The organism is Glutamicibacter sp. BS14, from assembly GCF_056934375.1.
In genome coordinates this window covers 569,909-625,436 of record NZ_CM167801.1, presented here as the reverse complement: position 1 = coordinate 625,436, position 55,528 = coordinate 569,909, and the positions used below count along the sequence as shown (strand labels likewise).

58 protein-coding genes and 1 riboswitch (2 of these 59 cut by a window edge) are annotated in these 55,528 nt (G+C 61.8%); of the genes, 16 read left to right on the top strand and 42 right to left on the bottom strand.

Annotated features, from left to right (window positions below; translation table 11 throughout):
* The 7 genes in view from AC1Z36_RS03025 to iolC are tightly spaced (at most 44 nt apart) and all read right to left on the bottom strand, a layout consistent with a single transcriptional unit that may run on beyond the window.
* A protein-coding gene (locus AC1Z36_RS03025; RefSeq protein ID WP_105656543.1) for a sugar phosphate isomerase/epimerase family protein crosses the window boundary here: on the bottom strand, positions 1–563 show its 5' portion. 322 nt of this gene lie to the left of the window's left edge; only the first 563 of its 885 coding nucleotides appear in the window; it begins with the start codon at positions 561–563; its stop codon lies off the left edge, out of view.
* Between the two features lie 7 nt (positions 564–570).
* On the bottom strand, positions 571–1,584 hold the full coding sequence (locus AC1Z36_RS03020; protein ID WP_105656544.1) for a Gfo/Idh/MocA family protein: 1,014 nt from the start codon (positions 1,582–1,584) through the stop codon (positions 571–573).
* Positions 1,585–1,624: 40 nt separating this feature from the next.
* On the bottom strand, positions 1,625–2,545 hold the full coding sequence (locus tag AC1Z36_RS03015; protein ID WP_105656545.1) for a sugar phosphate isomerase/epimerase family protein: 921 nt from the start codon (positions 2,543–2,545) through the stop codon (positions 1,625–1,627).
* A gap of 30 nt (positions 2,546–2,575) precedes the next feature.
* Positions 2,576–4,090 (bottom strand): CoA-acylating methylmalonate-semialdehyde dehydrogenase, encoded by a 1,515-nt coding sequence (locus AC1Z36_RS03010; protein WP_483561651.1) that lies wholly within the window; start codon positions 4,088–4,090, stop codon positions 2,576–2,578.
* Positions 4,091–4,134: 44 nt separating this feature from the next.
* Positions 4,135–6,066, bottom strand: a complete 1,932-nt coding sequence (iolD, locus tag AC1Z36_RS03005) for a 3D-(3,5/4)-trihydroxycyclohexane-1,2-dione acylhydrolase (decyclizing) (RefSeq protein ID WP_483561955.1) — start codon at positions 6,064–6,066, stop codon at positions 4,135–4,137.
* 30 nt (positions 6,067–6,096) lie between these two features.
* A complete protein-coding gene (locus tag AC1Z36_RS03000; RefSeq protein WP_105656548.1) occupies positions 6,097–7,026 on the bottom strand; it encodes a Cgl0159 family (beta/alpha)8-fold protein in 930 nt (309 codons plus the stop codon).
* Positions 7,027–7,028: 2 nt separating this feature from the next.
* A complete protein-coding gene (gene iolC / locus AC1Z36_RS02995) occupies positions 7,029–8,021 on the bottom strand; it encodes a 5-dehydro-2-deoxygluconokinase (RefSeq protein WP_105656549.1) in 993 nt (330 codons plus the stop codon).
* A 339-nt stretch (positions 8,022–8,360) separates the two neighbouring features.
* Between iolC and AC1Z36_RS02990 the strand changes: the two genes are divergently transcribed.
* The 3 genes from AC1Z36_RS02990 (at position 8,361) to AC1Z36_RS02980 (ending at position 11,672) form a co-directional block, all read left to right on the top strand.
* Entirely contained in the window at positions 8,361–9,368 is a 1,008-nt protein-coding gene (locus AC1Z36_RS02990) for a LacI family DNA-binding transcriptional regulator (protein WP_483561650.1), read from the top strand.
* Positions 9,369–9,486: 118 nt separating this feature from the next.
* Positions 9,487–10,659, top strand: coding sequence for a Gfo/Idh/MocA family protein (locus AC1Z36_RS02985; protein WP_332728164.1), 1,173 nt, complete (start codon positions 9,487–9,489; stop codon positions 10,657–10,659).
* Positions 10,656–11,672, top strand: coding sequence for a sugar phosphate isomerase/epimerase family protein (locus AC1Z36_RS02980; protein ID WP_402697064.1), 1,017 nt, complete (start codon positions 10,656–10,658; stop codon positions 11,670–11,672). Before AC1Z36_RS02985 ends, AC1Z36_RS02980 begins: the two co-directional genes overlap by 4 nt.
* An 88-nt stretch (positions 11,673–11,760) precedes the next feature.
* Here the strand turns inward: AC1Z36_RS02980 and AC1Z36_RS02975 are convergent, their stop codons facing one another.
* The 7 genes from AC1Z36_RS02975 to uraD all read right to left on the bottom strand — a co-directional run bounded on the left by AC1Z36_RS02975 (position 11,761) and on the right by uraD (position 18,547).
* Positions 11,761–12,366, bottom strand: a complete 606-nt coding sequence (locus AC1Z36_RS02975) for a malonic semialdehyde reductase (protein ID WP_105662234.1) — start codon at positions 12,364–12,366, stop codon at positions 11,761–11,763.
* Positions 12,367–12,552: 186 nt separating this feature from the next.
* Positions 12,553–13,764, bottom strand: a complete 1,212-nt coding sequence (locus AC1Z36_RS02970; RefSeq protein WP_483561649.1) for an MFS transporter — start codon at positions 13,762–13,764, stop codon at positions 12,553–12,555.
* 67 nt (positions 13,765–13,831) lie between these two features.
* Complete coding sequence (locus AC1Z36_RS02965; RefSeq protein ID WP_286134082.1) at positions 13,832–14,794, bottom strand: ROK family protein; 963 nt, start codon at positions 14,792–14,794, stop codon at positions 13,832–13,834.
* Between the two features lie 295 nt (positions 14,795–15,089).
* Positions 15,090–16,625 (bottom strand): nucleobase:cation symporter-2 family protein, encoded by a 1,536-nt coding sequence (locus AC1Z36_RS02960; RefSeq protein WP_105656556.1) that lies wholly within the window; start codon positions 16,623–16,625, stop codon positions 15,090–15,092.
* Positions 16,626–16,700: 75 nt separating this feature from the next.
* Positions 16,701–17,624 carry a factor-independent urate hydroxylase gene (pucL, locus tag AC1Z36_RS02955; protein ID WP_105656557.1) on the bottom strand — a complete coding sequence of 308 codons (924 nt, stop codon included), beginning with the start codon at positions 17,622–17,624 and terminating at the stop codon, positions 16,701–16,703.
* A gap of 4 nt (positions 17,625–17,628) precedes the next feature.
* The gene (gene uraH, locus AC1Z36_RS02950; protein ID WP_105656558.1) at positions 17,629–17,985 is read right to left on the bottom strand and encodes a hydroxyisourate hydrolase; all 357 of its coding nucleotides are present in this window, start codon (positions 17,983–17,985) and stop codon (positions 17,629–17,631) included.
* A gap of 67 nt (positions 17,986–18,052) precedes the next feature.
* Positions 18,053–18,547, bottom strand: a complete 495-nt coding sequence (gene uraD, locus AC1Z36_RS02945; RefSeq protein ID WP_105656559.1) for a 2-oxo-4-hydroxy-4-carboxy-5-ureidoimidazoline decarboxylase — start codon at positions 18,545–18,547, stop codon at positions 18,053–18,055.
* A 322-nt stretch (positions 18,548–18,869) separates the two neighbouring features.
* On the opposite strand from uraD, the gene AC1Z36_RS02940 reads away from it, so the two are divergent.
* Positions 18,870–19,064 carry a hypothetical protein gene (locus AC1Z36_RS02940; protein WP_105656560.1) on the top strand — a complete coding sequence of 65 codons (195 nt, stop codon included), beginning with the start codon at positions 18,870–18,872 and terminating at the stop codon, positions 19,062–19,064.
* A gap of 98 nt (positions 19,065–19,162) precedes the next feature.
* On the opposite strand, the gene AC1Z36_RS02935 is transcribed toward AC1Z36_RS02940, so the two are convergent.
* Positions 19,163–19,819 carry a TetR/AcrR family transcriptional regulator gene (locus AC1Z36_RS02935; RefSeq protein WP_400341818.1) on the bottom strand — a complete coding sequence of 219 codons (657 nt, stop codon included), beginning with the start codon at positions 19,817–19,819 and terminating at the stop codon, positions 19,163–19,165.
* A gap of 170 nt (positions 19,820–19,989) precedes the next feature.
* Between AC1Z36_RS02935 and AC1Z36_RS02930 the strand changes: the two genes are divergently transcribed.
* Complete coding sequence (locus AC1Z36_RS02930) at positions 19,990–22,263, top strand: ABC transporter permease (RefSeq protein WP_402735418.1); 2,274 nt, start codon at positions 19,990–19,992, stop codon at positions 22,261–22,263.
* Positions 22,264–22,330: 67 nt separating this feature from the next.
* Here AC1Z36_RS02930 and AC1Z36_RS02925 read toward each other — a convergent pair whose 3' ends face one another.
* Together AC1Z36_RS02925 and AC1Z36_RS02920 are read right to left on the bottom strand one after the other, a co-directional pair.
* Positions 22,331–22,666 carry a cupin domain-containing protein gene (locus AC1Z36_RS02925; protein ID WP_133833835.1) on the bottom strand — a complete coding sequence of 112 codons (336 nt, stop codon included), beginning with the start codon at positions 22,664–22,666 and terminating at the stop codon, positions 22,331–22,333.
* 106 nt (positions 22,667–22,772) lie between these two features.
* The gene (locus AC1Z36_RS02920; RefSeq protein ID WP_483561648.1) at positions 22,773–23,789 is read right to left on the bottom strand and encodes an AEC family transporter; all 1,017 of its coding nucleotides are present in this window, start codon (positions 23,787–23,789) and stop codon (positions 22,773–22,775) included.
* Between the two features lie 199 nt (positions 23,790–23,988).
* Between AC1Z36_RS02920 and AC1Z36_RS02915 the strand changes: the two genes are divergently transcribed.
* Positions 23,989–24,753, top strand: coding sequence for an SDR family oxidoreductase (locus tag AC1Z36_RS02915; RefSeq protein WP_105662226.1), 765 nt, complete (start codon positions 23,989–23,991; stop codon positions 24,751–24,753).
* Between the two features lie 251 nt (positions 24,754–25,004).
* On the opposite strand, the gene AC1Z36_RS02910 is transcribed toward AC1Z36_RS02915, so the two are convergent.
* From AC1Z36_RS02910 to AC1Z36_RS02900, 3 genes are all read right to left on the bottom strand, one after another.
* A complete protein-coding gene (locus tag AC1Z36_RS02910; protein ID WP_181148787.1) occupies positions 25,005–25,445 on the bottom strand; it encodes an SRPBCC family protein in 441 nt (146 codons plus the stop codon).
* A gap of 57 nt (positions 25,446–25,502) precedes the next feature.
* On the bottom strand, positions 25,503–25,760 hold the full coding sequence (locus AC1Z36_RS02905; protein ID WP_286134083.1) for a hypothetical protein: 258 nt from the start codon (positions 25,758–25,760) through the stop codon (positions 25,503–25,505).
* Positions 25,761–25,846: 86 nt separating this feature from the next.
* On the bottom strand, positions 25,847–26,308 hold the full coding sequence (locus tag AC1Z36_RS02900; protein ID WP_400341822.1) for a MarR family winged helix-turn-helix transcriptional regulator: 462 nt from the start codon (positions 26,306–26,308) through the stop codon (positions 25,847–25,849).
* A 182-nt stretch (positions 26,309–26,490) separates the two neighbouring features.
* Between AC1Z36_RS02900 and AC1Z36_RS02895 the strand changes: the two genes are divergently transcribed.
* Entirely contained in the window at positions 26,491–27,492 is a 1,002-nt protein-coding gene (locus AC1Z36_RS02895) for a pirin family protein (protein WP_483561647.1), read from the top strand.
* A gap of 17 nt (positions 27,493–27,509) precedes the next feature.
* Positions 27,510–27,842: a GNAT family N-acetyltransferase gene (locus AC1Z36_RS02890; RefSeq protein WP_483561646.1), complete on the top strand. Its 333-nt coding sequence runs from the start codon at positions 27,510–27,512 to the stop codon at positions 27,840–27,842.
* 10 nt (positions 27,843–27,852) lie between these two features.
* On the opposite strand, the gene AC1Z36_RS02885 is transcribed toward AC1Z36_RS02890, so the two are convergent.
* From AC1Z36_RS02885 to AC1Z36_RS02865, 5 genes are all read right to left on the bottom strand, one after another.
* Positions 27,853–28,041 (bottom strand): helix-hairpin-helix domain-containing protein, encoded by a 189-nt coding sequence (locus AC1Z36_RS02885; RefSeq protein ID WP_448939317.1) that lies wholly within the window; start codon positions 28,039–28,041, stop codon positions 27,853–27,855.
* A gap of 13 nt (positions 28,042–28,054) precedes the next feature.
* On the bottom strand, positions 28,055–29,437 hold the full coding sequence (locus AC1Z36_RS02880) for an MFS transporter (RefSeq protein WP_454091182.1): 1,383 nt from the start codon (positions 29,435–29,437) through the stop codon (positions 28,055–28,057).
* A gap of 23 nt (positions 29,438–29,460) precedes the next feature.
* Positions 29,461–30,198, bottom strand: a complete 738-nt coding sequence (locus AC1Z36_RS02875; protein WP_105662220.1) for a ZIP family metal transporter — start codon at positions 30,196–30,198, stop codon at positions 29,461–29,463.
* A gap of 61 nt (positions 30,199–30,259) precedes the next feature.
* The gene (gene dnaB, locus AC1Z36_RS02870) at positions 30,260–31,615 is read right to left on the bottom strand and encodes a replicative DNA helicase (RefSeq protein ID WP_105656572.1); all 1,356 of its coding nucleotides are present in this window, start codon (positions 31,613–31,615) and stop codon (positions 30,260–30,262) included.
* Positions 31,616–32,683: 1,068 nt separating this feature from the next.
* Positions 32,684–33,184: a flavin reductase family protein gene (locus tag AC1Z36_RS02865; RefSeq protein WP_105656581.1), complete on the bottom strand. Its 501-nt coding sequence runs from the start codon at positions 33,182–33,184 to the stop codon at positions 32,684–32,686.
* 94 nt (positions 33,185–33,278) lie between these two features.
* Positions 33,279–33,395, bottom strand: a riboswitch (SAM riboswitch).
* Positions 33,396–33,772: 377 nt separating this feature from the next.
* On the opposite strand from AC1Z36_RS02865, the gene AC1Z36_RS02860 reads away from it, so the two are divergent.
* From AC1Z36_RS02860 to AC1Z36_RS02840, 5 genes are all read left to right on the top strand, one after another.
* Entirely contained in the window at positions 33,773–35,380 is a 1,608-nt protein-coding gene (locus AC1Z36_RS02860; protein ID WP_483561645.1) for an AMP-binding protein, read from the top strand.
* Between the two features lie 15 nt (positions 35,381–35,395).
* A complete protein-coding gene (locus AC1Z36_RS02855; RefSeq protein WP_483561644.1) occupies positions 35,396–35,812 on the top strand; it encodes a PaaI family thioesterase in 417 nt (138 codons plus the stop codon).
* Positions 35,813–36,138: 326 nt separating this feature from the next.
* Positions 36,139–36,417 (top strand): hypothetical protein, encoded by a 279-nt coding sequence (locus AC1Z36_RS02850; protein WP_483561642.1) that lies wholly within the window; start codon positions 36,139–36,141, stop codon positions 36,415–36,417.
* 280 nt (positions 36,418–36,697) lie between these two features.
* The gene (locus tag AC1Z36_RS02845) at positions 36,698–37,288 is read left to right on the top strand and encodes a dihydrofolate reductase family protein (protein ID WP_483561640.1); all 591 of its coding nucleotides are present in this window, start codon (positions 36,698–36,700) and stop codon (positions 37,286–37,288) included.
* Between the two features lie 7 nt (positions 37,289–37,295).
* On the top strand, positions 37,296–38,360 hold the full coding sequence (locus AC1Z36_RS02840) for a PQQ-dependent sugar dehydrogenase (RefSeq protein WP_483561639.1): 1,065 nt from the start codon (positions 37,296–37,298) through the stop codon (positions 38,358–38,360).
* Here the strand turns inward: AC1Z36_RS02840 and scpC are convergent.
* Positions 38,357–39,874, bottom strand: a complete 1,518-nt coding sequence (gene scpC, locus AC1Z36_RS02835) for a succinyl-CoA:acetate CoA-transferase ScpC (RefSeq protein WP_483561638.1) — start codon at positions 39,872–39,874, stop codon at positions 38,357–38,359. The genes AC1Z36_RS02840 and scpC overlap by 4 nt on opposite strands.
* A gap of 203 nt (positions 39,875–40,077) precedes the next feature.
* Positions 40,078–40,383, bottom strand: a complete 306-nt coding sequence (locus AC1Z36_RS02830; protein ID WP_105662216.1) for a helix-turn-helix domain-containing protein — start codon at positions 40,381–40,383, stop codon at positions 40,078–40,080.
* A 241-nt stretch (positions 40,384–40,624) separates the two neighbouring features.
* On the opposite strand from AC1Z36_RS02830, the gene AC1Z36_RS02825 reads away from it, so the two are divergent.
* On the top strand, positions 40,625–40,927 hold the full coding sequence (locus AC1Z36_RS02825; RefSeq protein WP_483561637.1) for a PadR family transcriptional regulator: 303 nt from the start codon (positions 40,625–40,627) through the stop codon (positions 40,925–40,927).
* A 9-nt stretch (positions 40,928–40,936) separates the two neighbouring features.
* Positions 40,937–41,323: a hypothetical protein gene (locus AC1Z36_RS02820; protein ID WP_483561636.1), complete on the top strand. Its 387-nt coding sequence runs from the start codon at positions 40,937–40,939 to the stop codon at positions 41,321–41,323.
* Between the two features lie 174 nt (positions 41,324–41,497).
* Here the strand turns inward: AC1Z36_RS02820 and rplI are convergent, their stop codons facing one another.
* From rplI to AC1Z36_RS02780, 8 genes are all read right to left on the bottom strand, one after another.
* Positions 41,498–41,956: a 50S ribosomal protein L9 gene (rplI, locus tag AC1Z36_RS02815; protein ID WP_105656588.1), complete on the bottom strand. Its 459-nt coding sequence runs from the start codon at positions 41,954–41,956 to the stop codon at positions 41,498–41,500.
* 17 nt (positions 41,957–41,973) lie between these two features.
* Complete coding sequence (gene rpsR / locus AC1Z36_RS02810) at positions 41,974–42,213, bottom strand: 30S ribosomal protein S18 (RefSeq protein ID WP_013350683.1); 240 nt, start codon at positions 42,211–42,213, stop codon at positions 41,974–41,976.
* Positions 42,214–42,274: 61 nt separating this feature from the next.
* Entirely contained in the window at positions 42,275–42,844 is a 570-nt protein-coding gene (locus AC1Z36_RS02805) for a single-stranded DNA-binding protein (protein ID WP_013350684.1), read from the bottom strand.
* Between the two features lie 55 nt (positions 42,845–42,899).
* The gene (rpsF, locus tag AC1Z36_RS02800) at positions 42,900–43,196 is read right to left on the bottom strand and encodes a 30S ribosomal protein S6 (protein ID WP_060703203.1); all 297 of its coding nucleotides are present in this window, start codon (positions 43,194–43,196) and stop codon (positions 42,900–42,902) included.
* 170 nt (positions 43,197–43,366) lie between these two features.
* Positions 43,367–45,457 carry an acyltransferase family protein gene (locus AC1Z36_RS02795; protein WP_483561635.1) on the bottom strand — a complete coding sequence of 697 codons (2,091 nt, stop codon included), beginning with the start codon at positions 45,455–45,457 and terminating at the stop codon, positions 43,367–43,369.
* Positions 45,458–45,573: 116 nt separating this feature from the next.
* The gene (locus tag AC1Z36_RS02790) at positions 45,574–46,065 is read right to left on the bottom strand and encodes a helix-turn-helix domain-containing protein (RefSeq protein ID WP_105662213.1); all 492 of its coding nucleotides are present in this window, start codon (positions 46,063–46,065) and stop codon (positions 45,574–45,576) included.
* A 140-nt stretch (positions 46,066–46,205) separates the two neighbouring features.
* Positions 46,206–46,757 (bottom strand): LURP-one-related/scramblase family protein, encoded by a 552-nt coding sequence (locus AC1Z36_RS02785; RefSeq protein ID WP_181149064.1) that lies wholly within the window; start codon positions 46,755–46,757, stop codon positions 46,206–46,208.
* Between the two features lie 94 nt (positions 46,758–46,851).
* Positions 46,852–48,132, bottom strand: a complete 1,281-nt coding sequence (locus AC1Z36_RS02780; protein WP_105656592.1) for a M18 family aminopeptidase — start codon at positions 48,130–48,132, stop codon at positions 46,852–46,854.
* A 174-nt stretch (positions 48,133–48,306) separates the two neighbouring features.
* Between AC1Z36_RS02780 and AC1Z36_RS02775 the strand changes: the two genes are divergently transcribed.
* The gene (locus tag AC1Z36_RS02775) at positions 48,307–48,759 is read left to right on the top strand and encodes a LapA family protein (RefSeq protein ID WP_483561634.1); all 453 of its coding nucleotides are present in this window, start codon (positions 48,307–48,309) and stop codon (positions 48,757–48,759) included.
* A gap of 71 nt (positions 48,760–48,830) precedes the next feature.
* On the opposite strand, the gene AC1Z36_RS02770 is transcribed toward AC1Z36_RS02775, so the two are convergent.
* The 7 genes from AC1Z36_RS02770 to AC1Z36_RS02740 form a co-directional block, all read right to left on the bottom strand.
* On the bottom strand, positions 48,831–49,574 hold the full coding sequence (locus tag AC1Z36_RS02770; RefSeq protein WP_105656594.1) for a response regulator: 744 nt from the start codon (positions 49,572–49,574) through the stop codon (positions 48,831–48,833).
* A complete protein-coding gene (locus AC1Z36_RS02765; protein ID WP_105656595.1) occupies positions 49,532–50,827 on the bottom strand; it encodes a sensor histidine kinase in 1,296 nt (431 codons plus the stop codon). The genes AC1Z36_RS02770 and AC1Z36_RS02765 overlap by 43 nt, the downstream gene beginning before the upstream one ends.
* A 34-nt stretch (positions 50,828–50,861) precedes the next feature.
* Complete coding sequence (locus AC1Z36_RS02760; protein ID WP_483561633.1) at positions 50,862–51,704, bottom strand: ABC transporter permease; 843 nt, start codon at positions 51,702–51,704, stop codon at positions 50,862–50,864.
* A 4-nt stretch (positions 51,705–51,708) separates the two neighbouring features.
* Positions 51,709–52,635, bottom strand: a complete 927-nt coding sequence (locus AC1Z36_RS02755) for an ABC transporter ATP-binding protein (protein WP_105656597.1) — start codon at positions 52,633–52,635, stop codon at positions 51,709–51,711.
* 138 nt (positions 52,636–52,773) lie between these two features.
* Positions 52,774–53,799 carry a YdcF family protein gene (locus tag AC1Z36_RS02750; RefSeq protein WP_105656598.1) on the bottom strand — a complete coding sequence of 342 codons (1,026 nt, stop codon included), beginning with the start codon at positions 53,797–53,799 and terminating at the stop codon, positions 52,774–52,776.
* Positions 53,800–53,805: 6 nt separating this feature from the next.
* Positions 53,806–55,239, bottom strand: a complete 1,434-nt coding sequence (locus AC1Z36_RS02745) for a phytoene desaturase family protein (protein ID WP_483561632.1) — start codon at positions 55,237–55,239, stop codon at positions 53,806–53,808.
* Positions 55,236–55,528, bottom strand: partial view of a glycosyltransferase family 87 protein gene (locus tag AC1Z36_RS02740; RefSeq protein ID WP_133833771.1) — the 3' portion only. It continues 1,171 nt past the right edge of the window; only the last 293 of its 1,464 coding nucleotides appear in the window; its start codon lies off the right edge, out of view; the stop codon is at positions 55,236–55,238. The genes AC1Z36_RS02745 and AC1Z36_RS02740 overlap by 4 nt, the downstream gene beginning before the upstream one ends.

Below are 55,528 nucleotides of genomic sequence, written 5' to 3'. Positions count from 1 at the left end.
TCCAGCGGCTTGTCCTTCATGTGGAAGGAATGCGAAGCAACGTAGACGAAGGACAGATTCGGCGAGTTCACCCCGCGGATCACCCGCCAAGCGGCCAGGCCTTCTTCGACAAAATCATCCGGATGCGGGTCAATGGCCACATTGATGCCCTCGCGCTCAATGATTGGCACGAGCTCTTCCATGGAGCGGTAGAACGCCGCCTCGGACTCCTCGGCGCGTTCCGGCCGCCCGGAGAATTCAGTGTTCATCTGGTTCACGCCGAGATCCACGGCAATCTGGATGGCGCGCTTCCAGTAGCGCACCGCGGCCTGGCGCAAATTCTCATCGGGCGAGGCCCAGCGCAGTACCGGCAGCACCGAAGCGATCTCCACCCCGGAAGCCCGGCAACGGGCCGCGAGCTGCGCGACCAGGTCATCGTCGGCCTTGGGGTGGGTGAAGAACGGAATCATGTCCGCATGCGGTGTCAGCTGGATGCTGTCATAGCCCAGCTCCGCTGCCAGTTCCGGGAACTGGAGCAGCGAATGGGTGGAATGGAACGGGGTCGGGTCCAGTGCGTATTTCATGATGCCCTTAGCTGTAGAGATCCGGCTTGCTGTTCAGCTTGACTGCCACCTTTTCGCCGGTGCGCTGGGCTTCGACTCCCGCCTCGCAGCAGGCCGCGGTGGCGTAGCCGTCCCAGGCGCTGGGCCCGCCCAATTCGCCTCGCAGCGCGGCGTCCACCCATGACTGGATTTCGGTATCGTAGGCGGCGCCGAAACGCTCCTCGAAGCCCGGGGTGACCTTGCCGCCCCACTGCCCGGCGGTACGCACATACGGTCCAGCGTCATTGCCGATGGACACGATGCCCTCCTCGAAGGAAGCCTGGGTCGCCACCTCGTAGCCGAACTTCGCGTTGACGTAGATCTCCACGTCGGCGAGCACTCCGGTCGAGGTTTCCAGCAGCACGTGCTGGGGGTCGTGCTGGCCGTTGGGAGCATTGCGGGTGGCCTTGCCCAAGCGCACCTGCACCGAGGTGATCTCGTCACCGGTGAAGTAGCGGATGGCGTCGAATTCGTGGACCACCGAGTCGTTGATCAGCATCTCATTGGTGAAGCCCTCCGGGGTGGAGGGGTTGCGGTGCTGGTGGTGCAGCACCAGCAATTCACCCAGGCTCTCGTCCTCGATCAGCTGGCGCAGCTGCCGGTACTCGGCGTCGAAGCGCCGCATGAAGCCCACTTGGATGCGCTTGCGGCCCAGCTTGGCCTCGGCCTCGACGATCTCCCAGGAGGAAGCGGCATCGGGGGTCAGCGGCTTTTCGCACAGCACCGGAATATCTGCCTCGAGCACCGCCAGCAATGCATCGTGGTGCAGGAAGCCGGGGGTCGCCAGCAGTACCGCGTTGACCTCGCCGCCGGCGAGCGCCGCGGACAGGTCGGCGTAGCCCTTGGCACCCGGGATCCCGTCGATGGCCGCAGCGACCCGGTCGGTGTCGATATCGACAACGGCCGCGACTTCGGCTCCGGAAATACGGTGGTGGATCCGCTGTATGTGGTCGGCGCCCATGCGCCCGGCTCCAACGACGGCGACGCGCAGGTTATCTGGCACGATATGTCCTTTCAAGAATTCTTGGCTAGGTGGGGATTTCTTAGACGCGGCTGCGCGAGCCGCAGCTGAGCAGGTAGTCGCGGGTGCGGGTGGCGATGGGCAGCGGCACCGAGAAGTCGGCCACCGGGTACATGTCCTGTTCGACAATTCCGAAAATCGGACGGCCCAGCTTCTCCACTTCCTTCAAGACCTCGTTGAGGTCAGGCAACCCGGAAGGCGGTTCGCACATCACCCCGGCCAAGTTGGCCGCGGCCCAGGTCATGTCCTGTTCGCGGACCGTGGCCAGGATGTCCGGGTTGATCTGCTTCAGGTGCAGGTACCCGATGCGTTCCGGGAAGCGGCGGATCAAATCCACGCTGGAAGCTCCACCGTATTCGGCATGTCCGGTATCCAGGCACAGGGTGGTGAATTGCGGGTCGGTGAGCTCAAGGAACTTCTCGATGTCGCCCTGGCCGCAGACATGGGAGTCGGCATGGGAATGGAACTGCTGCTTGAGGCCGAATTCCTCCTGCAGGATCCTTCCCAGCCGGTCATGGCCCTTGGCCAGCGAATCCCAGGCCGAACCGTCCAGGGTGCCCGATTCGATGGCCTGGCCGGTGACGTCGTCGCGCCACATGGCAGGGATCACCACAATATGCTCGCCTCCCATGGCGGCGGTCAGCTCGGCCACCTTGCGGGCTGGCTCCCAGGCTTCTTCCCAGGCGCTGGCGCTGCCGTCGATGCCGCGGTGGAAGGCGGTGAAGACGGTGCCGGCGCAGACGTTCAGGTCGCGGGCGGCCAGCTCGTCGGCCAGCTGCGCGGGGTCGGTGGGCAGGTACCCGTAGGGACCCAGTTCGATGGTCTTGTAGCCGGCTTCAGCCACTTCGTCGAGGAAGCGCTGCCAGGGTGTCTGCTGGGGATCATCGGCAAACCAGACTCCCCAGGAGTCGGGGGCAGTCCCGATGGTGATGTTCTGTGCCATGGTGCGTACCTTATCTTCTGTTCAAGGTGCCTAGTTGGAGGGGAAGTTGAAGGTGGCGGCCGTGCCCTGGGCCGGCTCCGGCCAGCGCTGCGTGATGGCCTTGCCCCGGGTGTAGAAGCGCACGCCGTCCGGGCCGTAGATGTGGTGCTCGCCGAACAGCGAGTCCTTCCAGCCTCCGAAGGAGTGCCAGGCAACCGGCACCGGCAGCGGCACGTTGACCCCGACCATGCCTACCTGGATGCGGCGGGTGTAGGTGCGGGCGTGGGCGCCAGAGGAGGTGAAGATGGCCGTGCCGTTGCCGTAGGGGTTCGCGTTGACCACTTCGATGGCTTCTTCCAGGCTGTCTACGCGCAGCACCACCAGTACCGGGCCGAAGATCTCCTCGGTGTAGGCGCTCATCTCGCGGCTGACCTTGTCGATGATGGTCGGGCCGACAAAGAACCCGTTCTCGTGGTCCTTGACCACCAGGTCGCGTCCGTCGATGACCAGCGCGGCGCCAGCTTCCTGCGCCTCGCCAACGATCTTCTGCAGGCGGGACTTCGAGGCCGGGGTGATCACCGGTCCCATATCCGCCGTCTCATCGAAGCCGTTCGAGACGTTGACGTTGCGGGCATGCTCGGCGAGCTTGTCCACCAGGCCGTCGGCGGCATCGCCCACGGCGACGGCCACGGAGATGGCCATGCAGCGCTGGCCCGCGGAGCCGAAAGCGGCGGCGTTGATGTGGTCGGCGGCCAAGTCCATATCGGCATCGGGCATGATCACCGCGTGGTTCTTCGCTCCGCCCAGGGCCTGCACGCGCTTGCCGTGCTTGGTGGCGGTTTCGTGCACGTACTTGGCGATCGGAGTGGAACCGACAAAGGAGATGCCATCCACATCCGGGTGGGTGAGCAGCCCGTCCACGGTTTCCTTGCCGCCGTGCAGCACCTGGAAAACGCCGTCGGGCAGGCCGGCTTCCTTGAACAGCTCGGCGATCAGCAAGGCGGCCGAAGGGTCGCGCTCGGAAGGCTTGAGGATGAAGGCGTTGCCGGTGGCAATGGCCACCGGTGCCATCCACAGCGGCACCATCACCGGGAAGTTGAACGGGGTGATGCCGGCGACCACGTCCAGCGGCTGGCGGAAGGAGAACACGTCGATGCCGGTGGAGACCTGGTCGGAGTATTCGCCCTTCAGCGACTGGGAGATGCCGCAGGCATACTCCACCACTTCGATGCCGCGGCTGATCTCGCCGGCGGCGTCGGAGAGGACCTTGCCGTGCTCGGAGGTGACGATGCGGGCCAGCTCGCCGGTGTGCTCGGTGAGCAGCTGCTGGAAGCGGAAGAGGATCTTGCTGCGCTTGGCGATCGATACTTCGCCCCAGGTTTCGGAGGCGGCCTTGGCCACGGCCACAGCCTGCTGCAGGTCCTCGCCGCTGGCCAGGTGCAGCTGGCCGGTGATTTCTCCGGTTGCCGGGTTGTAGACCGGCTGGGTGGCGGTGCCGGTGCCGGCGCTGGGCTTGCCGTTGATGTAGTGCAGGATTTCGGTGACTTCGGTAGCGGTAGCAGTCATGGGTTCACGTCTTTCGGTATTCGAGTTGGTCTGGTGCGGTGCGCCTAGCCCAGCAGGGGCTTCTGGCGGGATTTGTGCTCGGCGTAGGTCTTGCGGGCCTGGGTGGTGGAGTCCAGCTCGGCGACCTCGCTGACCGGCACATCCCACCAGGACTCGCTGGAGGGAGCATCGGCGTAGAGGTCGGATTCGATGTGGATCAGGATCGGCCCCGAACCCTCGGGCGCGGCCTTGGCCTGGGCGATGGCCGCCGAGAGCTCATCGATGGCTTGGGGCCCGGGCTCGATCCGGATGACCTTCACGCCCAGCGACTCGGCGTTGGCAGCCAGGTCCACTGGCAAGGTCGCACCATCATCGAAGCTGTGGCGCTGGGCATCGAGCGTGCGGTACTTGGTGCCGAAACGCTGGGAGCCCAGTGATTCGGACAGGGCTCCGATGGAGGCGTAGCCATGGTTCTGTATCAGCACGGTGATCAGCTTCAGGCCTTCGGCCACGGCGGTGACCAGCTCAGTGTGCATCATCAGGTAGGAGCCGTCACCCACCATCACCACGACGTCGCGGGACTCTTCGGAGCCTCGCGCGGTTTCAGCAAGGGCGGCGCGCTTGATGCCCAGCCCGCCGGCGATCTCGTATCCCATGCAGGAGAAGCCGTATTCCACGTGGTAGCCGAACGGGTCGGAGACCCGCCACATCTTGTGCAGGTCCCCGGGCAGCGAGCCGGCGGCGCAGACCACCACATCGCGCGGATCCATGGCCTGGTTCACCGCTCCGATGATGGCGTTCTGGCTGACCAGCGGGCTCAGCCGCTCGGCGAAGGCCGCATCAACGGTCGCGTCCCAGCGCTGCTTCTCGGTGGCGGCCTGGACTTCCAGGGCCCCCTCGACCCGGTACCCGGTCAGCGCCTCGCGCAGCGCGATCAGCGCTTTGCGGGCATCGGCGACCACCGGCAGCACGGTGCCGTGCTTATAGGCGTCCAGCGCGGCGACGTTGATGTTCACGAACTTCACCTCCGGGTTCTGGAATGCGGTGCGGCTGGCGGTGGTGAAGTCCTCATAGCGGGTGCCGATGCCGATGACCAGATCCGCCTGCTCGGCCAGCGCATTGGCCGCGGTGGTGCCGGTGGAGCCAATGGCGCCCAGGGAGTACTTGGAATCCCACGGCAGCACGCCCACCCCGGCCTGGGTATTGCCCACGGGAATGCCGGTGGCTTCGCAGAAGGCGGCCAGCTCCTCGGTGGCGTAGGCATACAGCACGCCGCCGCCTGCGACGATCAATGGGCGCTTGGCTTTGCGGATCATCGCCGCGGCGGCCGCGATGTCCTCGGATTCCGGTGCCGGGCGGCGGATCTTCCACTCGCGCTCGGCAAAGAGCTCTTCCGGGAAGTCGAAGGCCTCGGCCTGCACGTCCTGCGGCAAGGAGATGGTCACCGCTCCGGTTTCGGCGGGGTCGGTGAGCACCCGCAACCCGTGGTGCAAGGCACTGGCCAGCTGCTCGGGTCGCGTGACCCGGTCGAAGTACTTGGACAGCGGGCGGAAGGCGTCGTTGACGGTGATGTCGTAGCCGTGCGGCATTTCCAGCTGCTGGAGCACCGGGTCCGCGGCGCGGGTGGCGAAGGTGTCCGAAGGCAGCAGCAGCACCGGCAGGCGGTTGGCGGTGGCCAGCGCCGCACCGGTGAGCAAGTTGGAGGACCCGGGGCCGATGGAGGTGGAGACCGCGTAGGTGGCGCGCCGGCGGGTGTGCCGCGCGTAGGCAACGGCCTGGTGCGACTGCGCCTGCTCATTGCGGCCCTGGTAGTACGGCATGAGGCTCGGGTCCTTGGCCTGCCACTGCTTCAGCGCCTGGCCCACCCCGGCAACATTCCCGTGGCCGAAAATCCCGAACATGCCCGGAATCAGCCGTTCGCGGTAGTGCGTGCCGCCGATGGAATCCACCGTGTACTGGCGGCCCAGGAATTCCACGACCGCCTGGGCAACGGTCATTGTGCGTGTAGTCATCGAGCTTCGTCCTTCTCAGCTGCGTACGGTTGCGGTGGTGTCCAGTAGCGATGCGGCGGTTGCCACGGCGGCGGCCACATCCCCGTCCTCGGGATACAGCAGGGTCCGGCCTACGGTCAGCCCCTGCACCGAAGGCAGGGCCAGCGCCGCCTGCCACGAGGCGAAGACCTCGTCGGGACTGCCCGATGGATCCCCGCCGAGCAGGACCGTGGGCAGGGTGGTCGCGGCCATGACCCGTTCCATCTCCTGGACCACGGGAATCTTCAGCCAGGTGTAGGCGCTGGTTTCGCCCAGTCCCGAGGCGATGCCCATGGACTTGATCACTGCCTCCGGGCGCAGGTCGTTGACTACCTTGCCCTCGGCCCGCTTGGAGATGAACGGCTCGACCATCGCCACCAGCTGGTGCCGGGCCAGATCCGACACGGCGTCGGCGGTAGCGGCCAGGGTTTTCACGGTGTCCGGATCCTCGTAGCTGATCCGGGTGAGCATCTTGCCGCCGTCGGCGCCCAGGGCAGCCAGGGCGGCCGCGCTGTGCCCGGTAAAGCGGTCGTCGATCTCGTTGACCAAGCCGGTGAGCCCGCCGCGGTTCATCGATCCGAAGACCAGCTTGCCTTCCAGCGCGCCCAGCAGCAGCAGGTCATCGAGGATATCGGGCGAGGCCAGCACCCCGTCGCAGGCGGGGTTCTGCAAGGCGATCTGCAGCCGGTCCAGCAGCTGGCGGCGGTCGGCCATGGCCGTGGCGCGCTTGCCCACGGACAGGGCGCCGCGGGCCGGGTGGTCGGCGGCGATGATGAAGTTCTGCCGTCCCAGCACCGGGCCGGCGTGCTTCCGGCGCAGCGAAGCGGCGCGCTGCACCGAGGCCGGGTCTTCCAGCCGCTGGCGGGTGATGGATTCGTAGCGGCGCGGGTCTTCCCGGTCCACTGGCAGCTCTGATGCCTGTTTCATTTCTAGACCAGGTCTTTCTGGGAGTCGGGGACGGTGCGGCCGCGCTCGGCCAGCAGGGCATTGACTTCTTCCGGGTCCGGCATGGCGTCGGAGCAGGCAACCTTCGAGGCCACAATGGCTCCGGCGGCATTGGCGTAGTCAAGCACCTGTTCCAGCGGCCAGCCGGAGAGCAGTCCGTGGCAGAAGGCGCCGCCGAAGGAATCTCCGGCACCCAGTCCGTTAGCGGTCTGCACCGGGACCGGCGCGGAAACCACGCGCTCGGTGCGGGTTTTGGCCATGACCCCTTCGGGGCCGAGCTTGACCACGGCAATCTGCACTCCGGCCTCCAGCAGGCGGTCGGCCTGCTCATCCGGGGTGCCTTCGCCGACGGCTACCGAGCATTCGGTGTCGTTGCCGATGGCCACGGTGGCCGATGGCAGGGCACGCGCTACCTGTTCGCGGGCCTGTTCCACGGAGTCCCAGAACATCGGGCGGTAGTCCAAATCCAGAATGGTGAACTGCCCCTGGGCCAGGGAATCTGCTGGGCGGGCGGCATAGGCCGCCAATTGCGCGGTGCGCGAAGGCTCGCGGCTCAAGCCGGTGACGGTGCTCCAGAAGATCCTGGAGTCCTTGACGGCTTGGAGGTCGATGTCGCTGCTGTCGATGTTCCAGTCCGGCGCCATCGGGAAGCGTCCGTAGAAGTACAGCGGGAAGTCGTCCGGCGGCATGATGGCGCAGAAGGTGACTGGCGTCTGCAACGTGGCGTCGCGGGCTACCTGGGTGCGGTCCACGCCGAAGCGGTCCAATTCGCGTTCCAGGAATGTGCCGAAGTCGTCGTCGCCGATTTTGGTGATCACACCGGCTGCTCGGCCGTGCCGGGCTGCCGCCACGGCGACGTTGGTGGCGGAGCCGCCGAGGTACTTGCTGAATGTGTTCACATCCGCGAGGGAAACGCCGATGTCATTCGGATACACATCGACGCTGATGCGTCCGAGGGTGAGTACGTCGTAAGTCACGCAGATCGACGTCCTTTCGAGTCAGAAGTTCAGGGATCGGCCAACTGCCGAAGATGTGAACGGTGCCACAAGAAATACTTTGCACCATGAATTCGGCACTGTCAAAGGTTTGTACTGACATATTTACAACATGAGTAACATGGTGTGGACAAATCCGCGGAATTCCGGGGTATTCCATCTGTTTCGAACGTTGAAAATAAAAAAATTTCCACATGCCATGTCTTGGCTTCATGGCGTGGCCCGCGAAGTTCGACGAGCAGAATCCACCCCCTAACGGCCGTGCACTCGAGCAAAACGCTAGGCTCTTAACGAGAACAACCGACACCCCCAGGAGGAACTGTGGCCGCAGCACGCCGTCGAGCGACCATCTACGACGTTGCCCAGGCCGCAGGTGTTTCCAAGTCGCTGGTGTCCCTGGTGCTGCGCGGCTCCCCCAGCGTCTCGGAAGCACGTCGCGCGGCAGTACTGGCCGCCATCAAGGAACTGGATTACCACCCCAGCCAGGCCGCCACGGCACTTGCCGGCGGCACGAGCCAGACAGTCGGCGTAGTCATCGACGACTACACCAACGTCTGGTTCGTGGAACTTCTTCGCGGGCTCCAAGAAGGACTGGCAAGCGCAGGATTGCGCATCGCAGTTTCCGACCGGGCACTCAACACCCACGTCGAGTCGGACCCGCTCGATGGATTCCTCAGCACCCGGGTAGAGGCTTTGGTACTGGCCACCGAACCGACTCCTGCCATGCGCTTTTCAGCGCAGGTTCCGGTCATTGTGGCCGGCAATCGCGCCACCCAGGTTCGCGGCGCGGACATTTCTTCCAGTGACGACAGGCTCGGGGCACGCCAAGCCATCGAGTACCTGGTTTCGCTGGGCCACCGGAATATTGGCCACATCGCCGGTGGCGGCGGAGCCTCGATGCTGCGCCTGGCCGGGTACCAGGAGGCAATGAAGGCCGCGGGACTCGAAGAGCGCATAGTTTCGGTCAGCGAATTGACCACCGAAGACACCGGCTACCAGTGCGCACGGCAGCTTTTGGGCGAAGCCCCGGAAACAACGGCCATCTTGGCCGGCAACGACTCAATGGCCATGGGAGCCATGGCAGCCGCCCGGGAAGCCGGCCTGTCGACACCTGGGGATTTGTCAATCATCGGCTACGACAACTCGCCGCTCTCCGGCACCCACCTGCTGCGCCTGACAACCGTGGATAGCCGCAACCACGAGCTTGGATTGCACGTGGCCCAGCAGGTGCTCTCCCGGCTCGCCAATCCCGAACGCGAAGCCCAGCGCGTGCTGATGGAGCCGCTGCTCATCGAGCGCGGCACCTGCGCGGCACCACGCCGGCCCTGATTCCTTCCAGTTCCAAACCTTCTCCTGCAGACCCCTTGACCGCGATCTGAAATAGGTTCTAGACTCTTTTGGAGCGCTCCAAAATATTCCATGAACAGCTTTCACCCAGGAGAATTCCATGACAAAAACCATCGGCATTGCCGTCATTGGCGCCGGCATGGCCGGGCTGTCCCACATCGCTGGGTACCGCACAGCACCCACCCTCTACAGCTCCGACTTGCCACCGCTTCGCTACGTTGCCGTGGCTGACGTGAACACCGAGCTCGCAGCCAAGGTCGCCAAGCGCTACGGCTACGAAAAGGCGCTCGGTTCCTGGCAAGAGGTGGCCGCAGATCCAGATATCGACGTGGTCTCGGTAGTTATTGCCAACCGTTTCCACCGTGAAGCAGTCGAGGGCCTGCTGGCTGCCGGCAAGCACGTTTTGTGCGAAAAGCCGCTGGCTGACACCCTTCAAGAAGCTGAAGCGATGGCCACCGCGGCCCGCAACGCCGACTCCGTGGCCCGCGTTGGCTTCACCTTCCGCCGCACCCCGGGCATCGCCACGATCCAGAACCTGATCGCCGATGGCACCCTGGGCAAGGTGCTGCATTTCTCCGGACGCTACTGGACCGACTACGGCCACAACCCGCAGGCCCCGATGAGCTGGCGCTTCAAGGGCCAGCCAGGCTCGGGCGCACTGGCCGATGTGGGAAGCCACCTGGCCTACGTTGCCGAATTCCTGGCCGGCGAGATTCTTTCGGTCAGCGGCGGCCAGCTGAGCACCAGCATCACCGAACGCTTCCTGCCAGCCGGCGCCGTCACCGGCCACGATCTCGTGGAACTGAGCGACACGTCCGAGCCGGTAGAAAACGACGACTACGCGGCGTTCAACGTACAGTTCGCCGGGGCCGCAGGCAGCCTGGAAGTTTCCCGCGTGGCAGCCGGCCACCCCAATACGCTGACCTTCGAGGTCTTTTGCGAGAAGGGCGCCGCACGCTTCAGCCAGCTGCGTCCAGCGGAAATCGAAATCATGCTCACCGAGGGCCCTTCGGCAACCAACGGCTACCGCACGGTAAATCTCGGCTCGGAACACGCCTACCTCAGTGGCGGACTGCCCATGGATGCGCCAGGTGTCGGCTTCGGCCAGAATGATGCCTTCGGCTACCAGGCGCGCGCCTTCCTCGACGAGGTCTGCGGCCTGGGCAATGCACTTCCCAGCAACGCAACATTCGACGAGGGCGTGCACAATATGCAGGTCCTCCAGGCGGTCGTGCAGTCCGCTGCCAATGACGGAAAGAAGGTTTCACTGTGAAACTCGGAGTCTACAACGCAATCCTCCACAACCGCCCGCTGGCCGAAGCCCTGGAGGTCATTGCCGCCCAGGGACTGACCGGCATCGAATTGAACACCGGCGGCTTCTTGCCCCCAGTGCACGTGCCGAACATCGACGAGATCCTGGAATCCGACATCGCTCGCGATGCTTTCCTCGCCCAATTCGAAGGCACCGGCGTGGAAATCTATGGGCTGAACTGCAACGGCAACCCGTTGCACCCCAATCGCGAAATCGGCCAGAAGCACGCCGAGGACATTCGCCGCTCCATCAAGCTGGCCGCGCGCCTAGGCCAGACCCGCGTGGTCACCATGTCCGGCCTGCCCGCTGGAGACCCCAATGCTTCGACCCCGAACTGGGTAGTCAATGCCTGGAATTCGGCAGCCCTGGACCAGCTGGACTATCAATTCGGGATCGCCGCGGAATTCTGGAAAGAAATCGATGAGCTGGCTGTCGAACACGGAGTCAAGGTTGCTCTGGAGCTGCACCCGCAGAACCTGGTCTTCAACCCTGCAAGCTTTCGCGAGCTGTTGAAGCGGGCGGGTACCAGCAACATCGGAGTTGAACTGGATGCCTCGCACCTCTTCTGGCAGCAGATGGATCCAGTAGCCGTTGTCCGCGACCTGGGCCCATGGGTCTTCCACGCAGCAGCCAAGGATGTGCGCGTCAATCCGAATGCGGCCATCCAGGGCGTATTGGATAACAGCTTCCGCAAGCTGGGCGAAGACGAACCACGCACCAACCTCGGCGGGGATGAATGGGCGAACGAGTGGCCGAAGAATTCAGCCTGGGACTTCGTGGCTTTGGGCAAGGGACATGGCACCGCATTCTGGACCGAATTCTTGCGCGCATTGCACGAGGTGGATCCGGAAATGATGGTGAACATCGAACACGAGGACACCGAGCTAGGTGCCGTTGAGGGCCTGGAAGTCGCCGCCAAGGTACTCATTGAGGCCGACGCGGCCCTGCAAGCTTCATTGGCCGCAACCTCCTAGGATCCTCCCGCTGGCGTGCAGAAGCCCGGAATTCACCGTGTGAATTCCGGGCTTCTGGCGCATGCCGTTTTCGAAGTACTCGATGCACCTAGACGGTGCGGACAACTGCTTCGTAGTCGAAGCGTGCTTTTGGCGAGCCGATCTCGCTTTCGGCTGGCTGGCCGATATTCACGACCAGGAAACTCTTCTGATCGCCTTCCGGGAAGAACGATGCGTCGATGGCGGAGAAGTCTGCGCCGGTCATTGGACCTACCGCGAAGCCCAAGCTGCGCGCGGCCAGCATGAAGTAGCCCGCCTGCAGGTGTGCGTTGTTGTTGCCGGTGGATGCGGTGAAGTCCGCATCAGCATCGTACATGGCCTTGGGTGCGTTGTAGCCGGGCAGGAAGTTGTCCCACTGTTCGTGCCATGCGGTGTCATAGCTGAGGATCGCTACCAGCGGAGCTGCGGCGGTCTTGGCTTTGTTGCCGTTGGAGAGCGCGTCGACCAGGGTGGCGCGGGCTTCGTCCGACCGCACGTAGGTGACGCGCAGCGGCTGGGAATTGAACGCGGTTGGACCGAACTTGGCCAGTTCGTAGATTTCCTGGGCCTGCTCCTCGGTAACCTCTCCGGTGAACGCGTTAGCGGTGCGTGCCTCGCCAAAAATGGCGTTGAGCGTTGCTGTGTCGGCCTGGATTTCCTGGGATGCAACTGTCATTGATTGCCTTTCAGATCTGTCCGAGGCCACTGGTTCGGGCCATTGCCGGATACGGTTTTCTTCTATCAATGCCCAACGAGGATCGGCTGCACCTCATTCCGGCAAGCCACGTGTTCTCTGCCACACGCAGGCCGGGGCTCATCTGGAGCTCGGCTGTCCTGCCAGCAATGCCCGCCGCACGCAGACCTAGGGTCCGGCAGGGATTCGCGAGTTTGCAGAATCGTCCCAGCGGCGATGAAGCCTGGCGCACCCGATTGCGCACAGTGCGATGATTGCGCCGAAGCAGGTCACTGCCATCGATTCGCCGCTGATCTGCCCTACCCAGCCCAGCCCCAGCGCCCCAAGTGCGGTCAGGGCGTAGCCCAGTACCCAGAAGGCGGAGCTGGCGCTGCCTCGATGCCGCAGTTCGATGCGCCGCAGTACGATGCCCAGTCCCACCGGGAACAGCGCACCATGGCTCAGTCCAGCAACCACTAGGCCAACCAGGTACACCGTGACCGCCAAGCCCCCGCCCAACCTCGGGGCAATAGCTATCAGCACTGCTCCCACCGCCAGCCCGGCATAGCCCAGCTGCACTTTTTCGCTGACCAGCTTCCCGCCCGCTTTCTGGCCCACGGCAGTGGCGGCGAAAATCAGCGAACCGATGAGCCCCAGCAGGCGCAGGTCGGTAATCCCAAAGGCGCGGACCACCAGGATGGACGTCATGGCTGTACAGCCGCCCATGACCGCAAAGCCCAGGGTCATCAGTCCACCCACGCAGAAGTCCCGTCGTGCCAAACGCGGCACCAGCGGAAGGCTGAGTTTCCACCCGCCCCGGCGGTGCGCAACACTGTCGGGGATCATGGCCAGCAGCACGATGCACAGGCCCGAAAGCACTGCGTGCACGCTGAAAGCGATCATGGGGGTAGCCGGGAAGAAGAAAGTCAGAAATGCCGCCAAGGCCGGACCGCTGCCTAGTCCCGCCATATTCGCCAGGCTGGAAATGGCGGCACCGCGTCCGGAGCTGGAGACCAGATCCGCCAAATAGGCTGTGGCCGTTCCGGTGACCAGCCCGGCGCACACCCCGGACAGGGCCCGGGCAATGAACAGCATGGGCGCGTCGGTGGCCACGGCATAAAGCACCCCGCTGGCGGCCGAGGCGAGCAGCCCGAGAATCATGACGGGTTTGCGGCCAATGGCGTCAGAGAGGGAACCGAAGATGCACAGCACCGTGAGCACCACCAGGGCGTAGATCGCAAAAAGCTGGGTCGAGGCGGCGGTGCTCAGGCCGTATTCATCCTGGAGCATTGGATACAGCGCGGTCGGCATGGTGGTACCGCACATGGCGACCGCATAGGTTCCCAAAACGACTGCTAGCGGCCCGCCACGGGTCTGCGGCGGCTTCTCTGGCAGGACCATGCCGGAACCTCGCTCTCGTGTTGAATAACAACCCGAGCCTAGATAAGACCTAATGTCCTGTCAATGTTTATTGCTGTTGATTGAACCTCGCCAAATCAGCAGCCCCGATCAGGCCCGCCACCGGACCCAATTCGGCTTGGCTGATCTTCGCAAAGGGACGGTAGCCCCTGCCGGAGAGGGTGCGGCGGTAAGTCTCCTCCGCGGTGGCCACCAGTTGCTTCGACGCCGCGCCCAAGCCGCCGCCGATAACGATGGTCCCCGGATCCAGAACCGAGACCAGATTCGAAATGCCCAACCCGAGCCATTCGCCCATATCCGCAATGAGGTCGGCGCACGCCGGGTCGCCCTCTGCGGCAAGTCGAGTTACCTCCGCCCCGGTAACGGCGTCCGGATCATCGCCCACGGCCTCGCGCAGGCGGAAGGCCACCGGTGATTTGCTGCGCACGAGTTCGGCTCCTTCCCGGCCCAGGGCATTGCCAGAGGCGTACTGCTCCCAGCAACCGCGGTTTCCGCAGGCGCACCGATGGCCGCCGGGAACGATCACCTGGTGCCCGAATTCGCCAGCAATCCCGGACTTGCCACGGTGGATTTGCCCTCCGAGGATGACCGCCCCGCCGATCCCCGTTCCGAGGGTCAGGCACACCATGTCGCTTTCGCCCCGGCCCGCGCCAAAACGATGCTCGGCCCAGCCGGCCGCATCAGCGTCGTTGACCAGAGTCACTTCATGTCCTACCAGCTGCATCAGACGGTCGCGCACCGGTTCATTGCGCCAAGACAGGTGGGGGCTGAACAGCACGTTCTGCCCCTTGCGGTCCATCCATCCCGCGGCGCCAATGCCCACCGGAAGACCTTCGTTGCCCTTCGAGAGCTCGCGGATCATCTCAGCCAGGGCACGTTCGGTCCCCGCCACGTCATGGTCAGGTGTCTCGCGGCGGATTTGCCCGAAGGCGTTCCCCTCTTGATCCACAAGGGCTGCAAGGATTTTGGTGCCACCGATGTCAACGCCGATGGAAAGATTTGCTGAACTCACAGTCATCTAGCTTAGACCCTCGCAAAACGCCGATGCTCCCGCTGCCGCACAGGAGCCCCTGACTGGTCCGGTGCCTGCACGGAACTTCCAACGCAGTCCAGCACTTGGGCCAGCCCTGCGCAAGGTGCCCGGAAAACTCGTCCGACGGTGCTCCCTGGCTGTTCGCGCTGTGAAGTGCAACTGCTCGAGCTCGCGCAAAATGCCCGCAAACCGGAGTTTGCGAGCATTTCGCGCTAGCTGCTACTTCTCGTCATCGAGCAATTCCTCGGCCTCGGGTTCGGATGGGGCCGATTCCTCAGTGCCCTGATGTCTCGGCAGGCCTGGGTACAGGCATCTGGATGGCTCCGGTCTGGATCTGCTCGAATTCATCGGGTGTGACCACCGGAATTTCGTAGCCTTCCTTGTCGATGAGCTTGCCGCCCACGTAGTGGTCGCCATCGAGCAATCCGCAGATCTCCTCGGTCTTGACCATGCGCGGCGGAGCCGCCGAGAAGACCGATGCATCCTTTGTATTCCCGAACTTGAGTTCGTTGAACAGCAGGTTCAGCAGCACGGCCATCACGGCCGCCGAGGAAATCCCGGAGTGGAAGATCGTCTCGAACCACGTGGGGAATCCAGCGTAGAAGTCCGGCTTCACAATCGGGATGCAGCCAAAGGCAATCGATGCCGCGACGATCACCAAGTTCATGCCGTCGTACTTCACCTTGGACAGGGTCCGGATCCCGGAAGCGGCGACGGTGCCGAAGAGCACGATGCCTGCGCCGCCGAGCACCGGAGTCGGGATGGCAGCGACCACTCGTCCGAGGATCGGCAGCAAGCCGAGCACGACGAGGATGCCGCCACCGGCCGCGACAACGAAGCGGCTGGTGATGCCCGTGATGGCCACCAGGCCGACATTCTGCGCAAAGGCCGACTGGGTGAAGGTATTGAAAATCGGCGCCACTGCGGAAGAGGCCATGTCGGCACGCAGGCCGTCGGCAATGCGCTTGGAATCCACCTTCGATCCGGCGATCTCGCCCACAGCGAGGATGTCTGCGGTGGTTTCGGTGAGGATCACCAGCACCACGATGGTCATCGAGATGATGCCGCCGATTTCGAAGACCGGCATGCCGAAGGCCAGCGGCTGCGGGAAGGCGAAGATCGCGCCGTGCCCGACCTGCGAGAAATCGGCCATGCCCAGCAGCGCTGCGGCGACGGTGCCCAGCACGATGGCCAGCAGGATCGACATGCGGGAAATCGCTGCATTGCCGACCTTGGACAGCAGCAGGACCACCAGCAGTGTTCCGGCGGCCAGGCCGATGTTGGCCAGCGACCCGTAGTCATCGGCCTTCGCGTCCCCGCCCATGGCCCAGTTGGCCGCGACCGGGGTCAGCGAGATGCCGATCATCGTAATGACCACGCCGGTGACCACCGGCGGGAAGTACCTGACAATGCGGGCGAAGAACGGCGCTATGAGGAAGCCGATCAGCGCTGCGACGAGCACGGCCCCGAAGACCGCCTGGATTCCGCCTCCCCCGTTGACGATGGCCACCATGGTAGCCACGGATGCGAAGGACGTGCCCTGGACCAGCGGCAGCTGCGCCCCGAAGAACGGGATGCCCACGGTTTGCAGGATGGTGGCCAGCCCGCCGACAAACAGGCAGCAGGCGACCAGCAGGCCCACCTCGTCCGGGGCCAAGCCGGCAGCGTTTCCGATGATCAGCGGCGGGGCGATAATGCCGCCGTACATCGTCAGGACATGCTGCAGGCCATAGGCAAAGGACTTCCCCAGAGGGAGCTTCGCGTCCTCGGGACGATTGCCTTTGATAGATTCATCTTGTGTAGCGCTCAAGGCTGACCTCCTACGTCAGTCGCTGCCAAAGGTGTGCCGGCGTGCCAGCGCCGGCCCACCTTCAACGCCGTTCAGTTAGATAAATGCCGGAATATTGGCCCAGATGGGGTGATTCGCCTCGGTGCCTTCGCGGGTGATCGTCGCTTCGATCAGGCCGTATGGGCGATCCGCGGCGAAGAAGACCTCATTGGGGTTGTCTTGGCCGAAGACTTCCAGGTCAACCAGGAAGTGGTGCTTGTTCGGCAGGGACATCTTGATTTCGGCGATTTCCGGATGCGCTTCGAGCACTGCCTGCCCCATCTGGAACATGGTCTGCTGCAACGCGTACGAGTGGGTGTCGGCGAAGCGGGTCAGCAGCAGGTGGCGCACCGAGGTATAGACCGCGTCGAAGTCGATGCCCTGGGCGATGGCCTGGCCGGTGTAGCGCCAGCGCGCAGTCACGTCGGTGGCCAGGATGCGGTCGGTGGTTTCCTTCAGGGTCGTGTACTTGTCCACCGGGAAACCGTGGAACTCGCTGCCCGTGGACTTCAGGACGGTGAGGTCCTCCAGGCCGGCAACGATGGACTTCTTGCCTTCGGCGTCGATTTCCAGCACGGCGGTGCGCACTTCGGACTTGTTCTGCGAGAAGGCGTGGTCATGGTCGTTGATGCGGTCCCAGAAGAACTGCTGGGCTGCCCAGCGGCCGCCGGTGATCCACTCGAATTCGCCAGTGAAGTGGTTTCCCAGCTGCACCAGGAACTCCTCGATGGCGCCCACGCCGTTGCGGGCCAGGCCATAGACGGTGTTCTTCTGGGTGTCAGTGGCGACGACGCGGCCGTTGTCGCCGTCCTGGTGCGCGGCGGTGAAGTCGCCGTGCAGCTGGCTGGTGACGTTCAGGTCCTGGATCTGGTGGCGCACGGTGTCGCGGGTGATCTTGACCAGGCGGACTTCGGCCTTGCCGTACTGGTTGGAGCCCAGCACGATCTTGGTATCTGCTGGGGCGGTGATTTCGGTAGTCATTGTTCTAACTCCCTCGGTACGTGGAATATGCAAACGGGCTGATAAGAAGAGGTACGTGGTAGTGCTCGTCGACGTCGTTGACGAAGAAATCGATGCTTACCGCGGGGAAGAAGCTTTCCGTTCCCTGCTTCCCGAAGTAGCCCCCGGTTTCAAAGGAAATCCGGTAGCGGCCGGCTTCAACCTGTATCGGTCCGAGGTTCTTGATGCGGCCATCGGCATCCGTGGAACCCGAGCCGATTTCTTGCCAGCCGGATGCCGTCTTGGCTTCCAGCGTGGCCTTGACACCGGAGGCAGGCCTCCCGGTCCCGGTGTCGAGTATGTGGGTGGTGATGTGGCTGCGTTCGCCATTTCCATCTGCCATGTTCATCTCCTGGCTGTCGGAGGGATTGGTATCGATAAATGCGCAGGGGTTCGCCCCGGGCATGGGCTTAGTTGTCCACCGAGTTCTCCAGCCGCAGCAGCGCAATCTGGCGCAGCTGCTCGGCTACTTCAAGCAGTTCGGCCTGTTCTGCGTTGGCCAGCCGGCGTTCGCATTCGGCAAGGATTTCTTCGGTGCTGCGGCCGGCGGCGCGGATGAGGAATACCCTGTTGAAGCGCTGCTCATAGGCCCGGTTGGCTGCTGCCAGGCGGCCGGCGACATCGTCATCAAGGTCCAGGCCTGCCTGTTCGCCGCGGGAGAGGTCCGCTTCCTTGCTGCTTCCCTGCGCCTGTTCGCCGATGCGCGGATGGTGGGCCAGGGCGGCGGCAATTTCCTCGCGGCTGAAGGGAGCGACGTCCTGGAGCGCAAAGCTGGAAAGCGCATCGAAGCTGCTGAAAGGACGGGCGGAAACAAGGGCATCGATCCAGCGGTCGACATCGACGCAGGGGCGCAGGAAATCAGCGGCCTCGGCTGCGGGCAATTGGTTGAATACGTCTAAACGCATCGGGTGATCAGCTCTTTTCAAACGGTCGTTCTTTCCACGGACCTTGGCTGAACACCCTTACCACCGAAGGAGACTTCGGCTTCGACTCGATGCTGGTTTCGTGGAACCTTGTGTGACCACTGTAATCCACCTCACAGCGTCGCAGTCAAGCGAAAGCTGGAAAAACTTTAACAAGTGTGACTTTTTGCCGGTTTCCATATTATGGATAGATAATTTTGCGCCCAGCTATTGCAAACGCTCCGACCTAGCCCACATAATGGTTTCACAACACAGAAGATAATTTCCATATTGTGGAAATGCGAAATCGTGAAGGAGGGTCGCAATGACCGCTATCAACCCAAGCAAGATCAACTGCACACCGGAGGGCCAGCGCCTCATTGCCACCACCGACGCCTTACGCACCGGACTGTTCCAGCCCATCGAGAACCTGGATCCGGATATTGCCCGCCAGCCGCGGATCACCCGCGAGGCTCCCTCGCTGTGGAGCCGCCTGTTCGGCCAGCACCCGGGACGCTAAGCGTCCCCTGAAGACCACGCAGAGGCCAACCCCTGAGGCGTCGGGACCTGGCCTCTGCGTTTTTTTAGTTCCAGCTGCAGCGCCTCGCGCCAGCCCGGCTAGTCCTCGCCGAATCCCATGAAGTCGGCCGCAGCGGTGCTTGGCGCCGCCAGCATGCCGACCATGGAATCGACCAGGAAGTAGCCCAGCGATTCCCAGTTGCCCTGCTGCTTGCCTTCATTGACCGTGCGCTCGTACTGCGCGCACAGCCCCAGGAACATCGGACCGAGAATCAGCGCACGCGACCTGACCACGACCTCCGGAATGCCCTCGAATTCCTTGCGAGCACGTCCTGGGCCCGCCACGCTCAGCACCTCGTTGCGCAGGCTGTCGCCCACAATCGCCGGCAGTCCTGGATGCAGCCGTGCCTGGTAGAGGAATTGCGCCCGCCAGGAGGGCCGCGGCAGCGCGTCAAAGGAATAGATCCAGGGAAGGGTCCGCACGGTGACCACCTCGCGCAGGCTCGCCTCCGGTCCGCCAGCAAGGGATGGCAGGCGGTTGCGGCAGCTGCGCATGTCGCCCAGTGCCCGCTGGAGCATGGCCTGCAACAGGTCCTCGCGGCTCCCGAAATGGTATTTGATCGCCGAATGGTTGGCAGTACCGGCATGCTCGGCAATTTTCCGATTCGATACGGCGTCTATGCCGTGGCTCGCGAAGAGCTCTTCTGCCGCATCGAGCAAGACCTCCCGCGCCTTATCGCCGTGTCGGCTCACCATTCCCGCCTTTCCTCGCATCATCTCGTCCCGGCGTCCAGGAAGTGAACCTCGGCACAGTTGCTGACAATTTTACGCCACGTGGCGTAAATTAGTTGTCAGTATTCAACTAAAGACCTTGGCGGGTTGCCTCGCACCCCGCTGCAGACCGAGAATCCAAGGAGCATGCGCAGTTGAGCAACGACGCCGCAGTCACTGAAAACCCGCCGCCCTCCCGCAGGGCCAAGCACGAGAAGCAGCCTCTTTCCGAGCAGGAAGCGGCCGCCAAACGCGCCAAGGCCGAAAAGATCGGCAGGACTGTCGCAGTCTTCATCATGCCATTGATGATCGTGGGCATGATGATCTGGGGCTACCTGGGAGCCATGCACCACCAGTCAGCCGCGAACATGCCGGTGGCCATTTCGGCCACCAGCAGCGCAGCGGCCGGTGACTTTGCCCGGGCGCTGGAGGACAGCAATGCTGAGGCCGTGGACCTGCGCATCGTGGACTCGGCCCGCGAAGCCCGCGAGCTGGTCTACGACCGCGAAGTCACCGCTGCGGTGGACCTCGATGGCGATACGGCCACGCTGTACACCGCCAGCGGCGCCGGCATGTCAGCCACCTCGGCCATCACGGCCGTGCTCACGCCGGTCATCATGGAGCAGTCGCTGGAACTGGCTTCCCAGGATCTGGTGCCGCTTCCGGAGAACGACTCCATGGGCATGGGCGCCATGCTGCTGGCCACCGCGATGATCACTGCCGGCTACATGCCTTGGTCGATGGCCTTCTCGAACTCCCCGGAACTGCTCAAGCGCCGCCGCGCGCTGCCGCTGCTGGGCGGATGGTCGATCCTGCTCTCCGGGCTGGGCATCCTCGTCGGCGGCCCGATCCTGGGCGTCATTCCTGCCGCGAGCATCCTGCCCGCGTGGTCGACCCTGGCCTTGGGCGTCTTCGCCGTGGGCGCCGGGCAGCTGCTGCTGACCCGCATATTCGGCGCCATGGCCGTCATCCCCGGAATGTTCCTGTTCATGGTGCTGGGCCAGCCGGCCTCCAATATGGGCATGTCGGTCTACACCCTGCCGAAGATCTTCCCGTTCCTGCACCAGTTCCTGCCGATGCCGGCCCTGGGCGAAGCCATGCGCTCGGTGCTGTACTTCAACGGCGACGGAGCGGCCCGGCATATCCTGATTCTCGCCGGCGGTGCCGTCGCGGCGCTGCTGCTGGTCGCCCTGCTCGATGCCCTGCGCATCGCCAAGGGCAAGAGCGATATCCCCACCCAGATCAATGTCGCTTCCCTGCATGGCGGCCCGCGCCCCAAGAACAAGGCGTGGCGCTACATCACCTTGGCCGCGCTGCCCTTCGGCATGATCGCCATCATGCTCAGCTCGATGCTCGGCGCCATGCAGACCCCGGTGCCACGCGACATGCCGGTAGCCGTCGTGGGCTCCTCCGTGGAGCAGGCCCAGCAGACCGTGGATTCGCTGAACGAATCCATGGAGGGCATGTTCGAGTTAACCGCCATGGACACTGCCGCTGACGCCCGGTACCTGGTCGAGTCCCAGGAGCTGACAGGGGCCTTCGTGCTGCCTTCGGAGCAGAGCCCGGAAGCTGCCGTCTATACCGCCCAGGCTTCCGGCAACGCCGCATCGCAGCTGGTGGTCCAGGTGTTCACGCAGATCGGCCAAGCGCAGCAGATGGACGTGGACCACCAGGAGCTGGCCCCGCTTCCGGAGCACGACAATATGGGCACCGTGGCCATGTACCTGGGCATGGGCTGGGTGATGGCAGGCTTCATGGTCATCATGGTCGGCGCCACCGCGGCACCGCACATGGCCCCGCTGCAGAAACTGGTCCCGCTGGCGGCCGTGTACTCGGCCTTCATGTCCGCCGTGCTCTGCCTGATCGCCGTCCCGTTCACCGGGGCAGTCGAGGGCCACTTCGGGCAGCTGTTCAGCGTCGGCATGCTCGCGATTTTCGCGGTGGCCATGCTCACCACGGTATTCAACCGCCTGCTGGGCATGGTCTGCCTGGTCCCGACCATGCTGATCGTGATGTTCCTGGGCGTCCCAGCCTCCAATGGCGGGCTGTCCATCTACATGGAACCGCGCATCTTCACCATCCTGCACGACATCCTGCCGATGCCGGCTGCCGTTGAAGCCATCCGCGCGATCGTCTACTTCGACGGTGTCGGGCTAGGCTCCCACCTGGTGGTCCTGGCTATTTGGGCCTTGGCCAGCCTGGCCGTGACCATGGTCATCGACCAGCTCAAGCCGGTGCAGACCTCCAGCCACCCGGTTTCCGCCGAGGAGCTCGCCGCGCTGCAAGGCCGGGCGCTTGAAGCCAAGGCGAACGAAGCCGCGGCATCCGCCGACGCCATCGACGCTGAAGCCGGGGACTTGGCAGACGCCGAAGCCGCGGCCGGCGAAAGCGGCACTGGAGACCGGGAGAAGGACGCGGTCAGCGTCTAATCAGCCCTTCTCCCCTGCAGATGCGGGCCGGTTCATGGATGTGAACTGGCCCGCATTTTGCTGTCCCCTAGCGATCGATCTTGGCTACGGTCAGCAGCACGCTGGAATCCTGCGTGGCGCTGATTTTCAGCCTCCCCTCGGGAAGCACAATGAGATCCTGGCTGCGCCCCTCCCACTGGTTGCCCATGGATGAAACGGTGACCCTGCCCTGGAGGACCAGCAGTGTCGCTTCGCCGGGATTCACATGTTCTTGCAGCTCGGTGCCGGCCGTGAGACCGATGACGGTTTGGCGCAGGGTGTGCTCATGTCCGCCGAAAACCGTGCTGGCAGCTCGGCCATTGGTTGCATCCGCGGCTTCCCTCAGCTGGGTTCGGGCGATGGCGGCCAGCGAAAACTTCTTCATCAAATCCCTGCATCTCATCTCTCGGGCTGGATACTCCGGGCCGATTAGCCTGTGCTGCTACAAGACTGTCCCCGCACCGGGGCAAAGGTCAAGGAAAGCGCGGGGACTACTTCAGTACCAATTGAGCCAGCACCGGCAAGGCAATGACCGACAGAACGCAGGTGATGACGATGGCCACCGCGGTCGGCTCGCCATCCCCGGTGTCGTTCTGGGCCATGATGTAGGCGGTTGCGCTGACCGGCATGGCCGCCATGAGCACCGCGGCATTGAACCAGATGCGATCCAGATCCGGGGCGAAAACAAGCAGCATGGCCACCGTCAGCAATGGCATTGCCACGAGTTTGCCCAGCACCATGGCCGCGATGGAGGTTCTCGCCCAGCTGCCGCCAGCCGCAGAGCCATCCGGAGCAACCGGTGCATGCTTCCTGGCACGCGAACGGTCAATGGTCCGCTTCAGCGACATTCCGATGACGAAGAGTGCACCCGGGGCGGCCGCGGCGGATATCAGGTCGACGGTGTCGTCCACCGGCCGCGGCACGGGCACACCGAGGATTGCTACCGTGCCGCCAAGGACCATGGCCCAGGTGACCGGGCTGCAAGCCAGGGCATTGCGGATGGTCCGGGCGATGCGCGCTGCGCTTGCCGGATGCTGGCCTCCTTTGCCGTTGGGCAAGAGAATTTGGGCGAGGATGGGGAATCCGACCATGAAGATGATGTTGTGGACCAGTTGCCCCATGCCCGCGGCGAACCCGGCTTCGGTGCCCATGACGCCGAGGATAATCGGGATTCCCAAGTACGACACGTTGCCGAAGCTGGTGGTCAGCATGCCGGCGAGCGCCCGCGCCCGGTTTGCGCGCAGCAGATAGCGGAAAGCCAGCCAGCTGAGCAGGGCGAAAAGCAGCGCGGAGACGATGCTGATCCACAGGAATGCGAGCGGCACGCCTTCGCTGATATCCGCGCGGGCTACCACCTTGTAGAGCAGCGCCGGCAAGGCGACATAGAAGACGAACACATTCAGTGCCGGTTCCACGCTGGCCGGGAATTTGGGTGCATGGCTGGCGCCGTAGCCGATGAGCATGACGAAGAACAGCGGCAGCACACCATAGAGCACGTCGAGGAACACAAGCCTCCTTAGGAGATGTTCGGCCGGGGTTGCGGGGACCGAGCACTTCAAGGTTAGTTGCTTTCCAGGCTGATCCGGGAAATGCGCTCGGGGGCGCTTCGCAACATGCAGCCGAAAACTGGGGTTTGGCGGCGCAAATTCCTAGGATGAGACCACGCGCCTCGTCCCAATACTGTTGAGCTTTCCGCAAGGAGAATTGATGTCCCACTCACTTGGAATCCCGCATGCCCCGCGCACGATTGCCATCACCGGCGCAGGATCAGGCATAGGCCGCGCCACCGCCCGCCTGCTGCTGGGGCAGGGATGGAATGTGGTGCTCGCCGGGCGCACCGCGGCTAACCTGCATGAGACGGCGCAAGGCCACGGTTCCGCCTTGGTGGTCCCCACGGATGTTAGTGATCCGCAGGCTGTGGAACACCTGTTTGCCGAAGCGGCGCAACGTTTCGGCAAGGTCAATGCACTGTTTAATAATGCCGGAATTTTCGGTCCCTCGGCAGCCATCGATGAGCTGAGTCCGGCCCAGTGGGATGAGGTTTGCCGGGTCAACCTCACCGGGGCCATCAACGCGGCCCGCGCGGCCTTTGCCCATTTCAAGGCCAACGGCGGGGGACGCATTATCAACAATGGATCGATTTCAGCGCAGGTTCCGCGCGTGAACTCCGTTGCCTATACCGTCACCAAGCACGGCATCGCCGGCCTGACCAAATGCCTAGAACTTGATGGACGGGAGCACCGGATCAGGGCCACGCAGCTCGATATCGGCAACACCGCCAGTGACCTGCTCGATGATTTCGGTGCCACCCAGGGTGCCTTGCAACCGGGCGGCCAGCGGCTCGTCGAGCCGACATTCCCGCTGGCCCAAGCCGCTGAAGCCGTTGCGTACATCGCCGGGGTTCCGATCGGTACGTCCATCAACCAATTCACCATCACCGCTGGCGGCATGCCATACATCGGGCGAGGCTAGGCCGCGGGCAACGGGAGGGAGGCATTGGCTTGCAAGTAGATTCTCCGGCTACGTGCGGCAATGCTCCGCGCCATCAGATCCTCATGGGGCTTCTGGTTGCACTGCACGGCAAGAACCTGCCAGAACTGCGCCAGTGGCCGCAGCGAAACGCCTTTCAGCCACGTGCTGCGCTTTGACTCCGCCGGCAAGAGCGCGAAACTGGCAGGCGTTCGCAGCTGCTGTGCTGGTTCTTCCCCTGCCGTACTAAAGGCCTAGAAGAATTCCGCCAGCAGCGCTTCGAGCTTCGCAAAAGCGGAATTCCATGCCTTGGTGCTGGATTCGAGAACCTCATAAGGCAATGGGGTTTGGGTCAGCGTCAGCATCGTCTGCCCGGCGAATTCCTTGAATTCGATACGGGTTTCGATCACGAGGTCCAAGGTCATTTCGTGCGGGCCGTCGGCACTGACCAGGCATTCGTACTCGTCGAAAGACGTCAGGACCGCCTTGAGCGGCACCTTGGCATCCGGGTTATCAGCCTGCACCATATTCAGCTCATGCCGGCCGCCGACCTTGGCTTCGAATACGACGGAATCTTCCTCGACAAGCCAGCCATCGGGACCCCACCACTGGGCGATGATTTCCGGCTCGACGAAGGCAGCCCAAACGGCGTTCTTCGGTGCGGAAAATTGCCGGGCGACTACGAGTTCAGTCATCGATTCCATAAGGTCAATATTATCGCGGCCCGCCATCAGGTTCACCCGCAGGGGCAACTACCCCTGCGGACGGCGAGGCTCCATGCGGCTCGCGGTGTACAGCGTTTGCTCATCCGGCGAGGTTCCGGCAGCTTCATGGGCGCGCATGACCTTCATTGCGCGGTCCCATTTGATGCGTTCGCGAGGGCTGGCGAGGACACGGCGCTCGGCCGGACCGAAGATGGACAATCCCAAGTACTTCAGACGCCAGAATATGCGGTAGCCGACGCTTAGTCCGGTGGTATCGGAAATGATCGGCAGGGGTGATTCATCCATGATCGTCGTCCTCTTCGGTCATTGGGTTTGCGAGTACTGGCACTTCAATCATACGTCATTAGTTGGTGCACCAACTAAATGGGGTTCTAGCTTTTCGGAGCGTTCGAACCTGCAGCAATAATGCGGTCCAGGATGCCGCGCAGCTCCAGCACATCCTTGTCGGTCAGGGCAAGCCGGGACATCATTTCGCGCGGCACCTCCACCGCTTCAGCACGCAGCGCGGCACCCTTCTCGGTGGGCTGAATGATGACGGCCCGCTCATCGTCCGGGTTCTTCGTCTTTGCCACCAAACCGGCAGTTTCGAGGCGCTTGACCAACGGGGAAAGCGTTCCCGGATCCAGGTGCAGATGCCCGCTGAGGGCACGGGCGCTGATCGGCCCCAAGTCCCAAAGGGCCAGCATCACCAGGTACTGGGGATGCGTCAGCCCCAGCGGATCCAGCACGGGCTTGTATGCCGAGATCACCGAGCGCGAGGCTACGGCCAGGCCGAAGCACACCTGCTTTTCCAGCTTGAGAAGATCTTCGTCGCGAAGAATAGCACTGTCCACGTTGTCGCAAGCTCCTTGAAAGATGCCTAATACCACTGCATATACCACTGCATTGATCGTACCGCGGTCGAGAATACCGTGCCCGGGCCGAAAGCTGTCCCGGGTCGCAGCGCCAATTCCAGTTGCGTTCGAATCCGGTGGCGCAAGTAGTCAAAGCGGGCCACAGTGAATAGCCTTGGCATATGAGCAATCTTGAGCACCGGCCTGAGGAGATCGACTGCAGTGCAGTGCGTTCCCAGGCAGAGGTTGAAATCCTGGAACCACGCGAAGTGCCCTTGGGCGGTCCGCGGGCAATGACGGTCTTCCGGACACTGCCGCAAAAGCAGCGCAGCCTGATCGGCGCTTGGTGTTTCCTGGACCATTACGGTCCTGACGATGTCGCAGTCACCGGCGGGATGAACGTGCCTCGTCACCCGCACACCGGACTGCAGACTGTCTCTTGGCTCTTCACCGGAGAGATCAACCATATGGATTCGGCCGGGTTCAAGGCGACCGTGCGACCCGGCGAGGTCAATCTGATGACCGCCGGGCACGGAATCAGCCATTCGGAGATCCTCACCGAAGACACCACCATCCTTCACGGCGCCCAGTTATGGACCGCGCTGCCGGATCATGCACGGGATATGGAACATACTTTTGAGAACTACCGCCCGGAAGCGCTCACCGCTCCCGGCTGGTCGCTGTCGGTCTTCCTTGGCACCTACGGGGTGTCGGGCAAGTCGTCCACCTCCCCGGTGAAGACGCACACCGAGCTCGGTGGCGCCGAACTGCGCCTTGAACCGAACACCGAGATCGAAGTGGTTGTCCCCGGGCACCATGAGCACGGGATCCTCCTGGACTCCGGCAATCTTGAAGTCAACGGCCATGAACTCGCTCCACGCGATCTCGGGTTCGTGCGTGCGGGATGCACGACCCTGCGCCTGAAGTCCGGGGACCAGCCGGTTCTAGCGCTGCTCATCGGCGGAGAGCCGCTGAAGGAAGACATCCTGATGTGGTGGAACTTCGTAGGCCGCACCCATGAGGAAGTCCTCGCGTTCCGCGCGCAATGGCAGGCCGAGATCGGGGCCGAGCCCGGGGATGCCTCCGAGGATCGCTTCGGGCCTTTCCCGCCTAATACTCCGGCAGCCTTGCCGGCTCCAGCACTTCCCACCGTTCGCCTGCGCCCGCGCGTGAACCCCGCCTAACCAATAAGGAACTCCCAATGAGCGACATCAAACCAGTATTCCTGCCCGAGCGCCAGCGCTTCGCCCTCGACGATGACGGCAAGATCATCGGAGCGGCGCACTACCGCGATTTTGATGGGGCCCAAGGCGTCGAGCGGATCTTCTTCCACACCACCGTGGATGAGGAATACGGCGGACAGGGCCTAGCCAGCGACATGGTGAAATTCGCGCTGGAGAACACCATCGCCAGCGGTGCCAGGATCGTTCCGGTCTGCCCGTATGTGAAGGCCTACGTTGCCAAGCACACCGAGTATGCGCAGCATATCGTGGAACCGGACAAGGACCACCTGGGCATCCTGCCGCGCGGCTAAGCCGGAGATCTCAGGGGTTCATCTCGAGGCCGCGTGCGGCCAGCTCGTCGCGGAGGATGCGGATGGCTTTCGGGCCGACACCGTGCAGCGCGAGCAGCGCCGCAGTGCCGGCCTGCGCCGCCTGCTCGAGACTGGTGATGCCGGCCTGCTCGAAAGCCCTGGCGGCGGGGTTGCTCGTCTTGGGAAGCTCTGTGTCCATGATCCCAGCGTAGTCAGGCTGCTGGCTGCGCAACAGGTTTGGTGCGCGGCGAGATCGCGATCAGGACCAGAATCAGCAAGAGGCTGAAGCTGAAGACCGAGATGAACTCCATCCCGGTGGCGGCCATCGCGAAGATGACGCCACCGATGGCGGTGGTTCCGGCGTTGCCCAGGGAGTCGGCCACGGTCATTGCCGATGAGTTGAATCCCTGTTCATCCTTGGCAGACAGGGCCAGCATGTTCACGTTTTGCCGCGGGAAGATCATCCCCATGCCGAAGCCGCCCACGGCCCATCCGCAGACCAGCACGAGGACCGGCGGATGGAAGATCGCGGTGGCCAATGCGGTTGAAATCGCTACGCTGCCGGCGATCGCACCCACGGTGATGCAGGTGGAGGATTCCACCTTATCCCCCAGCTTTCCTTGCAGCCATGAACCCACCGACCAGCACAATGCCGAGGCCGTCAGGATCAGGCCCGCCCGGTCGGGACCCAGCTGGTAATCCTCGCGCAGCAGGTACGGCAGATAGACTTCCACGCCGAAGAAGGCCCCGGCCACGAAGATGCGGGTCATGATGGTGGACGGCAGCCCCTTGGCCAAGCTGAACGTGCCCTTGGGCAGCAACGGGCGAATTGCTGCAAGGGCTACCGCCAATGCCAAGACCAGTCCCAGAAGGGACCAGCTGCCCTGCGCATTGCCGAGCAAGTTCATGCAGATGACAGCCAGTCCAGTCAGGCCGGCCAGCATCAGCCGCTTCTTGGAAATCGGCCCCAGGTCCGGATTGCGCTGGGAGCTCAGCGACTTCAACGCCGGCACGATCCCGCAGAACGCGAGAACCACCAGCACCGCCACGCCGGAGAACACCCAGCGCCAACCGAGGTGCACGGCCATCAAGCCGGCCAGCCAGGGGCCGATCATCGCCGGGACCACCCAGGCGGTAGCGAACAGGGCGAAGATCTTGGAATGCAGATGCGCAGGATACGCGCGGGCAATGAGCACGTAGATGGCGACGGTGATCGCGCCACCGCCAATTCCCTGCAAGATGCGCCCGGCAATCAGGACCTGCATGTTCTCGGCTGAACCGCAGATCAGCAGCCCAATGCAGAAAACGGCCACGGCGATGGACAGCGGGTGCTTGGGCCCCCACCGGTCGGTGACTTCTCCGGCGGCAACCATCCCCAGCATCCCGCTGGCGATTGGCGCGGCAAAGGCCAGGGCGAAGTAGCGTTCGCCCTCCAGCAGCTCGCTGACCAGTGGCATTACCGTGGTCACGGCCATGGATTCGAAAGCGACCAGGAAGACGAGCACGAACATGCCAAGGGTGGTGGCAAGATACTGCGGAGCATAGATCGTGGACTCGGCGCGCTCGGCTGATTGGCTGCTGCGGTTCAGGGGCATGCATCCATGATCTCAGGTTTCCCCTAGCCGCCGATCACGTGCAGGCTGAAGGCCGCCAGGAAGCCCGAGGTCACCAGCAACCCGGTGTAGTCGTGCTCCACCTTGTAGGCTTCCGGGATCATGGTGTCGGCGATCATCGTCAAGATGCCTCCGGCAGCGACCGCGGTGGCGAAGGCCAGCACTTCACCGGGCATGGATTCCAGCAGCAGCGCTCCGAGGAAGGCAGCGATGCCGCAGGAAATGGCTATCGATCCCCAGAGCAAAACGATCGAGGACCCCTTGCGCCCGGACGCTTTCATCTGTGCGGTACTCGCCAGTCCCTCGGGGACATTGGAGATGAATATGGCGATGAGCATCGCCGGATTAATGCTCGCGGTGGCGACCACGGAAAGTCCAAGGGCCACGGACTCGGGAATGCCGTCGATGAGTGCACCGACCGCGAGCGCGGTTCCCGATGGCTCCTGCTCTCCTGCGCGCTGCGCCTGCCGCTTTGAGGTTCTCCAGGCCAGCAGCCGGTTCGCGCCGAAATACAAGGCAGCGCCCACGATCACGCCGCCCAGCGTCGCAACGAGGCCGCCGGTTTCATAGGCTTCGAGCACCAGCTCGAAGGCCAGTGCGCTGACCAGGACCCCGGCACCGAAGGCCATGATGGCGCTGACCCAGACCTTGGGGATCTTCAGCCACCAGGCCGCGCCAGATCCCAGCAGCAGGGCCGAGCCGGCCACAGTGCCCCACAGCAAAGCCTGCATCGAAGCGAACATGGCACCCACTATAGCCAGCAATTCGCTGGCTTAGTAGGTGCCATATGAGTTCTGACTGGGACTAACCCTCGGTGGACATGTTGTTGAAGCGCGAGTAGTGGCCCTGGAAGGCCACGGTGATGGTCTTGGTCGGACCGGCACGGTGCTTCGCGATAATCACGTCAGCTTCGCCCGGACGGTTTTCCTTGTCGTAGACGTCATCACGGTGCAGCAAAATCACCATGTCGGCGTCCTGCTCAATCGAGCCCGATTCGCGCAGGTCCGAAACCATTGGCTTCTTGTCGGTACGCTGCTCGGAACCACGGTTCAGCTGCGACAGCGCAATCAACGGAACGTCGAGTTCCTTGGCGAGCAGCTTGAGGTTACGCGAGAACTCGGAAACTTCCTGCTGGCGCGATTCCACGCGCTTGCCCGAGCTCATCAGCTGCAGGTAGTCCAGGATGATCATGCGCAGCTCGTTGCGCTGCTTGAGGCGACGGCACTTGGCACGGATTTCCATCATGGACATGTTCGGCGAATCATCAATGAACAACGGGGCTTCGTTCAGCCGGCCCATGGTCGTGGCGATCTTGGTCCACTGCGCGTCTTCCACCGAGCCCTTGCGCAGATCCTGGAGCTGGATGGATGCTTCGGCCGAGAGCAGGCGCATCGCAATTTCATTGCGGCCCATTTCCAAGGAGAAGAACACGGTGGCCATATTGTGCTTGATGGCAGCAGAACGGGCGAAGTCCAGCGCGAAGGTTGACTTGCCCACCGCAGGACGGGCGGCGATGATGATCATCTGGCCGCCCTTCAGGCCCTGGGTCAGCTCGTCGAATTCATAGAATCCGGTGGGCACACCGGTAATGCCATCGCCCGCGTTGGCCGCGTTCTCGATTTCATCAACGGTGTCTTCGATGATGTCCGAAAGGCGCACGTAGTCTTCACTGCTGCGGTTCTCGGCCACCTTGTAGACCTCTGCTTGGGCTTCGTTGACGATCGCATCAACTTCACCATCTGGAGAGTAGCCCATCTGGACAATACGCGTTCCGGCGTCAACCAATCGGCGCAGCACGGCGCGTTCGCGCACGATTTCTGCGTAGTACCCGGCGTTGGCTGCAGTTGGAACCTGCTGGATGAGATTGTGAAGGTAGGCGGCGCCACCAATGCGCGAGATCTCGCCGCGCTTGGTCAGCAAGTCGGCTACGGTGACCGCATCGGCTGGTTCGCCACGACCGTAGAGGTCGACAATCGCCTCGTAAATTGATTCGTGGGAGGGACGGTAGAAGTCGGTGCCGCGAATGGATTCAACGACGTCAGCAATGGCGTCCTTGGAGAGCATCATGCCACCGAGGACCGACATCTCGGCCTCGATATCCTGTGGCGGCTTGCGCCCTGCGTCGGAATCTCGTCCTTCGTAAACCGGCTCAGCACTCATTGCAGACACTTCCATCCCCTATTGACCCGCTGGGAAAAATTATCCTTGCCTCATGGCAACGCTTCATCGTGTCAGTCGATACGGACATTTGGATGTCAGGCGCCTGTGGATATTTCTCTCCCGAACCCAACACTAGGGCTGTTATTAACAGGCGTAAACCTCATTATCCACAGAATATGTGGATAACACTCCTCTACCTGTGGAGTTCCCTGTTCACAGTCTGGGGAGAACTCTGTGGATTACCCCACTCTACGTATCATTAATATCTGTTGACTTGGTTGTTTGTATTCGCACACCTGTGGACAGAAACTTAATTCATTGAAGCTCACGCCAACCGACCCAAGGTTATCAACACCCTTAATCGCCCAGTTCCCAGGGTTTTTCACCCTTTGTACACATTTGCCCACGTCTTGTCCACAGTTTTGTGGATAACCTTGTGGATACTGGTGAATTTACAAAACCCTAAGTCACCGTGGATTAAATTCGCCAGCAAGGCCGGATCTTCCAGTAGTCCACAATCGGCTAGGGTTTCTGCGTTCGGGGGCGGTGGATAACTTAATGTGTGCAACGACTCGGCGGGCGAACCTGGATCAGCGACTGGGCTGCCGGCGCACTCTCGCCACTTCGCGTCCGCGACGCGCGCCAGTGAAGACGCCATAAAGCGCCGGTTTCATTTGTGATGCGCAGCCTTTGCATGGCTCGGAAGCCCCATCCGAGGGTTGCCGGCAATTCGCTGCCGCTCTGGTCCAGCGTGCAGCGAGGATCCATGAGCTATCTGCGCGGTTCTGTTCGACAGCCCAGGCGGGTGGCGGATATGGCGAGTTCAAGGTTTCTCGCGACAGATACTTTGATGACGAGGTTATCGCCAAATGCCTGGGGCAGCTGGCCCAAGAAGGCAGGCCATGAGATTGCCAGCCATCTTGCCACGTCTTCAGGGTGGCGTGAGAGAACGGGCATTGCCGGTGTCGAGGGCTGCGGGGAACGGCTCAACCCGCCTAACCGGAATTCAAAAAGCTCCGGCCAGATCGATGTTTTGATCTGGCCGGAGCTTTGGAAGATGCGAAGCGCTTATACGAGCTCAGGAATCGGCAGCGAATGGAACCGCGAATCATGGAAGATCTGTGGCGAGTGCTCGGAGGTGCGGTGCCCGTGGACTTCCATCAGGACTACCCAGTGATCCCCCGCTTCGACCTCGTTGTAGATCGAAGTCTCCAGCCACAACGTTGAGTCGTTGACGAAGAGCGCGCCCTGATCCGAGGAATAGGTATCGATTCCGCGGAACCGGTCGCCATTTTTCGAGGCAATCTGAGCGCAGACACCATCATTGCGTTCGCTCAGCACTGAGACGCCAATGCGGCCAGCTTCGCGCAGCTTTGGCCAAGTGTTCGAGGACTTCTGCACGGCGAACATCACCAGTGCAGGTTCGAGGGAAACTCCCACGGTAAACGATGAAGCGACAATTCCCGTCTTCACGCCATCCAGTTCTGCACAGAGGGCGGCTACCCCTGATGGATGCTGAGCGAAAACCTTGCGCAGGGTCAACGGGTCAAGTTCAAGATTCAATGACATGGCTCGATTCCTTTGGGTCTTGCCCACCGCGCAGTAGCCTGCAAGCATTGGCTTCTCGTTACTCGAAGCCGCTTGGGCTGAAGTTCCGCGCCGTGTGCGGTACTTGTTCCAGCACATTTTGCGTGGAACCGAATCCTCACCTGGAGCACCCCACTACCGTTGAGAGGGTTGCCGATCAGCAAGCCAGGGCTTATAGCTGATGCTCTTGATTCTGTTTAAAACGATATGGCTCATGACGAACAGTCGTCAAACATTTCACTTCGCAAATCGCAATATTCGACGCAATATTCGATCCGAGGCCCCGCAGCAAGCCCTTGGGCAGTCTTTTATTCGCCAGATGCCGCGCTTCTTTGAACACCTCGGCCCCACGATCGCAGCAGGCTTTCGCCGATCTTGATTCGGCAGAACACCAACGCCTCCCCTGGGCTCGGGGCCCTGCCGCGAATTCCCTACCGCCCACCGTAATGAAACTTGGTTTCTCGGCATGACGCTGAGGTTCATGCCACTATTGGTCGTGGAGTGCGTTGAGTCACACTCCCGCTTATTGTTCTCCGTAACCACCGATGACGATTGAGGAATAGCCACACCATGGTAGAGATTCAGGCCAACCATTCAGAATTGACCCCACTGCGTTTCTTGGAACGCACAGCCGAGGCCTATCCGAAGAAGACCGCCGTAATCCATGGAACTCGCAGCTTCTCCTATGAAGAATTCGAAGCACGGGTGCACCGCTTTGCCCAGGCGCTGAAAGCACGCATTGAGCCAGGCGACCGCGTGGCCGTGCTGGCACCGAATACTCCCGAGATGCTCATGGCGCATTACGCCGTACCGCTGGCGGGCGGAGTACTCATTGCCCTGAACACCCGCCTCTCGGCCCACGAGCTGCAGTACATCGTTGATCATTCTGCCGCCAAGCTGATGCTTGCCGACACAGAGCTGCTGGAGAACACCAAGACTCTGCGCCAAGAGAACCCAACACTGGAGGCGCTCATCGAGATCACCGATGACCAGTTCGCCGGAGAGCGTCCCGAGGTAATAGTCGACGCCACCCTGGACGAACTGATCGCAGAAGCCGCGGATGAAAAGCTTCCCTACGCCATCGCTGACGAGCGGGCTCCGATCACCCTGAACTACACTTCGGGCACCACCGGCAAGCCGAAGGGCGTGCTCTACTCGCACCGCGGCAGCTACCTGAACTCGTTGGGCGAAGCGCACCACCAGGGCTTTACCGCCAAGACCCGCTATTTGTGGACCCTGCCGATGTTCCACTGCAACGGCTGGTGCACTCCGTGGGCGGTCACCGCAGCGGGAGGAACCCACTTGTGCCTGCGCGGCGTGCGCGAAGATGCCGTTTGGGATGCCATCGAGAATCTGGGGACCACCCACTTGTGCGGCGCTCCAACCGTCTGCTCGATCATCGCTGACTCCACCCGCGCCCACCAGCTCGATGCGCCACTGCGCATCACCACCGCAGGTGCTCCCCCGTCCCCTGCAATCATCTCCAAGCTGCAGAAACTGGGCATCGAGGTAGTCCATGTATATGGCCTCACCGAGGTATACGGACCGTACACGGTGTGCGAGTACCAGGATGAGTGGGATGCCCTCGATGGCCCGGACCGGGCCGCGAAGCTCGCCCGCCAAGGCGTTGGCATGATTACCGCCGAGTCCGCACGCATTGTTGACGAGAACATGAACGATGTCCCGGCGGATGGACAGACCATGGGCGAAATCGTGCTGCGCGGCAATAACGTCATGATCGGCTACTACCGCGATGAAGCGGCCACTACCCAAGCTTTCCATGGCGGCTGGTTCCACACCGGCGATCTGGGTGTCATGCACCCGGATGGCTACATCCAGGTGCGCGACCGGGCCAAGGACATCATCATTTCCGGCGGCGAGAACATCTCCACCATCGAGGTGGAGCAGGCGCTGGCCTCGCACCCTGAGGTGCTGGACCTGGCCGTCATCGGCATAGCGGACGAGAAATGGGGCGAGCGTCCGGTGGCATATGTCATCCGCGCCAGCGGATCCTCCCTGGACGCGCAAACGCTGATTGAATTCGCCCGCGAAAAACTGGCCGGTTTCAAGGTGCCGCGCACCATCGTCTTCCCGCAGGATCTGCCGCGCACCTCCACTGGTAAGGTGCAGAAGAATGTCCTGCGCGCCCAGGCGCTAGAAGCCAGCACACCGAACTAGCCCGAGGATCACCAATTGGATAACCCAGCACCACGGATTCCCAACAAGTCCAGCCGTTTCAGCGAAAGCATCGGACTGGAATTCGATGAAATCACAGCCACTGAAGTACGCGGCCACGCGCAGTTGGACGAGAACCACCACACCCCCTGGGGCGTGGTGCATGGCGGCGTGTACACCTCGATCATCGAGAGCGCAGGATCGGTGGGCGCCAGCTACGCGGTGGCCGAACGCGGGCAATTCGCAGTCGGCGTGCACAACGCCACCGACTTCCTGCGCCCTTCCACCGGAGCACGGGTCCAGGTGATCGCCACCGCGCTATTCCAAGGGCGCACCCAGCAGCTCTGGGAGGTCATCATCACCGATGAATCCACCGGCAAGCAGCTATCCCGCGGCCAGTTGCGCACCCAGAATGTGGATTTGCCTGAGAAATAAGACCCTCATGCCGGATGGGATTCGACTACGTGGCTTGCACGGCAACTCGACATGGGCAGGTCTACTTCGACATGAAGAAGGCCCGTGCCGACGGCACGGATTCTCATGCTCTGGAAATGGGCAAGTTGTTAAATCAATTCAGCTCAGCGCAAGCCAAGACTCCATGTGCCAAACCAGCTACTAGTGCGCTCGGTTTGCAAATAGTGAAGGCAGCGGCAGGGATACCCTTGGGCTGTTGGCGGTCCAGTTCAGTGAGCTTCTACTTCACATAATGTTTCTGCAATCCACTGAAGTAGTCCTCTCAAGCAAAGAAAGAAGTTGCGCAAATGAACGTCTCCTCCAAGAAACTCATCGGCAAATGTCCCCTATGGACTTGGGTGATGATGGGACTGGCGCTTGCATCGGCCCTGGCCCTAGTTGATTGGAACGGCTCAGGGGAGGCAAAGCCGTTGTGGATGTTTTTCCTACCTAGCGCATTTGGCTTAGCTGGTGGCATTATCGCCACAGCAAAGAAAAGCTATGAATGGGGACTCATATCCGTAGCTCTTGGCGTACTGGCCGTGCAACTATTAGCGCTCGGAGTCACCCTCGTTCAAGGACCATAGAGGTCTCCTCGGTATTTTCGGATTCCAAGTATCTTGGTATGTGTCAAGACAACTCGGAGCAGGGACCCTAGATGCACTCTAAGCGAACTTGCGAGTCCTGCGAGTCCTGCGAGAGGCACCATACCGAGTACGTGAAACACCGCATCCTCAGAAGGACGAAGCGGCCAGTTGCATATCCAGAATATGGATTTGCCTGAGAATCCGGCCTAGCTGGTTTTCACACCGCGAGCACGGGCGTACGGTAGATGGCATCTAACGCTCAAGCTCCAGGAGATTCGCCATGAGTGCGACCTATACCTTCGATGTGTTCAGCAGCCTCGATGGCTTCGGCAGCGCCGCCGGCGATTGGGGCGGCTACTGGGGAAAACAGGGGCCAGAGCTGTTAGCCCACCGCCTCGCGCTCTACACTCCGGCTTGCCGCATAGTTTTCGGGGCCAACACCTTCCGTCTCTTCAGCCGCTTCTGGGCAGAAATCGAGGCGAATCCCGAGGTTGAAGACGCGTGGGGTGTGGCCCTGCACGACAAGCCCGCCACCGTCATCTCCACCACCCTGGAAGAGCCGCTGTCCTGGCCAAACCCCACGCTGGAGCGCGCTGATGCACTGGAAGTCGTCGCACAGCTCAAGGAAGCTTCAGATGTGCCGCTGCGCTCCCACGGCTGCTTAGCGATGAACCATTCCCTGCTGGCGGCAGGTCTTGTGGACTTCATCCAGGTGACCATCTTCCCGGTACTGACCGGGCATAGCGGTTCTGCCCCGGTACTTGGCGGGGTCGATGACTACGATCTGGAACTTGTCGAGTCCAAGCTGCTGGACGGACGGATCCAGGAACTGACTTATCGCCCGACGCGCCATCAACCAGCCCATGCATAGCAGCTCGATGAAGCGCATTCTGGGTACCTGCCTAGTGCTCGGCGCAGTGTTCCTCGCCGGATGCTCCGCGACAACGCCGCCTTCAGCTCCAGCTACCGAATCGCAAGCTGTTCCAGCACCACTGGCCACCGGCTTGGACGCCCCATGGTCCATGGTTTACGCCCAAGACAGCCTGCTGGTCAGCGAACGCAATTCTGGGCGGATCGTGGAGATCTCAGGATCCGGACCAGGCCGCGAAGTGGCTCGGCTCGATGATCTGGTGGCGACCGGAGAAGGCGGACTGCTGGGCTTGGCCTTCCTCTCCCCAGACCAGCTTTTTGCGTATTCCACCGCTGAATCCGGCAACCGCATCCAGCGGTTCACGGTGCAAGGCAGCGCCGGGAATCTTTCACTGTCGGCCCCGCGCACCTTGATTGACGGGTTGCCCTCGGCCAGCATCCACAACGGCGGGCGGTTGGCCATCGGTCAGGACGGGATGCTCTATGCCACCGTGGGCGATGCGGGCAATCCCCAGCAAGCCCAGGACCTGCAGCAGCTGGGCGGAAAGATCCTGCGCATGGCACCTGACGGCAGCGTCCCGGACGACAACCCGTTCGAGAATTCCCTCGTCTACAGCTACGGGCACCGCAATGTGCAGGGCCTGGCGTGGAGTGCTGATGGCACCATGTACGCCAGCGAGTTCGGACAGAACAACTTCGACGAGCTGAACATCATCGAAGCCGGGGGAAACTACGGCTGGCCCGAAGCCGAGGGAAAAAGCGGCGGAAATCCGTCGTACACCGATCCGATTGCGCAGTGGTCCCCGTCCGAGGCCAGCCCCAGCGGCATCGCGATCCTCGATGGCACCCTCTACCTGGCGAATCTGCGCGGAGAAGTGCTGCGCGCGGTGGAACTGGACGAGCCGGCCACCGAGCATGAACTGCTCGATGGCCGGCTCGGCCGGCTACGCGACGTGCTAGTGGATCCTGACGGCGCACTGATGGTGCTGACCAACAATACCGACGGGCGCGGCCAGCCAGGGGCGGGCGATGACCGCATCTTGCGCATCGCGCCCCGTCTGGCCGGCGACTAGCTGGCCGGGCGCATGTCTCCGGTCTCCTGGAAGCGCTGGTGCCAGGACAGGGCCTCGCCCAGCAGATGCGGGGTGTGCTTGCCGTAGCTTTCCTTGCACGCACGGTCGAAGTAGTCCTGCAGCATCGGGCGGTACTCCGGGTGGGCGCAGTTATCGATGACCAGCTGCGCACGCTGCTTTGGCGAGTGGCCGCGCAGGTCGGCCAGGCCCTGTTCGGTAATCAGGATCATGGTGTCGTGCTCGGTGTGGTCCACATGCGAAGCAAAAGGAACGATGCCCGAGATCTTGCCGCCCTTGGCGGTCGACGGGGACATGAACACCGACAGGTAGCCGTTGCGGGCGAAGTCGCCCGAGCCGCCGATGCCGTTCATCACGTGCGATCCCAGCACGTTGGTGGAATTCACGTTGCCGTAGATGTCGGCTTCGATCATGCCGTTCAGCGCAATGCAGCCCAGCCGGCGGATGATCTCCGGATGGTTCGAGATCTCCTGGGCACGCAGCAGGATGCGCTCGCGGTAGTGGTCGACGTTGCGGTTGAATTCCTCGATGCCCTCCGAAGACAGCGAGAAGCTGGTGGCAGAGGCGAACTCGATGGTCCCGTCCTTGATCAGCTCCAGCATTCCGTCCTGGATGACCTCGGTATAGGCGGTCAGGCCCTTGTAGCCGCCACGGGCTAGGCCAGCGAGCACTGCGTTGGCGATATTGCCCACGCCCGACTGCAGCGGGAGCAGCTTCTCGGACAGGCGTCCGGCCCGGATCTCGGAATCCAGGAAGGTCAGCAGGTGATCGGCGATCTTCTCGCTGGTCTCGTCCACCGGGGCGAAGGGGCTCAGGCGGTCTGGCGCGTCGGTTTCCACGACGGCGACGATCTTGTTGACGTCGACGTCCATGTACTGCTGGCCGATGCGGTCACGCACGGTTCTCAGGTCGATCGGCTTGCGGTGCGGAGGCAGTGCGGTGCCGTAGTAGACATCGTGCATGCCCTCCATGGCCGCAGACTGCTGGGAATTGACCTCGATGATGATCTTGTCGGCCATCTCCAGCCAGGTCTTGTTGTTGCCCACCGAGCTGGAAGGGATCAAGTCGCCCTCGGCGGTGACGCCGACAACTTCGACGATGGCCAAGTCGATCTTGCCGTAGAAGCCGAACCAGGCGTGCTGGGCGACATGGGACAGGTGGATGTCCATGTATTCCATGTTGCCCTCGTTGATGCGGCGGCGCAGCTCGGGGTCGGACATGTACGGCAGGCGCAGGTTCATGCCTTCGGCCTTGGCCAGCACGCCATCAAGCTCAGGGGCGGTGGAAGCGCCGGTAAGCACGTTGATCTTGAAGTCCTTGCCCGCAGCGTGCTGGCGCTCCATCTGCGCCGCCAGTGCCCCGGGCACGGCCTTCGGGTATCCTGCACCGGTAAAGCCGCTCATGGCGACAGTCATGCCTGGCTTAATGAACTCTGCAGCTTGCACGGCGCTCATCAAGCGATCAGCAAAGGCCCGGTGGTGAATACGTTCGTGCAAAATAACCCCTTCAGAACTTCCTTGTGACACAGGTCTATAACCCGCGTCTCACCGGAATACTTTAGCTGGTCGGCACAGTGATTCAGGCCTCGCTGTGCGCTCCTGAGCGATGGGTGGCATATTTATCGATGAGGTGCGCTCTATTTGCGCTGACCGGTCGGTCAGGAATGGCAGCTTGGCAGCGACCGCCGGGAGCTCGATCGCTAGCCAAGTTCGGCGTGCGTGCCCTCGCGGATCGCTTTCACTTGCAGGCGGGCGCCCATGGCTTCTGCGTAGCGGCGCAGGGTGGCCAGCTGGACTCGATCAAGGTCCCCGGTCTCCATGCGGGCGATGCGGTCCACGCTCAGCTTCAGCACGGTGGCAAGTTCTACTTGGCTCAGTTCTGCCTCTTCGCGCAGCGCACGCAACGACAGGCGCCGGGACTCGCTTTGCACACGGAGCTGATGCTCTGCCACAGCTTCGCGTTGCGCCTCGGTCAATACTTCAGGATCCGCATACGCAAAACCCATTTGTTCCACCGCTTCTCTCGATCGTGCTGGCTTTGGACGTACTCATCTTTGAGGCTATTGCTGCAAATTGGCCAAGCCAATGATTATGACGCATTGGACGCAAGACGATCTGGTGAAATGTTAGCCACTTCTAAGTGACCATGACCAGTTCCGGCTCGGAATTGAATCGCCGGATGCTGCTAAGCCAAGATCATCCGAACGAAGGATAGAAATGCACCTATGTAGGATTCATACTTAAGTCATGTCACAGAGCAGAGTACTTCCACAGGTGAAGCGTTCCATGCTTCCGGTCGTTCTTCTAAGCTTCCTGGCAGAAAAACCCGAACACGGATACTCCATGCTGGCTAAGCTCGAAGAGCTCGGAGTGCCTGGCATCAAAAGCGGGACTTTATACCCACTGCTTCGAACCATGGAAGAGTCCGGGGACATCGTCTCCGACTGGCAAATCACCGCTCACGGACCCGCACGCAAAATCTTCGAAATCACCAAGCAGGGTCATCAGACCTTGAAATCAGTCAAAAACTGGTTAGAACAGTTCAACTAGGAGCCTTCCATGGAAAGTAACCTCAAAACCTACATCGACGAACTGCGCTACAGCCTTTCACTACGAAACGTGGATACGGCCACCATCCGCGATATAGCCAGAGAGGTCGAGTCCGAAGCCACCAGCTACGAAGACGCGACAGCCAACTTTGGATCTCCTGCAGAATATGCGGAGTCCTTTCCCGCAACAGCATCTCCAAAGAGCCACTCTGCCTTCATTCTCGTAGGCGTGGCCTTAGGTTTTCTTTGGGCTTTGCTGGCGATATTCCTACGGGATCGCGAAACAATGGCTTTCTCCGGATGGGCGATCACCTGGTTACCTGCATTCGGATTTGTCGTGGCAGGAATCATCACAGATTTCTCTCGTTCGCTGATGCGGTCTCGCGCCAGCCGGTAAGCGCCGAAAGCGTGAACGAACTCAAGATTCTGAATTGGCTTTGAGCCTATTCGAAGGTGGAACTTGCTATTCGTTGACCCGGAGGCCCAAAGAAATCCGGTTAACGCCAAGAGGTGGCGTGCTCTCCTTGCGGAGTGCACGCCACCTCTTGGACAGAAGCTGAGTCTAGAAGACTTACTTCTTGGCAGCAGCTACAACCTGCAGGCGCAGGTTTGCAAGAACGTCAGCGTGAACGCGAACGGTTGCGGTGTAGTTGCCAGTCGACTTGATCTGGTCGTTGACCTCGATGTTGCGCTTGTCGATCTTACCCAGACCGGCAGCCTCTACGGCAGCAGCAATTTCGGTGGTCTTAACGGTGCCGAACAGGCGACCGTTCGAGCCAGCCTTCATGGTGATCTTCACCGGCTGGGACTTCAGCTTAGCTGCAAGTGCCTGAGCATCCTCAAGGTTTGCAACGGCGCGAGCAGCACGTGCAGCCTTGATCGACTCCACCTGCTTCTCACCGCCCTGGGTCCAGACGATTGCGAAGCCGCGTGGCAGCAGGTAGTTACGGGCGTAGCCGTTCTTTACCTCGACAATATCGCCAGCAGCACCGAGACCGGATACTTCGTGAGTCAGAATGATCTTTGCCATTTTGCTATCCCTCTTCCTTAGCCGCGGCCAGCGCCGGAGTAAGGCAACAGGGCTACTTCACGTGCGTTCTTGATTGCCTGTGCGATCTTGCGCTGTTCCTGAACGGAAACGCCAGTTACACGACGAGCGCGGATCTTACCGCGGTCGGAGATGAACTTGCGCAGCAGTGCGGTGTCCTTGTAGTCGATGACAGTGATGTCAGCGGCCTTCAATGGGTTGGACTTTGGTTTGGGCTTACGGATTTCAGCCTTAGCCATCGTGGAGCTCCTTAGCTTTGGAGCCCGCAGAGTGATCTGCGGGATGGTGAATAAATATTGTTTAGAAAGGCGGTTCGTCTGCGCCCGGGTTGCCCCAGCCGCCACCGTTGTTTCCGCCGGTGCTCCATGGGTCTGCGGCTGGAGCATTCCATCCGCCACCCTGCTGAGGCTGCTGCTGACGCGGCGCCTGAGCTGGTGCACTTTGCTGCGGTGCGTTGGAGAAACCTCCACCACCGTTGCCGAAGCCACCGTTGCCACCGCCGGAGCGCTGGGTACGGGTGACCTTGGCGGACGCGAAACGGAGCGATGGGCCGATTTCATCGACTTCAAGCTCCATGACGGTGCGACGTTCGCCTTCCTTGGTGTCGTAAGAACGTGAACGCAACCGGCCCTGGGCGATGACACGCATGCCCTTGGTCAGCGTTTCAGCAACGTTCTCTGCAGCTTCGCGCCACACCGATGCGCGCAAGAACAGGGCTTCCCCGTCCTTCCACTCATTGGACTGGCGGTCAAAGGTGCGAGGAGTCGAAGCGATCGTAAAGTTCGCTACGGCTGAACCGGACGGCGTAAAACGCAGCTCCGGATCGGCAGTCAGGTTTCCGATAACGGTAATAACAGTCTCGCCTGCCATTGACTCTCCTTAAAAAGATTGAACGTTAATTCCTACGACGGAAGGTTGCGCGTAATTAAACGCGTGCCTCTTCCGGACGGGTGACCTTGTGGCGCAGGATCAGTTCGTTGATCTTGAGCTGGCGCTCAAGCTCAGCGGAAGCTGCTGGCTCTGCGGTGTAGTTCACCACTACGTAAGTGGCTTCTGCCTTCTTCTTGATCTCGTAGGACATCTTGCGACGACCCCAGACATCAACCTTTTCGATAGTGCCACCGTTGGAGCGGACAACCTCGAGGTACTTCTCGATGGTTGGCTCTACGGTGCGGTCATCGACCTCTGGATCAATGAGGACCATAAGTTCATAAGCACGCATGTGAACCCACCTCCTTTGGGCTAAACGGTCGCGGTATTTCCGCAACAGGAGGTTCTTGCGTTATCTGTGCACCAGACGCCCAACTTTCGGGCATGCAGTGGCACAGACCTTCCAATCCTACCCGAGAGACCCGAACTTGCATAAGCCTTGGTGTCCTAAATCATGCTGGGCTACTCGGAATCCAAGGCAGCCTCGATCCTTTCGCCAAAGATCGGGGCCAAGGTGCGCATGTAGGTATCGCTGATGTGGTGCTTGTCCCGGTAGACCAAGACATTCCCCACCACTGCCGGGCAGGTTCCATCCATGCAGAAGTAATCGCTGAAGTCGAGCACTTCGACGCGCGGCTCCAGTTCGGCGGCCTGCTTGGTGGCATCGCCCACTTCATAGGCTCCCTTTTCCGGGAAGGCGCACTTATCCGGGTCCTGCACGTTTTCTTCCACGCAGTCGCGCGCATAGGAATCCTGTGGCGGCCGCGGGGTGTCCACAATGGCGTAGACCGGCAGGCCCGCGTCTTCAAGGGCGGACCACGTCGAAGCCAGCCCCTGTGCCGCGTCAGTGGTAAAGGTGGCCCCTCCCCAATTCGAGGTGATCACCGCGTTGATGTCATTGCGCGCAGCCAGAGCTTCCATGGTCTGATCGATGGCTTCTTCGCAGTTGATGCTGCCATCCCGATCCGCCTTGCGCTGGGCCTCGGAGAACGGGCAGGAATTCTTCAGATAGGTCACCACTTTCCAGCCCTTGCTTTGGGCGTATCGGCTGACGGCCTCGAACCAGTGGGCTGCATGGGAATCACCCACCAGGGCCACGGTGTAGCTGGCGTCCTCGCTGCCAAATTCGCATTCCTTGATCTGGGTGGATTTCGGTTCTTGGACGCAATCTCCCAGTTCGGGCTGGTCCTCGGCGGCCGTCGCAGGAAGCGGGACGACCTGGCGATGGCCGGAAAGGTACGCAGGTGCGCCCTGGCCCACGGAGGCCGCGCCAAAACCAGCTGGCGGGTTTTGCATCATCGCGCCCAGCTCACGCTGCTCCTGGCCCACAAGATGCTGCTGCATGGCACCTGGCAATAGCGCGATGGACGCGGCCAGCCCGACCATCGCCGCCCCTGCAATCAAGGAGCGGGCAGGAGAACCGGCTATGGGGCGGAAGTGGCGCATGGGAGTTTCGACCCACTTCAAGCTGGCCCAAGCCAAGAGCAGGGACCCGGCCAGCAAGGCCAGCGACTGCAATGGGTCCGGGTTGCCCCCGGCCAGTTCGATGAAGAATACGATCAGTGGCCAGTGCCACAGATACAGCGAATACGAGGCGAGGCCGACCCATTGAACGGGAGCCCAGTTCACCAGCGGGTGCAGGGAACCAGGTCCTCGCGTACTGCCCGCGGCAATCACCACGGCGCAGCCAAGAACCGGGAGGGCCGCCGCAATCCCCGGGAAGACTGTTGTGGCGTTGTAGCTGAATGCCGCGAAGCAGATCGCCGCCAAAGCCACGAGTACGGCAAGGTTTCTGAACTGCCAGCTGGTTGCCCACGGTGGAAGCTTCAAGGCGCCGTTGGCGTGCGCCTGGACTGCCAAGGCCAGCAGTCCGCCGACGGCCAGTTCCCAAATGCGGGTGGTGGTGATGAAGTATCCGGCGCTATTACCTGAGTAACCGGCATAGGCCGAGTATCCCAGCGACAAAAGTGCGGTGGCTGAGAAAATGATCCAGAGCATGCGGCGCCGCGGGGCAAATCCATCGCCACTGCTAGCGTCCGCATTCGGTTTGGCCAACAGGCACACGGCCAAAACCAGCAACGGCCAGAAAAGGTAGAACTGCTCCTCCACGCCCAAGGACCAGAAGTGCTGCAACGGCCCGGGTGCTTGATCCGAAGCGAGGTAGTCGACGGAGTCGGCGGCGAGAACCCAGTTCTGCACCGAGAAGGCAGAGGCGATGGCCTGGGTGCCCAAGGCACCCCACTGGGTTTTGGGAAAGATCAGCAGGCTTGCCACGACAACTACCAGGATCACCAGCATGGCAGCCGGGAGGATTCTTCGCGCTCGGCCGGCAAAGAAGGCTGCGAGGCTGACCCGGCCGGTGCGTTCGGCTTCACGCAGCAGGTGCGAGGTAATCAGGAAGCCCGAGATGACGAAGAAGATGTCAACCCCGATATAACCGCCTGGAACTGCGGATGGCTCAAGATGATAGGCGACGACCAGCAGAACCGCCAAGGCGCGGAGCGCTTGGATCTCCGGGCGGAAATTCTTGACCTGCAGGGAATTCGAACTCATAGTCTTTGATCAGACCAGCAGGGGGTAAACAGCAGGTTATCAATGGGCAACAGTCGGTCTAACGACCCGTGGGAACCTCATGGGCGGTGCCTGGGTTTGCGCTTCGCAGCATGGACCTAGCCCAGCAGTTTCCGATTTGCCGTGGACAGCGGGTATTTGGCGTCGAGTTTGGCATCCAGGCTCAGACGGAAAGCAGCCTCAAGCAGCAGCTGCCCGACGCCCCAGTACACCGGGATCAGCAACCAGATGTACCACCCAAAGTTGCCGGTGGTAGCCAAGATGACCGTGCCGAAAGTGACCAGGATGCCCAGCCCGCGGAACACGGCCAGGATCCCCTTGGTTGCCGAATCCCGACGATCTTGATCTGCTTGGGCCCGCGCTTCAAGCCCATCCACGGCCTCGGAGAACTTCGGAGTCTGGACGCTTTTGAACAGGTCTCCAACCGGCACCTCCAAGGCCTTGGCGACCAGTGAGATAGTCTCCAAGCTCGCATCATTTCCGGCTTCGAGCCGTTGGACCGTTCTGACAGTGATGCCGCTTTCTGCGGCTAGACGTTCTTGCGTCCAGCCCCTAGCGCGGCGAAGCTCTGCAATCCGTGATTCATTCATGCCACTTACGCTAGCCAATGGCGCCCCGAAAGCACCACGACATCGACGTGACAGTTACCCGACTGCAACGCGACAGCATTCCTGAACCTACGCTGGCCTGCCATGAAGAAGTATTCCTGGCCGCGACTATCTCAGCTCCATTATGATTTGCGCTGTTGCTTCTCACGGATCAAATCCAGTGCCAGCACCGAGCCGATCACTGCCTGGCGTTGCTGTGCGTTGAGGTTTTCCGCCAAGCGCAGGGCGTAGGTCGACTTGCCCAGCAATGCGTTGCCCATCCCGGACCATTCCCGGGTCACGGTTCCCAGAACTCCGCCGGGACCGGTGATCCGGAAGTCGAAGTCCCAGATGCTACCCAGTAACTCGAGCTCTTCGCCCAGCATCGAGATGGAGACCCTGGTTTTGAAGAAAGTGATCCTCTTGACCAGGCTGGCCAGCGGGGCAGCGTTGCCATCAAGGATTTCAAAACGATCGCGGCCCATGGTCATCGTGTCCTTGACCATGACAACCGGATTGCCTGGTCCGTCAAAGACGGTCAGTTCGCGAGCCCCGACGAACATGCGGCCCAGCGCGCTTCCGCCGGTATCCACGTGGGCAATCTGCATCCCGGACGAATCAAGGATCGCGAAGTCGTTCTTCGAGATGCTCTTCGTCTGCTGGAAGATCAACGTGTTCTGGTTGAGGATCGTCATGGTGCCGATTATGCCACCAGTAAACCGTATCGGGCGAAGATCCCCCGGGGAGGCGAAAAGCCAGCCCGCAGGCCGGCTTTTCAGGTTGGACTTGCTAGGCTCCGAAGAACTCGCGAGAGACCTTGGACAGATACCAAGGGTCGTCAACGCCGCACATCTCGCGGGCCGAGTGCATGGACAGCAGCGCGACTCCCACATCCAGGGTGCGAATCCCCAGTCGGGTCGCGGTCAATGGTCCAATGGTGGATCCGCACGGTACGCGGTTATTGGACACGAACTCCTGGTAGGGAACTCCCGCCGACTCGCACCAGTTGGCGAATGCGGCAGCACCCACCGCATCGGTGGCATAACGCTGGTTCGCATTGATCTTCAGCAGCGGGCCGGCATTCAGCTGCGGACGGTTGGCTGGGTCGTGGCGCTCTGGGTAGTTCGGGTGAACCGCGTGGCCAGCATCGGCAGACAGGCATACAGAATTCGACAGGGCGCGAGCGGTGTCTTCAACTGAGGCATCCATGGATGCCTGGATGCGGTTGATCAGCTCTTCCAGGAATGGGCCGCAAGCGCCCGAGCGCGAGGAGGAACCCAGTTCTTCGTGGTCGAAGGCAGCAAGCATGGCAATGCGGTTGCCTGCTGGCTTGCGGGAATGGCCCGTCAGCGCAATCAGGCCTGCGTGCACCGAAGTGAGGTTATCCAGCCGGGCGCTGGCGAAGAAGTTCTTGCCCTCGCCAAAGACCTCGCCGCGCTGCGCGGGCGCGGTCAGGATGTCGTAGCCGGCTACCTGGGCCGGGTCGACACCTGCAGACTTCGCCAGGATCGCCAGGATGTCGGCATCCGCCAGATCGCCGGCGCCAAAGATTGGATTGGTGTGGGTCTGCTTGTCCAGGGTCAGGCCCTCATTGACCTGGCGGTCCAGATGGATCGCCAGTTGCGGGATGCGCAGGATTGGTTCGGTCTTCGCCAGGTGCTCGGAACCGTCCTTGAGCACCAATCGGCCGGCGAGCACCAGTTCGCGGTCCAGCCAGGAGTTCAGCAGCGGTCCGCCGTAGACTTCGACCCCTGCCTGCCACCAGCCGTTGGAACCGGTGGTTGGCTTCGGCTTGAGCTTGAAGCCCGGCGAGTCGGTGTGGGCGCCGAGGATATGGAATCCGCTGGTCGCAGTGGCAGCTTCTGGCTGCACCCAAGCGATGATCGCACCGTCGCGGACCACGTAGTAGGAACCCGGGACCAGGTTCCAAGCCTGCTTTTCGTCCAGACCGGTGAATCCAACAGCGTCCAAGCGCTGCGCGGCCGAGGCCGCGGCGTGGTAGCTCGATGGCGAGGTTGCGACGTATTCGGCCAGATCTGCAATGTGGGCCATTGCTGCGGCTTGTGCCATGGCTGGTTACTCACTTCTTTCTGTCAAGAGATGTTTGTCAGACGGTTCTTCAGGTTTTGGTTCCCGCCTGAAAAGTCGAGTTGCCTCCCAGCTTAGTAGCCTGAACCACATTTGCTGATGTCCTGCTGGGCCTGCCTCCGCCCTGGCAACCTGGCAGACACCCCTATCCGGGTCTTGACTTGGCACCTCGCTCTCGACGAAGCTGAAAGCAGTCCCGGAGACAAGGAAAGCGAGTTCATCATGGCTACGGCTGATCGAACACCAGAGCAAGAGAACATTCCAGCAGTATCACGCGAGGTCGAAGTGGAGACCACCGTACCGATGGATTCCAAGGTCCAACGGGCCAAACCTGCCGGTGCAGATAAGCTCCCAGCGACCAAGTTGGGTCGTATCTGGACCGCTACGATCTTCGGCTTGCTCGTGCTGATCCTGCTGATCATCTTCATTGCCCAGAACCAGGAGCAGGTGACCCTGAACTACTTCGCGTATCAGGGACAGGTCAACCTCGGGCTGGCATTGTTCTTTGCCGCTATTGGTGGCGCCCTAGTGGTCGCGATCGCCGGGGTGGCCCGCGTGATACAGCTGCGCTCTACGGCGAAGAAGCAGCGCAAGGCCAATAAGCGCTAGAAAGCTCCATGGCCGCCGGGCGGAACCCCATGGGGTTTCACCCGGCGGCCATTTTGCTGCCTCAGCGATGCCTAGTAGTCCAGGCCTTGGGATGGAATGACCAGCCCAGTCTCGTAGGCGTACACCACCGCTTGAACACGGTCGCGCAGATGCAATTTGGTCAGGATGCGCCGCACGTGGGTTTTCACCGTTGCTTCGGAAAGGAAGAAACGGTGTGCAATCTCGGCGTTGGATAGTCCCTCGGAAAGCGCACGCAGCACTTCCTGCTCACGCGGGGTAAGATCATCGAGCAGCGGGTCATGCGGAGTTTCGGCCGGCTGGTTCCGGTTCCCGGCGCCAGCGTTGCGCACATAGGTTTCCAGCAGGCGGGCAGTCACCCGGGGTGCCACCACAGCGTCGCCGGAAGCTACCAGGCGCACCGCTTGGACCAGTTCTTCCGGGGCCACGTCCTTGAGCAGGAACGCACTGGCTCCTGCCTGCAGCCCTGAGAAGGCGTACTCGTCCAGGTCAAAGGTCGTCAGGATAATGATCTTGGTTTCCGGATGGTCCTTGGCGATGCGTTCGGTCGCTTCCAAGCCGTCCATCTTGGGCATGCGCACATCCATCAGGACCACATCGGGTTTCAGTGCGGCCGTCTGGGCAAGGGCATCGAGTCCATCGACAGCTTCGCCGGCGATGACGATGTCGTCTTCACCTTCGAGGATGAGGCGGAATCCCATGCGTAAGAGGGGCTGGTCATCGACCAGCAGTACCTTGATTTTGTCTTCCACGCTTATTCCTTCACTGCCTTCTGGTTTTCGTTCTGCAAGCTGCATTCGGGCAGCTTGAGGACCGCTTTCACAATCCATCCGCCACTGGCTACCGGTCCGGCATCAACCGTTCCGCCAAAGAGCGCGGCTCGTTCGCGCATGCCGCGCAGACCGCGTCCGCTGCCGATACTCGGAACTCTCGTTGCATCTCCGTTGTCCATGATTTCCATGCGCAGTTCTTCGCGGCGCCGTTCCAGGCGAACCTGCACATCACTTACGTTACGGGCATAGCGCAAGGAATTAGTCAGGGACTCTTGAATGATACGGAAGACGGTCAGCTGGAAGGTGGTGTCCTCCGGCAGCGGATCGCCCGTATGGGTAAATGAGACCGGCAGACCTGCGGTACGGAATCCTTCGAGCAATTGCTCCACGTTCCCGCCGGTAGGCTGCGGGGCCAGCTCTCCGGATTCTTCTTGGCGAAGCACGCCCAGCATGCGGCGCATATCCGCCAGGGCGGCGCGACCGGTTCCAGAGAGCTCATTGAGCACTTCGTCGGCACGGACCTGATCGCGCTTGGCCACCACTCGTGCCCCCTCTGACAAGGCAATCATCACCGAAAGCGAATGGGCGACAACGTCGTGCATTTCGCGGGCGATGCGGTTGCGCTCTTGCACCTGGGCCAGTCCGGAGACCTGCGAGGCCCAGTGGTTCAGTTCAGCTTCGTGGATGCGCGCGTTGCGCACATTCATGCCCACCGCGGCTGCGGCAATGTAGAAACCGATGACGAAGCTGCCCGAGACGGCGATGATGACGCGCGTGAAGATGGTTTCGTCGATTCCATCTTGCGGGTCGAATTCCATTCCGGCCATGTCGGGGAAGCCCATCAGCACCATCAGGACCGTCTGGAAGCTGCCGGCCAGGATGGCCAGCGGGATGGTGCGTTTGGCCGAATAGCTGGTGGCGACCGTGTACAGGGCGATAATCATGCCTACCCCGCCCAGTCCACCTTGCGGACCAGCAATCACCAGGGCCAGGCATTCGAAAATGAACACCAGGATGATCACCGTCATCGGTGCCCGGCGCCGGTACAACAAGGCAGCGCTGACGGCGAGGGTGACGACCAGCAGGCCGGTGGCGTTGGCTTCTGGCATCGCTGCCATGACCAGGACACCGGGCAGTGTGAGCAGCAGATAGATGACTACCGCACCGATGACCACCAAACGCGGGTGGGTACGCAAATAACGGCGTATCCGGCCCATGCGCTTGGCGGCCAGTTCATCGAAGGAAACCACAGTTTCCTGCAGCGTCGGTTGGCTCATGTTTCCAGTCTAGTTTTCTCGATCAATCCCTGCGCTACTTGATGTCCCGCTTGGTCAGCAGGATTGCACCCAATACCAGTGGAAGCACGACCCAACCCGCCACGCCCAGCAGTTGCTGCCAGGTCTCCAAGTCGGTGACAACACTTGCGGGCGTCGCCAACCCCATGCCCAGCTGGTCAGGGGTGAACTTCGCGATATCCTGCGCCCAGTCGGTCAAGGCGGTCAGGATGGAAAGGATGATCGGCAGCACGAAGAACAGGGCAGCGAGGCTGGTGATGCCGCCGGCCGAGTTGCGCAGCAGCATCCCCAACGCCAAACCGATCAACGCCGCCATGGTCACCGCCAGCGTCCCGTACCAGAGCACCCGTTGGAAGGCGTCGCTGCTGAATTCCAGATTCATCTGGTAGTTCTCGGCAATCGGCTTGCTGATCGCGAAGGCCAAGAGCGAGCTGATGATCTGGACGACGGCAGTAAGCAGGATGATCAAGATGCCCTTGGCGGCCAGGACACGCAGTCGCCGCGGGCTGGCCAGGAACGTGCTTACCGCTGAACCGGTGGTGAATTCACCGCTGAAGAGCAGGACACCAAGCACGCCAAGGATCAGCTGGCTGAAGACCAGGCCCGAGCCGATGAGCTCAGCGGCGAATCCCGGGGACGATAGGCCTTCCATGCCCGGCATCTGATCCGTGTCGCCCATGCTGGCACTGAGCGAACCAATGCCCCAAGTGGCCACGGCTGCAATGCCCACATAGAACACGATGGCCAAGAGAACCAGGATGCGGGTGGAGTTCAGGGAGAAGAAACGGATGGACTCACTGCGCAGCACGCCGAAGAGGGTGACCTTGCCATGCGGTGCGGTTGCTAGATGGTTAGACATGTCCTTACTTCCCGCCGCCAGTCTCGGCAACTGTGTTCGAGTGGTATTCGACGGCATCGCGGGTCAATTCCATGTAGGCGTCTTCCAAGGTGCGTTGCAGCGGACGCAATTCGCTGAGCACCACCCCGTATTCCAAGGCACGGCGGCCAATGGTTTCTGAATCGGGGCCGGTAACTTCCAGGCCATGCTCATCAATCCGGCGTAGCTGAATACCTTCACCATTCAACGCATTCATCAAGATCTCAATGTCGGCTGAACGCACAATGGTCTGGTCAAGACCGTTGTCGATGAATTCAGTGATCGGCGCATCGGCCATGATGCGGCCACGGCCAATCACGATCAGGTGATCCGCCGTCTGGGCCATTTCACTCATCAGGTGGGAGGAGATGAAAACGGTTTTGCCATCGGCCGCCTGCTGGCGGGCCAGGTTGCGGACCCAAGCCACGCCTTCGGGATCCAGGCCGTTGACCGGCTCATCGAGGATCAGCACCTGCGGATCTCCAAGCAGGGCCGTGGCAATGCCCAGCCGCTGCCCCATGCCCAGCGAAAAGCCGCCGACCTTCTTGCGCTGCACGCTAGACAAGCCAGTCAGATCGAGCACTTCGTGCACTCGGGACTTCGGGATCCCCGCGGTAGCCGCCATGGCACGCAAATGCGCCAGCGGAGTCAGGGATTTGTGCACCGACTTAGCTTCCAGCAGGGTGCCGACTTCGGTCAGCGGGTGACGTGATTTCTTGAAATCGTGCCCGTTGACCAGCACTTCACCGCTGGTAGGTTTGGCCAATCCCACGATCATGCGCATGGTGGTGGACTTGCCGGCACCATTGGGGCCGAGGAACCCAGTCACCATGCCTTCTTGGACCGTGAACGACGCATTATCGACCACGGTTTTTCCACCGTATTTCTTCGTCAACTGCTCTGCCTGGATCATATTTCCAGCCTAAGGAATTCGAGCCCAGCTCTCACCGCCCCCAGTGCTGATTTATGGCTCAACCAAAAGGGTGATGGCAGGGAAGCGAAAACTGGGACCATGCACCAGATGGTGCATGGTCCCAGGGTGCCAAGGAAGTTAGAAGGTCGTCGTGAGCACGAACATCATCCCTGCGACGGCTAATGCGAAGGGCAGGGCCAGCAAAACCATCAGCTTCTTTTGATCCCGCACGATCGCAACGCATTCCCTGAGGAAGGCACTCGGACGGTAGTAGGCCGCCGTTTTCCCGCCGAAGGCACGGGCATCCAAGCCGAGCTTGCGTGACGCCATCGCTGCACGCAGCGCATGATAGTCGCTGGTGACCAACCACAGCTGGCCATCCGGACGCTGGGCACGGACCAAGGCGTCGGAGAACTCCAGGTTCTCAAGGGTGTCCCTGGCCCGGTCTTCAACCAGAATCTGTTCATCGGCAATGCCCTGCTCACGCAGATAGCGGGCCATGCTTACGCCCTCTGGTTCTTCCTCATCATGGCCCTGTCCCCCGGTCGGAACCATGAAGGGGCGAGCAGATGCCTGCAGTTGATGCAGGTCTATGCCCTTGTCCAAGCGGCCACGCAGCAACGGGGTGACCTTGCCGTTGATTGTGCGGGCACCAAGGACCACCACGGCGGCGGCTTCGCCCTTGGATGGGTATCTGGCGTGCACCCATGCGTACAGCAACAGCATGGCGAACAAGCTCGCCGTGAAGACGGAGGCCATGAACAGGACGAAAGCCAGCGAATAGGTCCACCAGGATTCGATGCGAATCAGCAGCACCGCAATGACTGGCAGGACAAAGACGGATAGCCCGGCTGCCAATGACAGCAGATTCGCAGGTTTGGCTCCTTCGCGCCGGCACATCAGGATCCCGTTGTAGATCAGCGCGGCACCGAAGACAACGACCATCAGCGGGGTCAGCACCAGCACTATGGAGAAGAGGAACCCAAACCCGGGGATCACACTGGTCAACAGGTCGACGACCGCCGAAATGGTGAAGAACACCAGCGGCAAGAGAAGTGCAGCCAGACCCAAGCGGCGTGGGTCCTTGCGGTATTGCCGGATAAACAGCCACCAGAGTGCTGCCAGGAAGACCCAGCCAACGAGCTGCGCGAGCACTGATTCCATTGCCTCTCAGTTCACCGATTTCCAGTTTGCGATTCCGTATTCCCGTTTGAGCATCGATTGCGCTCCGAGGAATCCGCCCATGCCATGCACCGACGGCCCCGGAGGCGCAGCCGAGGATACCAAGTACAGTCCTTTGGACTGCAGGTACCACGGGTCGGCCGAGATCCGAGGCCGCTTGATGCTGCCCAGCAGGTCCATGGTTCCCCCGGAAAGATCGCCACCGACCAGTGCCGAGTTCTGCACTTCCAAGTCCTGGGCGGTGACAACATGGGATTCAATGATTGTCTCGCTGAAACCAGGGGCTGCCTGTTCAATCATTTCCTTCAGTTCCCGGCTCATGTCTACCGGAGAATCCAGTGGCACGTGGCAGTAGGCCCAGATGACGTGCTGGCCCTGCGGTGCCCGCGAATCATCAAATTGCGAGGGCTGGGCAACAATCATGAACGGCTTCGCCGCTCCCCCGCGCACTGCGGCGCGTTCGGCCTTCCCGACCTGCGCCGCGGTGCCGCCCAGGTGCACGGTGCCGGCCTTGCCCAGAGTCTCGTCGCGCCATGGAACCGGTGCCGAAAGGACGTAGTGCACCAGGCAGCTTCCCGGCGAGCGCCGGATACTGCTCAACGCGTGCGAGAGCCGTTCAGGCAGATGTCCTGTTGAAAGCTTGGCCGCGTTTTCGGCGGAGGTATCGAAGAGGATGCTCTGCGCAGAAAGCTCATCAACATGGTTGACGCGGGTGCCGGTAAGGATTTTTGCTCCATGAGCCATCGCTTCTTCGGCCAAGGCGTCGCTGATGGCTTGGGAACCTCCACGCGGGATGGCCCATCCCTTGCCGTGCGCTGTTGCTGCAAGGAACAGTCCTGCCCCGGCATTGGCCGGTCCGCGAGAGCCTCCCGCAACGTGGGCGGAACAGCCTGCGTAGAGCGCGGCGGCGCGTTCAAACTTTCCAGAAAAGAGTTCCTTGACGGCCATGCCCGCCACCGTGCTCACGGCAAAGGTCGCCAACGCTGCGGGGTTCGAGGGAACCCTCAGCAGAGGGTTGAGCAGTGTCTGGCTGACCCCGTCAATCTGCTTGACCAGCGGGCCCAGGAGCCGGGTGTACATCTCGCCGTCCGCGCATCCAAGTTCCTGCCCGGTGCGTTCCAGGTCCTTGTACGCGTAGGCGGTCCGGCGATCCAGCACATGGGCGAAGGACAGCTCGGGGACGATGAACTCCACCTTGTCGTGGACGCCCAGTTCATGCATGGCTTGGGATTGCATGGCCATCGGATGCACTGCGCTGCCCAAATCGAATTTCGCTGCAGAACCATTCAGCGGCTGCGTTCTGGCGGCCCCGCCGATGGTGTCGTTGGCTTCATATACCGTGACGCTTAATCCAGCACGGGCAGCAACTGCTGCGGCTGCTAGCCCATTGGGTCCCGCACCGACAACGGCAACATCGCTCATGATTTATTTCCCGCCACTTCATTCGTTTTCTTGGATTGAGGCAGCAGTCCACGCAGGGTCCAGCGGTCCTCCAGTCCGGCGAATGGGCCGGCCAAAGGATCATCCTGGCCCACGGCACGAATCGGGTCGTGGCGTGGATCAAGAATTGAACGTGCCACCAAGAACATCAGGTATCCCAGCATCACCATATGCGCCAGCACCAGCACCGCATAACCGGTCTCAGGGAAGGCCTTCTGCGCTTCTTCCGCAGAGAGGGAATCAAGGTAGAACCAAACAGCGTAGAAGTGCG

What these genes read in the sequence shown, in the direction of transcription:
- AC1Z36_RS02875 (WP_105662220.1), bottom strand. Translation starts at nt 30,198, where the DNA reads ATGTTCGCTTCGATGCAGGCTTTGCTGTGGGGCACTGTGGCCGGCTCG.
- AC1Z36_RS02830 (WP_105662216.1), bottom strand. Translation starts at nt 40,383, where the DNA reads ATGGGTTTTGCGTATGCGGATCCTGAAGTATTGACCGAGGCGCAACGC.
- AC1Z36_RS02885 (WP_448939317.1), bottom strand. Translation starts at nt 28,041, where the DNA reads ATGGACACAGAGCTTCCCAAGACGAGCAACCCCGCCGCCAGGGCTTTC.
- AC1Z36_RS02785 (WP_181149064.1), bottom strand. Translation starts at nt 46,757, where the DNA reads ATGACGATCCTCAACCAGAACACGTTGATCTTCCAGCAGACGAAGAGC.
- iolD (WP_483561955.1), bottom strand. Translation starts at nt 6,066, where the DNA reads ATGACCGTTGCCCAGGCGGTCGTGGAATTCCTGGGCCGCCAGTACACG.
- rplI (WP_105656588.1), bottom strand. Translation starts at nt 41,956, where the DNA reads ATGGCAAAGATCATTCTGACTCACGAAGTATCCGGTCTCGGTGCTGCT.
- uraH (WP_105656558.1), bottom strand. Translation starts at nt 17,985, where the DNA reads ATGGCAGATGGAAATGGCGAACGCAGCCACATCACCACCCACATACTC.
- AC1Z36_RS02935 (WP_400341818.1), bottom strand. Translation starts at nt 19,819, where the DNA reads ATGGTGAGCCGACACGGCGATAAGGCGCGGGAGGTCTTGCTCGATGCG.
- pucL (WP_105656557.1), bottom strand. Translation starts at nt 17,624, where the DNA reads ATGACTACCGAAATCACCGCCCCAGCAGATACCAAGATCGTGCTGGGC.
- rpsF (WP_060703203.1), bottom strand. Translation starts at nt 43,196, where the DNA reads ATGCGTGCTTATGAACTTATGGTCCTCATTGATCCAGAGGTCGATGAC.
- AC1Z36_RS02975 (WP_105662234.1), bottom strand. Translation starts at nt 12,366, where the DNA reads ATGACAGTTGCATCCCAGGAAATCCAGGCCGACACAGCAACGCTCAAC.
- AC1Z36_RS02890 (WP_483561646.1), top strand. Translation starts at nt 27,510, where the DNA reads ATGAGCGACATCAAACCAGTATTCCTGCCCGAGCGCCAGCGCTTCGCC.
- AC1Z36_RS02940 (WP_105656560.1), top strand. Translation starts at nt 18,870, where the DNA reads ATGACCGCTATCAACCCAAGCAAGATCAACTGCACACCGGAGGGCCAG.
- AC1Z36_RS02905 (WP_286134083.1), bottom strand. Translation starts at nt 25,760, where the DNA reads ATGGATGAATCACCCCTGCCGATCATTTCCGATACCACCGGACTAAGC.
- AC1Z36_RS02860 (WP_483561645.1), top strand. Translation starts at nt 33,773, where the DNA reads ATGGTAGAGATTCAGGCCAACCATTCAGAATTGACCCCACTGCGTTTC.
- AC1Z36_RS02910 (WP_181148787.1), bottom strand. Translation starts at nt 25,445, where the DNA reads ATGACTGAACTCGTAGTCGCCCGGCAATTTTCCGCACCGAAGAACGCC.
- AC1Z36_RS02825 (WP_483561637.1), top strand. Translation starts at nt 40,625, where the DNA reads ATGTCACAGAGCAGAGTACTTCCACAGGTGAAGCGTTCCATGCTTCCG.
- AC1Z36_RS02750 (WP_105656598.1), bottom strand. Translation starts at nt 53,799, where the DNA reads ATGGAATCAGTGCTCGCGCAGCTCGTTGGCTGGGTCTTCCTGGCAGCA.
- AC1Z36_RS02845 (WP_483561640.1), top strand. Translation starts at nt 36,698, where the DNA reads ATGAGTGCGACCTATACCTTCGATGTGTTCAGCAGCCTCGATGGCTTC.
- AC1Z36_RS02765 (WP_105656595.1), bottom strand. Translation starts at nt 50,827, where the DNA reads ATGAGCCAACCGACGCTGCAGGAAACTGTGGTTTCCTTCGATGAACTG.
- AC1Z36_RS02755 (WP_105656597.1), bottom strand. Translation starts at nt 52,635, where the DNA reads ATGATCCAGGCAGAGCAGTTGACGAAGAAATACGGTGGAAAAACCGTG.
- AC1Z36_RS02795 (WP_483561635.1), bottom strand. Translation starts at nt 45,457, where the DNA reads ATGAGTTCGAATTCCCTGCAGGTCAAGAATTTCCGCCCGGAGATCCAA.
- AC1Z36_RS02745 (WP_483561632.1), bottom strand. Translation starts at nt 55,239, where the DNA reads ATGAGCGATGTTGCCGTTGTCGGTGCGGGACCCAATGGGCTAGCAGCC.
- AC1Z36_RS02790 (WP_105662213.1), bottom strand. Translation starts at nt 46,065, where the DNA reads ATGAATGAATCACGGATTGCAGAGCTTCGCCGCGCTAGGGGCTGGACG.
- rpsR (WP_013350683.1), bottom strand. Translation starts at nt 42,213, where the DNA reads ATGGCTAAGGCTGAAATCCGTAAGCCCAAACCAAAGTCCAACCCATTG.
- AC1Z36_RS02925 (WP_133833835.1), bottom strand. Translation starts at nt 22,666, where the DNA reads ATGAAGAAGTTTTCGCTGGCCGCCATCGCCCGAACCCAGCTGAGGGAA.
- AC1Z36_RS02770 (WP_105656594.1), bottom strand. Translation starts at nt 49,574, where the DNA reads ATGCAGCTTGCAGAACGAAAACCAGAAGGCAGTGAAGGAATAAGCGTG.
- AC1Z36_RS03015 (WP_105656545.1), bottom strand. Translation starts at nt 2,545, where the DNA reads ATGGCACAGAACATCACCATCGGGACTGCCCCCGACTCCTGGGGAGTC.
- AC1Z36_RS02970 (WP_483561649.1), bottom strand. Translation starts at nt 13,764, where the DNA reads ATGGTCCTGCCAGAGAAGCCGCCGCAGACCCGTGGCGGGCCGCTAGCA.
- AC1Z36_RS02915 (WP_105662226.1), top strand. Translation starts at nt 23,989, where the DNA reads ATGTCCCACTCACTTGGAATCCCGCATGCCCCGCGCACGATTGCCATC.
- AC1Z36_RS02820 (WP_483561636.1), top strand. Translation starts at nt 40,937, where the DNA reads ATGGAAAGTAACCTCAAAACCTACATCGACGAACTGCGCTACAGCCTT.
- AC1Z36_RS03010 (WP_483561651.1), bottom strand. Translation starts at nt 4,090, where the DNA reads ATGACTGCTACCGCTACCGAAGTCACCGAAATCCTGCACTACATCAAC.
- dnaB (WP_105656572.1), bottom strand. Translation starts at nt 31,615, where the DNA reads ATGAGTGCTGAGCCGGTTTACGAAGGACGAGATTCCGACGCAGGGCGC.
- AC1Z36_RS03000 (WP_105656548.1), bottom strand. Translation starts at nt 7,026, where the DNA reads ATGAAACAGGCATCAGAGCTGCCAGTGGACCGGGAAGACCCGCGCCGC.
- uraD (WP_105656559.1), bottom strand. Translation starts at nt 18,547, where the DNA reads ATGCGTTTAGACGTATTCAACCAATTGCCCGCAGCCGAGGCCGCTGAT.
- AC1Z36_RS02850 (WP_483561642.1), top strand. Translation starts at nt 36,139, where the DNA reads ATGAACGTCTCCTCCAAGAAACTCATCGGCAAATGTCCCCTATGGACT.
- AC1Z36_RS02895 (WP_483561647.1), top strand. Translation starts at nt 26,491, where the DNA reads ATGAGCAATCTTGAGCACCGGCCTGAGGAGATCGACTGCAGTGCAGTG.
- AC1Z36_RS02880 (WP_454091182.1), bottom strand. Translation starts at nt 29,437, where the DNA reads ATGCCCCTGAACCGCAGCAGCCAATCAGCCGAGCGCGCCGAGTCCACG.
- AC1Z36_RS02985 (WP_332728164.1), top strand. Translation starts at nt 9,487, where the DNA reads ATGACAAAAACCATCGGCATTGCCGTCATTGGCGCCGGCATGGCCGGG.
- AC1Z36_RS02840 (WP_483561639.1), top strand. Translation starts at nt 37,296, where the DNA reads ATGAAGCGCATTCTGGGTACCTGCCTAGTGCTCGGCGCAGTGTTCCTC.
- AC1Z36_RS02865 (WP_105656581.1), bottom strand. Translation starts at nt 33,184, where the DNA reads ATGTCATTGAATCTTGAACTTGACCCGTTGACCCTGCGCAAGGTTTTC.
- AC1Z36_RS02760 (WP_483561633.1), bottom strand. Translation starts at nt 51,704, where the DNA reads ATGTCTAACCATCTAGCAACCGCACCGCATGGCAAGGTCACCCTCTTC.
- AC1Z36_RS02805 (WP_013350684.1), bottom strand. Translation starts at nt 42,844, where the DNA reads ATGGCAGGCGAGACTGTTATTACCGTTATCGGAAACCTGACTGCCGAT.
- AC1Z36_RS02780 (WP_105656592.1), bottom strand. Translation starts at nt 48,132, where the DNA reads ATGGCACAAGCCGCAGCAATGGCCCACATTGCAGATCTGGCCGAATAC.